59 protein-coding genes and 2 pseudogenes (2 of these 61 only partly in view) are annotated in these 55,099 nt (G+C 74.9%); 19 read left to right on the top strand and 42 right to left on the bottom strand.

Annotation, left to right across the window (positions count from 1 at the left end):
- From WHI96_RS18700 to WHI96_RS18725, 6 genes are all read right to left on the bottom strand, one after another.
- Window positions 1-45, bottom strand: partial view of a nitrate/nitrite transporter gene (locus WHI96_RS18700; protein ID WP_345653246.1) — the beginning only. Its footprint begins 1,329 nt before the window's first position; 45 of the gene's 1,374 nt are visible here — the first part of the coding sequence; its start codon is at window positions 43-45; its stop codon lies beyond the left edge, outside the window.
- A 131-nt stretch (window positions 46-176) separates the two neighbouring features.
- Window positions 177-986: an NAD-dependent epimerase/dehydratase family protein gene (locus WHI96_RS18705; protein ID WP_345653244.1), complete on the bottom strand. Its 810-nt coding sequence runs from the start codon at window positions 984-986 to the stop codon at window positions 177-179.
- A gap of 1 nt (window position 987) precedes the next feature.
- Window positions 988-1,815 carry a TIGR02569 family protein gene (locus WHI96_RS18710; protein WP_345653241.1) on the bottom strand — a complete coding sequence of 276 codons (828 nt, stop codon included), beginning with the start codon at window positions 1,813-1,815 and terminating at the stop codon, window positions 988-990.
- 297 nt (window positions 1,816-2,112) lie between these two features.
- Window positions 2,113-4,257, bottom strand: coding sequence for a hypothetical protein (locus WHI96_RS18715; RefSeq protein WP_345653238.1), 2,145 nt, complete (start codon window positions 4,255-4,257; stop codon window positions 2,113-2,115).
- Between the two features lie 231 nt (window positions 4,258-4,488).
- Window positions 4,489-5,661 (bottom strand): adenylyltransferase/sulfurtransferase MoeZ, encoded by a 1,173-nt coding sequence (gene moeZ, locus WHI96_RS18720; RefSeq protein ID WP_345653235.1) that lies wholly within the window; start codon window positions 5,659-5,661, stop codon window positions 4,489-4,491.
- 61 nt (window positions 5,662-5,722) lie between these two features.
- Window positions 5,723-6,745: an alpha/beta fold hydrolase gene (locus WHI96_RS18725; protein WP_345653232.1), complete on the bottom strand. Its 1,023-nt coding sequence runs from the start codon at window positions 6,743-6,745 to the stop codon at window positions 5,723-5,725.
- 125 nt (window positions 6,746-6,870) lie between these two features.
- Here WHI96_RS18725 and WHI96_RS18730 point away from each other — a divergent pair, with 125 nt between their 5' ends.
- The 3 genes from WHI96_RS18730 (at window position 6,871) to WHI96_RS18740 (ending at window position 10,356) form a co-directional block, all read left to right on the top strand.
- Entirely contained in the window at window positions 6,871-7,833 is a 963-nt protein-coding gene (locus WHI96_RS18730; protein WP_345653229.1) for a DUF8832 domain-containing protein, read from the top strand.
- A gap of 6 nt (window positions 7,834-7,839) precedes the next feature.
- Window positions 7,840-9,627: an HAD family hydrolase gene (locus WHI96_RS18735; protein WP_345653226.1), complete on the top strand. Its 1,788-nt coding sequence runs from the start codon at window positions 7,840-7,842 to the stop codon at window positions 9,625-9,627.
- Window positions 9,628-9,729: 102 nt separating this feature from the next.
- Window positions 9,730-10,356 (top strand): TetR/AcrR family transcriptional regulator, encoded by a 627-nt coding sequence (locus tag WHI96_RS18740; RefSeq protein WP_062400521.1) that lies wholly within the window; start codon window positions 9,730-9,732, stop codon window positions 10,354-10,356.
- A gap of 29 nt (window positions 10,357-10,385) precedes the next feature.
- Here the strand turns inward: WHI96_RS18740 and WHI96_RS18745 are convergent, their stop codons facing one another.
- From WHI96_RS18745 to WHI96_RS18755, 3 genes and pseudogenes are all read right to left on the bottom strand, one after another.
- Complete coding sequence (locus tag WHI96_RS18745; protein WP_345653223.1) at window positions 10,386-11,297, bottom strand: alpha/beta fold hydrolase; 912 nt, start codon at window positions 11,295-11,297, stop codon at window positions 10,386-10,388.
- Window positions 11,298-11,316: 19 nt separating this feature from the next.
- Window positions 11,317-11,595, bottom strand: coding sequence for a hypothetical protein (locus WHI96_RS18750; RefSeq protein ID WP_345653368.1), 279 nt, complete (start codon window positions 11,593-11,595; stop codon window positions 11,317-11,319).
- 19 nt (window positions 11,596-11,614) lie between these two features.
- A pseudogene (locus WHI96_RS18755) lies at window positions 11,615-11,881 on the bottom strand (diiron oxygenase); the annotation flags it as partial.
- 93 nt (window positions 11,882-11,974) lie between these two features.
- Here WHI96_RS18755 and WHI96_RS18760 point away from each other — a divergent pair.
- Window positions 11,975-12,673: a TetR family transcriptional regulator gene (locus WHI96_RS18760; RefSeq protein WP_345653220.1), complete on the top strand. Its 699-nt coding sequence runs from the start codon at window positions 11,975-11,977 to the stop codon at window positions 12,671-12,673.
- Window positions 12,670-13,083: a DUF4873 domain-containing protein gene (locus tag WHI96_RS18765; RefSeq protein ID WP_345653217.1), complete on the top strand. Its 414-nt coding sequence runs from the start codon at window positions 12,670-12,672 to the stop codon at window positions 13,081-13,083. Before WHI96_RS18760 ends, WHI96_RS18765 begins: the two co-directional genes overlap by 4 nt.
- On the opposite strand, the gene WHI96_RS18770 is transcribed toward WHI96_RS18765, so the two are convergent.
- Window positions 13,073-13,303, bottom strand: a complete 231-nt coding sequence (locus WHI96_RS18770; RefSeq protein WP_020625913.1) for a DUF3107 domain-containing protein — start codon at window positions 13,301-13,303, stop codon at window positions 13,073-13,075. The two genes, WHI96_RS18765 and WHI96_RS18770, sit on opposite strands and share 11 nt — an antisense overlap.
- A gap of 105 nt (window positions 13,304-13,408) precedes the next feature.
- Entirely contained in the window at window positions 13,409-14,065 is a 657-nt protein-coding gene (locus WHI96_RS18775; RefSeq protein WP_345653214.1) for a ferritin-like fold-containing protein, read from the bottom strand.
- A gap of 456 nt (window positions 14,066-14,521) precedes the next feature.
- On the opposite strand from WHI96_RS18775, the gene WHI96_RS18780 reads away from it, so the two are divergent.
- The 4 genes and pseudogenes from WHI96_RS18780 to WHI96_RS18795 form a co-directional block, all read left to right on the top strand.
- Window positions 14,522-16,186, top strand: coding sequence for a DEAD/DEAH box helicase (locus WHI96_RS18780; RefSeq protein WP_349302419.1), 1,665 nt, complete (start codon window positions 14,522-14,524; stop codon window positions 16,184-16,186).
- Window positions 16,187-16,194: 8 nt separating this feature from the next.
- Window positions 16,195-17,448: an Rv3212 family protein gene (locus tag WHI96_RS18785; RefSeq protein WP_349302420.1), complete on the top strand. Its 1,254-nt coding sequence runs from the start codon at window positions 16,195-16,197 to the stop codon at window positions 17,446-17,448.
- A gap of 46 nt (window positions 17,449-17,494) precedes the next feature.
- Window positions 17,495-18,112, top strand: a complete 618-nt coding sequence (locus WHI96_RS18790) for a PadR family transcriptional regulator (protein ID WP_345654488.1) — start codon at window positions 17,495-17,497, stop codon at window positions 18,110-18,112.
- Between the two features lie 106 nt (window positions 18,113-18,218).
- Window positions 18,219-18,287: pseudogene (locus tag WHI96_RS18795) on the top strand (hypothetical protein); the annotation flags it as partial.
- 62 nt (window positions 18,288-18,349) lie between these two features.
- Here the strand turns inward: WHI96_RS18795 and WHI96_RS18800 are convergent.
- Entirely contained in the window at window positions 18,350-18,580 is a 231-nt protein-coding gene (locus WHI96_RS18800; protein ID WP_345654491.1) for a hypothetical protein, read from the bottom strand.
- Window positions 18,581-18,687: 107 nt separating this feature from the next.
- Here WHI96_RS18800 and WHI96_RS18805 point away from each other — a divergent pair, with 107 nt between their 5' ends.
- Window positions 18,688-19,551, top strand: a complete 864-nt coding sequence (locus tag WHI96_RS18805; RefSeq protein WP_345654494.1) for an FAD-dependent monooxygenase — start codon at window positions 18,688-18,690, stop codon at window positions 19,549-19,551.
- A gap of 4 nt (window positions 19,552-19,555) precedes the next feature.
- On the opposite strand, the gene WHI96_RS18810 is transcribed toward WHI96_RS18805, so the two are convergent.
- The 5 genes from WHI96_RS18810 to WHI96_RS18830 all read right to left on the bottom strand — a co-directional run bounded on the left by WHI96_RS18810 (window position 19,556) and on the right by WHI96_RS18830 (window position 23,013).
- Entirely contained in the window at window positions 19,556-20,248 is a 693-nt protein-coding gene (locus tag WHI96_RS18810) for a hypothetical protein (protein WP_349302421.1), read from the bottom strand.
- Entirely contained in the window at window positions 20,245-21,126 is an 882-nt protein-coding gene (locus WHI96_RS18815; RefSeq protein WP_345640984.1) for a RecB family exonuclease, read from the bottom strand. Before WHI96_RS18815 ends, WHI96_RS18810 begins: the two co-directional genes overlap by 4 nt.
- A 58-nt stretch (window positions 21,127-21,184) precedes the next feature.
- Window positions 21,185-22,072 carry a PHP domain-containing protein gene (locus WHI96_RS18820; RefSeq protein WP_345640981.1) on the bottom strand — a complete coding sequence of 296 codons (888 nt, stop codon included), beginning with the start codon at window positions 22,070-22,072 and terminating at the stop codon, window positions 21,185-21,187.
- A gap of 226 nt (window positions 22,073-22,298) precedes the next feature.
- Window positions 22,299-22,856: a PH domain-containing protein gene (locus WHI96_RS18825; protein ID WP_345640978.1), complete on the bottom strand. Its 558-nt coding sequence runs from the start codon at window positions 22,854-22,856 to the stop codon at window positions 22,299-22,301.
- Window positions 22,857-22,860: 4 nt separating this feature from the next.
- Window positions 22,861-23,013 (bottom strand): hypothetical protein, encoded by a 153-nt coding sequence (locus tag WHI96_RS18830; protein WP_167379107.1) that lies wholly within the window; start codon window positions 23,011-23,013, stop codon window positions 22,861-22,863.
- 109 nt (window positions 23,014-23,122) lie between these two features.
- Between WHI96_RS18830 and WHI96_RS18835 the strand changes: the two genes are divergently transcribed.
- Window positions 23,123-23,527: an NUDIX hydrolase gene (locus WHI96_RS18835; RefSeq protein ID WP_345640975.1), complete on the top strand. Its 405-nt coding sequence runs from the start codon at window positions 23,123-23,125 to the stop codon at window positions 23,525-23,527.
- Window positions 23,528-23,630: 103 nt separating this feature from the next.
- On the opposite strand, the gene WHI96_RS18840 is transcribed toward WHI96_RS18835, so the two are convergent.
- Entirely contained in the window at window positions 23,631-24,134 is a 504-nt protein-coding gene (locus WHI96_RS18840; RefSeq protein ID WP_020623563.1) for a MaoC family dehydratase, read from the bottom strand.
- A gap of 363 nt (window positions 24,135-24,497) precedes the next feature.
- On the opposite strand from WHI96_RS18840, the gene corA reads away from it, so the two are divergent.
- The gene (gene corA, locus WHI96_RS18845; RefSeq protein ID WP_345641013.1) at window positions 24,498-25,604 is read left to right on the top strand and encodes a magnesium/cobalt transporter CorA; all 1,107 of its coding nucleotides are present in this window, start codon (window positions 24,498-24,500) and stop codon (window positions 25,602-25,604) included.
- Between the two features lie 16 nt (window positions 25,605-25,620).
- On the opposite strand, the gene WHI96_RS18850 is transcribed toward corA, so the two are convergent.
- From WHI96_RS18850 to WHI96_RS18880, 7 genes are all read right to left on the bottom strand, one after another.
- On the bottom strand, window positions 25,621-27,150 hold the full coding sequence (locus WHI96_RS18850) for a methyltransferase domain-containing protein (protein WP_349302422.1): 1,530 nt from the start codon (window positions 27,148-27,150) through the stop codon (window positions 25,621-25,623).
- 154 nt (window positions 27,151-27,304) lie between these two features.
- Window positions 27,305-27,514: a YbdD/YjiX family protein gene (locus WHI96_RS18855; protein ID WP_345640969.1), complete on the bottom strand. Its 210-nt coding sequence runs from the start codon at window positions 27,512-27,514 to the stop codon at window positions 27,305-27,307.
- Between the two features lie 2 nt (window positions 27,515-27,516).
- Window positions 27,517-29,763, bottom strand: a complete 2,247-nt coding sequence (locus tag WHI96_RS18860) for a carbon starvation CstA family protein (RefSeq protein ID WP_345640965.1) — start codon at window positions 29,761-29,763, stop codon at window positions 27,517-27,519.
- 145 nt (window positions 29,764-29,908) lie between these two features.
- Window positions 29,909-30,430 carry a YflT domain-containing protein gene (locus WHI96_RS18865; RefSeq protein WP_345640962.1) on the bottom strand — a complete coding sequence of 174 codons (522 nt, stop codon included), beginning with the start codon at window positions 30,428-30,430 and terminating at the stop codon, window positions 29,909-29,911.
- Window positions 30,431-30,595: 165 nt separating this feature from the next.
- On the bottom strand, window positions 30,596-31,789 hold the full coding sequence (locus WHI96_RS18870; RefSeq protein ID WP_345640959.1) for an acyl-CoA dehydrogenase family protein: 1,194 nt from the start codon (window positions 31,787-31,789) through the stop codon (window positions 30,596-30,598).
- A gap of 77 nt (window positions 31,790-31,866) precedes the next feature.
- Window positions 31,867-32,826: an HpcH/HpaI aldolase/citrate lyase family protein gene (locus WHI96_RS18875; protein WP_345640957.1), complete on the bottom strand. Its 960-nt coding sequence runs from the start codon at window positions 32,824-32,826 to the stop codon at window positions 31,867-31,869.
- Between the two features lie 165 nt (window positions 32,827-32,991).
- Window positions 32,992-33,918, bottom strand: a complete 927-nt coding sequence (locus WHI96_RS18880; RefSeq protein ID WP_345640954.1) for a PhzF family phenazine biosynthesis protein — start codon at window positions 33,916-33,918, stop codon at window positions 32,992-32,994.
- A 65-nt stretch (window positions 33,919-33,983) separates the two neighbouring features.
- On the opposite strand from WHI96_RS18880, the gene WHI96_RS18885 reads away from it, so the two are divergent.
- Together WHI96_RS18885 and WHI96_RS18890 are read left to right on the top strand one after the other, a co-directional pair.
- Entirely contained in the window at window positions 33,984-35,300 is a 1,317-nt protein-coding gene (locus WHI96_RS18885) for a magnesium transporter MgtE N-terminal domain-containing protein (protein WP_345640951.1), read from the top strand.
- Complete coding sequence (locus WHI96_RS18890; protein ID WP_345640948.1) at window positions 35,293-35,832, top strand: DUF1003 domain-containing protein; 540 nt, start codon at window positions 35,293-35,295, stop codon at window positions 35,830-35,832. The genes WHI96_RS18885 and WHI96_RS18890 overlap by 8 nt, the downstream gene beginning before the upstream one ends.
- Window positions 35,833-35,836: 4 nt before the next feature.
- Here the strand turns inward: WHI96_RS18890 and WHI96_RS18895 are convergent, their stop codons facing one another.
- Window positions 35,837-36,319 (bottom strand): MarR family winged helix-turn-helix transcriptional regulator, encoded by a 483-nt coding sequence (locus tag WHI96_RS18895; protein ID WP_345640946.1) that lies wholly within the window; start codon window positions 36,317-36,319, stop codon window positions 35,837-35,839.
- 133 nt (window positions 36,320-36,452) lie between these two features.
- Between WHI96_RS18895 and WHI96_RS18900 the strand changes: the two genes are divergently transcribed.
- Window positions 36,453-37,601 (top strand): Mrp/NBP35 family ATP-binding protein, encoded by a 1,149-nt coding sequence (locus WHI96_RS18900; RefSeq protein ID WP_345640944.1) that lies wholly within the window; start codon window positions 36,453-36,455, stop codon window positions 37,599-37,601.
- 76 nt (window positions 37,602-37,677) lie between these two features.
- Here the strand turns inward: WHI96_RS18900 and WHI96_RS18905 are convergent, their stop codons facing one another.
- The 5 genes from WHI96_RS18905 to WHI96_RS18925 all read right to left on the bottom strand — a co-directional run bounded on the left by WHI96_RS18905 (window position 37,678) and on the right by WHI96_RS18925 (window position 42,282).
- On the bottom strand, window positions 37,678-38,934 hold the full coding sequence (locus WHI96_RS18905) for an aspartate aminotransferase family protein (RefSeq protein WP_345640941.1): 1,257 nt from the start codon (window positions 38,932-38,934) through the stop codon (window positions 37,678-37,680).
- A gap of 406 nt (window positions 38,935-39,340) precedes the next feature.
- Window positions 39,341-40,270, bottom strand: coding sequence for an AEC family transporter (locus WHI96_RS18910; RefSeq protein ID WP_345640938.1), 930 nt, complete (start codon window positions 40,268-40,270; stop codon window positions 39,341-39,343).
- A 64-nt stretch (window positions 40,271-40,334) separates the two neighbouring features.
- Complete coding sequence (locus tag WHI96_RS18915; protein WP_425571517.1) at window positions 40,335-41,006, bottom strand: GntR family transcriptional regulator; 672 nt, start codon at window positions 41,004-41,006, stop codon at window positions 40,335-40,337.
- A 9-nt stretch (window positions 41,007-41,015) separates the two neighbouring features.
- A complete protein-coding gene (locus WHI96_RS18920) occupies window positions 41,016-41,744 on the bottom strand; it encodes a maleate cis-trans isomerase family protein (protein ID WP_345640932.1) in 729 nt (242 codons plus the stop codon).
- A 40-nt stretch (window positions 41,745-41,784) separates the two neighbouring features.
- Window positions 41,785-42,282, bottom strand: coding sequence for a DUF3830 family protein (locus WHI96_RS18925; protein ID WP_345640930.1), 498 nt, complete (start codon window positions 42,280-42,282; stop codon window positions 41,785-41,787).
- Window positions 42,283-42,378: 96 nt separating this feature from the next.
- Here WHI96_RS18925 and WHI96_RS18930 point away from each other — a divergent pair, with 96 nt between their 5' ends.
- Window positions 42,379-43,365: a D-2-hydroxyacid dehydrogenase gene (locus WHI96_RS18930; RefSeq protein WP_345640928.1), complete on the top strand. Its 987-nt coding sequence runs from the start codon at window positions 42,379-42,381 to the stop codon at window positions 43,363-43,365.
- 5 nt (window positions 43,366-43,370) lie between these two features.
- Window positions 43,371-44,774 (top strand): amidase, encoded by a 1,404-nt coding sequence (locus WHI96_RS18935; RefSeq protein WP_345640927.1) that lies wholly within the window; start codon window positions 43,371-43,373, stop codon window positions 44,772-44,774.
- Between the two features lie 75 nt (window positions 44,775-44,849).
- Here the strand turns inward: WHI96_RS18935 and tatB are convergent, their stop codons facing one another.
- The 4 genes from tatB to sigE form a co-directional block, all read right to left on the bottom strand.
- Window positions 44,850-45,293 (bottom strand): Sec-independent protein translocase protein TatB, encoded by a 444-nt coding sequence (gene tatB / locus WHI96_RS18940; RefSeq protein WP_345640925.1) that lies wholly within the window; start codon window positions 45,291-45,293, stop codon window positions 44,850-44,852.
- A gap of 18 nt (window positions 45,294-45,311) precedes the next feature.
- Complete coding sequence (locus tag WHI96_RS18945) at window positions 45,312-46,889, bottom strand: S1C family serine protease (protein ID WP_345640924.1); 1,578 nt, start codon at window positions 46,887-46,889, stop codon at window positions 45,312-45,314.
- A gap of 119 nt (window positions 46,890-47,008) precedes the next feature.
- Window positions 47,009-47,659 carry an anti-sigma factor family protein gene (locus WHI96_RS18950; protein ID WP_345640922.1) on the bottom strand — a complete coding sequence of 217 codons (651 nt, stop codon included), beginning with the start codon at window positions 47,657-47,659 and terminating at the stop codon, window positions 47,009-47,011.
- The gene (gene sigE, locus WHI96_RS18955) at window positions 47,656-48,297 is read right to left on the bottom strand and encodes an RNA polymerase sigma factor SigE (protein ID WP_345640920.1); all 642 of its coding nucleotides are present in this window, start codon (window positions 48,295-48,297) and stop codon (window positions 47,656-47,658) included. Before sigE ends, WHI96_RS18950 begins: the two co-directional genes overlap by 4 nt.
- Before the next feature lie 166 nt (window positions 48,298-48,463).
- Here sigE and WHI96_RS18960 point away from each other — a divergent pair, with 166 nt between their 5' ends.
- Entirely contained in the window at window positions 48,464-49,096 is a 633-nt protein-coding gene (locus WHI96_RS18960; protein ID WP_226355308.1) for an O-methyltransferase, read from the top strand.
- Window positions 49,097-49,231: 135 nt separating this feature from the next.
- On the opposite strand, the gene glgC is transcribed toward WHI96_RS18960, so the two are convergent.
- On the bottom strand, window positions 49,232-50,467 hold the full coding sequence (gene glgC / locus WHI96_RS18965) for a glucose-1-phosphate adenylyltransferase (protein WP_345640916.1): 1,236 nt from the start codon (window positions 50,465-50,467) through the stop codon (window positions 49,232-49,234).
- A gap of 126 nt (window positions 50,468-50,593) precedes the next feature.
- Between glgC and glgA the strand changes: the two genes are divergently transcribed.
- Complete coding sequence (glgA, locus tag WHI96_RS18970; RefSeq protein ID WP_345640915.1) at window positions 50,594-51,757, top strand: glycogen synthase; 1,164 nt, start codon at window positions 50,594-50,596, stop codon at window positions 51,755-51,757.
- Window positions 51,758-51,826: 69 nt separating this feature from the next.
- Here glgA and WHI96_RS18975 read toward each other — a convergent pair whose 3' ends face one another.
- The 6 genes from WHI96_RS18975 to WHI96_RS19000 form a co-directional block, all read right to left on the bottom strand.
- Entirely contained in the window at window positions 51,827-51,994 is a 168-nt protein-coding gene (locus tag WHI96_RS18975; protein WP_010241564.1) for a DUF3117 domain-containing protein, read from the bottom strand.
- 171 nt (window positions 51,995-52,165) lie between these two features.
- Window positions 52,166-52,792 carry a DNA-3-methyladenine glycosylase I gene (locus WHI96_RS18980; protein ID WP_345640913.1) on the bottom strand — a complete coding sequence of 209 codons (627 nt, stop codon included), beginning with the start codon at window positions 52,790-52,792 and terminating at the stop codon, window positions 52,166-52,168.
- Entirely contained in the window at window positions 52,789-53,385 is a 597-nt protein-coding gene (locus WHI96_RS18985) for an SRPBCC family protein (RefSeq protein ID WP_345640911.1), read from the bottom strand. The genes WHI96_RS18980 and WHI96_RS18985 overlap by 4 nt, the downstream gene beginning before the upstream one ends.
- Window positions 53,360-53,722, bottom strand: a complete 363-nt coding sequence (locus WHI96_RS18990) for a DivIVA domain-containing protein (RefSeq protein WP_073577741.1) — start codon at window positions 53,720-53,722, stop codon at window positions 53,360-53,362. The genes WHI96_RS18985 and WHI96_RS18990 overlap by 26 nt, the downstream gene beginning before the upstream one ends.
- A gap of 35 nt (window positions 53,723-53,757) precedes the next feature.
- A complete protein-coding gene (locus tag WHI96_RS18995; RefSeq protein ID WP_345640909.1) occupies window positions 53,758-54,768 on the bottom strand; it encodes a glucosyl-3-phosphoglycerate synthase in 1,011 nt (336 codons plus the stop codon).
- Between the two features lie 4 nt (window positions 54,769-54,772).
- Window positions 54,773-55,099, bottom strand: the 3' portion of a protein-coding gene (locus tag WHI96_RS19000; protein WP_345640907.1) for an LOG family protein. Its footprint extends 270 nt past the window's final position; 327 of the gene's 597 nt are visible here — the last part of the coding sequence; its start codon lies off the right edge, out of view; the stop codon is at window positions 54,773-54,775.

A 55,099-nucleotide genomic window follows, 5' to 3' on the forward strand; every position in this document is an offset into this window, starting at 1 on the left:
CCAGCGGCCGCCGATACGGCGCCCCGGTGCAGAGGTGGTGGTCACGGATCGGTCTCCTGATCGCCGGCGGTCACGTCGTCGACGACGCTAGGGAGTCCCCGTTTCCGACGGGTGGCCCCACGTGACACCCCCGCAACGCTTATCTCACACGAATGTCGCGACGGCTGTGAGCAGCCTCAGCGCATCGGGACGCCGAGCGGGGCGTCGCAGAACGCACCGCCCACCCGGTGGTGCACCGGGTCGGCCGGGTCCGGCTCGGTGCCGCCGAGGAGCTCCTCGGCGAAGACCTCGGCGTCGTCACGCGGGTGGTAGCCGATCGCGGCCCCCTCCTCCAGCGACCACCAGCGACGGGTGTTGGCCGACACACCCCACACGACGTGGTGCCCACGGGTGCCCGGGTCGACGGCCGCCTCGACCAAGCGGGCGGCGTCGTCCGGGGACAGCCAGGTCGCGAGCGCCCGGGCGTTCGACGGCCGCGCGAAGCAGGTGCCGATCCGCAGCGTGACGACGGTCAGGCCGAACCGCTCGTGGTGGAGCCGGCCCAGCCCCTCCGTCGCGAGCTTGGACCAGCCGTAGTACGTGTCCGGGGCGTGCCCGACGTCCGCGGGCAGCGGGACGCCGTCGTCGCGGGTGCGGAAGCCCGCGGCGTGGTTGCTGGAGGCGAGCACGACGGTCCGCACCCCGGCGGCGACCGCCGCGTCGAGCACGGTGCGGGTCCCCTCGACGTTGACGGCGAGGATGTCGTCCCAGCCCGCCTCACCGCTGATCCCGGCGAGGTGGACGACGACGTCGGCCCCCTCCGTCGCGGCGGCGACCGCGTCCGGGTCGGTCACCGAGCCGGTGCGGACCTGCTCGCCGGGACCGGCCTGCAGCTCCGCGGTGTCGAGCAGGCGCACGGTCCGGCCGTCGCGGGCCAGCCGGGGACGCAGCAGCGTCCCCATGTTCCCCGCGGCGCCGGTGAGCAGCAGCGTGCTGGGAGCGGCCACGTCAGAGCCGGCGGCTGACCAGGCTCGCGACCCGCTCGATCCCGGCCAGCGACTCGGTCGTCGCGTCCGGGTGCTGGGCGTGCAGGGCCAGCCGGTAGAGCACCGCGCGCAGCAGCGACTGCGGCCACTCGGGCAGCTCCGACCAGCGCTCGATCAGCTCCTCGTCGGCACCGCCCCAGGCCACCGCGTCGACGACGACGACGGCCGCCGCCCACTCCGCGGGCCGCCAGAACGGCACGAGGTCGAGCACCGCGGGCCGCCCCGTCGGGTCGAAGAGCATGGCGCCGAACAGCTCGCCGTGCACGACCTGCGGGGTGAGCCGGATCGTGCGGCGGTGCGCGGCGAGCTCGGCGAACAGCCGGCCGCCGGTCTCGGGGTGCAGGTCCAGACGGCGCTCGCCGAACGCGGCGGCCGCGGACCGGGACAGCAGGTCGTCGCGGTCGTCGAGCAGTCGCGGGCGCAGCACGGTCGCGGTGGCGGCGTGCAGCCGCAGCGACGCGGCGACGACCTCGTCGTGCCGCGGCTCGGGGACGCCGGGCACGTGCCGGGACGCGGCCCAGCCACCCACGACCCACCGGCCGTCCGAGCTGCGGACGGGGCGGGCGAGGCGGACGCCGTCGACCTCGAGGTTCTCCAGGACCGTCGCCGACCACGCGGCGACGACGTGGTCGGACACCGGCCGCAGCAGCACGTCGCCGCACTGCCAGGCCCGCTGGCCCGCCCACACGACGGGACGGGGGGACGTCTCGCGCACGCCGAAGGCGGTGCGGACGTGCTCGGGCAGGGCGCTCGCGGCCGGCGCGGTGGCGAGCGTGCGGGCAGCGGTCACACCGGGGACGGTACCCGCGCCACCGGCCCGCGATCGTCGCGCCACGCCCGAACCGCGCGACGCGCCACGACCGATCGGGTGAACGGCGGACCGATCGGGGCCGGTGGGGCGGGCGGACGGGACCGTCGGCCGGGCGAGGCGGTCGGCCCCGTGACGTGGTCGGCCCGGCGGAGTGACCGGCGGGGCGGGACGGGACGGCCGGCCCGGCGAGGTGGTCGGCCCGGCCGGGCGGCGCGGGTGCGCTCCCCACGGGACCCCTGCGGCCGGCTCCGTGGGATCCGGCCGCCGCGGGGACCGTCAGTACCAGGAGCTGCCGCCGCCCGAGTCCGACCCCGAGTCCGACCCGGACGACCACGAGCCGGAGTCCGAGGACGAGGAGCGGGAGTCGTCCGAGCTGCTGCCCCGCGAGGACCCACCCCGCGACGACCCCTCGTCCGACGACCCCGGGTCCGAGGACGACGACGAGCCGGAACCGGACGACCGGGAGGACGACGAGCTCGAGTCCGACGACCGGGAGGACGAGGGCCCGGAGTCCGAGGACCGGGACGACCGCGACCCCGAGGACCCGGAGTCGGAGTCCGATCCGGAGGAGCGGGACCCGGACCCCGAGGACCGTGAGTCCGAACCCGAGCCGCCGGATCGCGACCCGGAGGACCCGCTCCGCTCGGCCATCTGCTCGGCCGCCTGCCGGTCGGCCTCCGCCAGCACCGGCGCCGCCGCCTCCCGCCCCATGGCGGACTCGACGTAGGACCCGGCCACGGCGCTGACGATGCCGCCGGAGCCGCGGCTACCACCGGACCCCTGCGACCCCGAGCCGGAGCGCTCCGTGCCGGAGCCCTCCGACGGGGCGGTCGACGCGGACGAGCTCGGGGCAGGTGCAGCCGCCCGCGGCGCGGGCTCCTTCCGCGGCGCAGGTGCGGACGGGGCGGGAGCCTCGTCGGACGAATCCGAGGACCCGGAGGACCCGGCGTCCGATCCTCCGGAACCAGAGCCGGCCCCCGCGGAGCCGGACTTCTTCCCGTTCAGCCCGCCTGCGACGTCGTCGACGCCCTTTCCGAGCGACTCGGCGGTGTCCCCGACCCCGCGCGCGGTGTCACCGACGCCCGCACCGACCTTCTCGACCGGCCCGTCGGACGAGGCCGGGGCGACCTCCGCCTCGTCCGGGCCGGGCTTCGCCGCCCGAGCGGCACCGCGGCCGGCGTCGTCGCCGGGGCCCGGCTCACCGCCGGTCAGACCGGCGACGCCGTCGGCCGCGCCGGACACCGCGCCGCCCAGCTTCTCCCCCGGACCCGCGTCCCGGCCGGGTGTGCCGCCCGGGCCACGGGCCGAGGCGCCCTCCGGTCCCTCGGCGCGCGGCCGGGTCTCGTCCAGCGGGCCCCGCGGGTCGGGCGGGCCGCTGGTGCCGACGTCGTCGCGCTCGCGGTCCCCACCGGTCTCCCGGCCCCCGGCCAGGACCTCGGGGTTGCGGCGCACCCCGGACGGCTCGGGGGTGGCGGGGTCCTCGCCGCGGGCGAGGGCCAGCACGTCGTCGGAGACCTTCTCGGTCTCGTCGCCGTCGCCGGGCAGCGGGGCGGTGCGGGCCCGGTCGATGCCGTCGTCGATGGCGGCCAGGCGCTCCGCGCAGGCGTCGCGGTTGCGGGCGCGCAGGTCGCGCTGCTCCTCCAGCGAGGCGGCCGCGGCCATCTGGTCGGGGGTCCGACGGGTGGCCGGCGGCAGGTCGGCGACGATCCGGTCCATCTCGGCGAGCTGCTGCTCGGCGGCGGCCAGCGCGTCCACGGCGTCCTGCCGGGAGGTGTAGACCTGCAGCTGCGACTGCAGGGCGGCGCGCTGCTGGAGCAGGGTGTCGCGCTGCTGCTGCAGCTTCGCGACCGCGGCCGGGGTGCGGTCCGACTCGGGCGCGGACGCCTGCCAGGTCCGTTCGCTCGCGTTGAGCGTCCCGAGCTTGTCGTCGAGGGCCGCCAACGCGATCCGGGCCTGCCCGGCCCACTGGTCGGCGCTGCGGTCCTGCGGCGCCGGCTTCCCGGTCACCGCCGGGGAGGTCGTCAGCGCGTACCCGCCGAGGAGCACGGCCGTCGCCCCGATCAGGGCCAGCGTGCGCCGGTGCCGCAGCGGGCTGCGCGGGGCACGCAGCGGTCCGGGGCGGTCCGGGCCCGCCGACACGGCCGGGCGCGCCACGACGGGACGGCGGGTCGCCGTACCCCGCCCGGCGGGCACCACGCGCCCGTCGGCCTCGACGGCCTCGGGCTCACGCAGCCACGGCAGCGTGTCGGCGAGCCGCTGGTCCCCCGCCGCCTGCGCCGCGGCCCGGCGGACCTGGCGGGCCGCCAGCCGGTGGGCGGCCGAGCAGTAGCGCCGCTGTGGACGGTCGCCGGACACGTCCCCCGCGGGCTCCAACGGTGCGTCGCACCCCTGCAGGGCGCATGTGCGCAGCGAGTCGTCCACCGAGCGTCCTCCCGATCTTGGTGATCGCGTGCATCCCCATGTCGCGGCGATCGGTGCAGATGTTTCGCCCAACGGGCCGATCACAGGGGTGAACGGACGATGTTCACTCGGACGGTCGTGCGCGATCGACGAGCGGTCACCCTGTGCCACACCAGGAACGCCGACGGCCGCCGTCCCGGGTGTACCGGTGACGGCGGCCGTCGGTGTAGTGCGGAGCCGGTCAGCCCATGATCAGTAGGTCGGCTGCGACGGGTCGATCTGCTTGACCCAGGACAGCACCCCGCCGCCGACGTGGACGGCGTCGCGGAACCCGGCCTTGTGCAGGGCGGCGAGGGCCTCGGCGGACCGGCCGCCGGACTTGCAGTGCAGCACGACCGGCTTGTCCTGGGCGATCTCCGCGAGCGCGGCGCCGGACAGGATCCGGTCCTTCGGGATCAGGACCGAGCCCGGGATCCGCACGATCTCGTACTCGTGCGGCTCGCGGACGTCGATGAGCTGGAAGTCCTTGCCCGCGTCGATCATCTGCTTGAGTTCGCCGACGGTGATCGTGCTGCCGGCGGCCGCGTCCTGGGCCTCCTGCGTCACGGTGCCGCAGAACGCCTCGTAGTCGATCAGCTCGGTGATCTTCGGCGTCTCCGGGTCCTTGCGGATCTTCACCTGGCGCCAGGTGGTCTCCAGCGCGTCGTAGATCACCAGGCGGCCGAGCAGCGGCTCACCGATCCCGGTGAGCAGCTTGATCGCCTCGTTGACCATGATCGAGCCGATCGACGCGCAGAGCACGCCCAGCACGCCGCCCTCGGCGCAGGAGGGGACCATCCCGGGCGGCGGCGGCTCGGGGTAGAGGTCGCGGTAGTTGAGGCCCTGCCCGTTCGGGGCGTCCTCCCAGAAGACCGACGCCTGGCCCTCGAACCGGAAGATCGAGCCCCAGACGTAGGGCTTGCCGAGCAGCACCGCCGCGTCGTTCACCAGATAGCGGGTGGCGAAGTTGTCGGTGCCGTCCAGGATCAGGTCGTAGTCCCGGAAGACGTCCAGCACGTTCTCGCTGGTGAGGCGCTCGTCGTGCAGGCGGACGTCGACGAAGGGGTTGACCTCGCGGATCGAGTCGCGGGCCGACTCGGCCTTCGGGCGGCCCACGTCGGACTGCCCGTGGATGACCTGACGCTGCAGGTTCGACTCGTCGACGACGTCGAACTCGACGACGCCCAGGGTGCCGACGCCCGCGGCGGCCAGGTACAGCAGGGCGGGCGAGCCGAGGCCGCCCGCGCCGACGACGAGCACCTTCGCGTTCTTCAGGCGCTTCTGCCCGTCCATCCCGACGTCGGGGATGATGAGGTGGCGGCTGTACCGCTCGACCTCGTCCTTGGTGAGCTCGGCTGCCGGCTCCACCAGTGGCGGTAGCGCCATCTCGTCCACTCCTCGCGGGTTGCGTGCGGGTCTCAGGGCGTCTCAACGCGCCACGTGCGCGTCATCTTCCCGCACCCGCTCCGACCGGCACCGTGTCCCACAGCGCGGCGACGGCGTCGGCCACCGCCGCGGGCCGCTCGATCTGCGCGACGTGCCCGGCACGGGGCAGCACCAGCAGCCGCGCCCCGGGCAGCGTGGCCGCGGTCCGCGCGGCCAGCCGCGGGGACACGATGCGGTCCTGCTCGCCCCACACCACCAGCGACGGCACCCGCACCCGCGCCATCCGGCGCCAGATCTCGCGTCCGGCCCACAGCCCGAGCAGACCGCGGGTGGCGCCGTCGGTGGCCGCGCCGGCCCAGGGCAGCGTCGCGCGGTGCTCGTGCTCGGAGACCAGCTCCTCGAGCCGGCGGGCGGAGCCGCGCTGCGGGTCGGCGAAGCAGACCTGCACGATCCGCTCGGCGCGGGCCCGCAGCGGCTCCTCGGCCAGCGCGCGCCGCGCGCCGCGCCCGAGCAGCGGCACCATGGCCAGCGCCATCCGCGGGTCCGACAGGCGTCGCGGGTCGGGACGCCGGTCCGGCACCGCGGGCGAGACCAGGGTGAGCGTGCGGACGAGCTCGGGACGGCGGGCCGCCACCGTCGTCGCGATCACACCGCCGAGGGAGTTGCCGACCAGGTGCACCGGGCGGTCGCGCCCGGCCAGCCAGCACAGCAGCGCGTCCGCCATGCCGTCCGGGCCGAAGTCGGCGACGGCGGTCGGCTCGGACAGCCCGAACCCGGGCAGGTCGACGGACAGGCCCGCCGCCCGCGGCGCGAGGAGCCCGGCGAGGTCGGTCCAGTTCGTGGCCGACCCGGCGAGCCCGTGGACGTAGACGGCGTCGGCGTCGCCGGAGCCGGGGGTCTCGCGCACGTGCAGGGTGACCCCACCGGAGGTGACCGCGCGGCCCGGCCACGGCGGGCGGTCCGCCGAGGCCCGGTCCGCGTGCGCTGCTCCCGACGCACCCGGGGACGTCCCGGCACCCGACGCCGTCACCGGCGCGGGCACGGTGACGGGCGGGTGAACGGACATCGACGGGGCGGCGACCATCCGACCAGCATGACGTGTCGTGCGCGCCACCCGCCGCGCCGGGTGATCCCCGTCTCGCTGTGATCACCGTCCGCATCCGGAGCTCCACGGAGCGCAACGAGATCGTCCCCCGGACGTTGTACCCCGTGGACGACGAGACGGAGGAGGTGGGCATGGGGCGGATCGCGGGATCGGCCGCGGCCCGGCTAGCCGGTTTCGGCGCCGCGTCGGTGCTGGTGTTCACCGCGGCCTGGACGGCGGGCGGTGCGGTGGGCACCCTCTCGGCGATCCCGGCCGGCGACTCGGTGGCCGGCGACGAGCGTGGCGACGACGGCGTCCTCGCGGCCGGCCTGGCCACCGGCGACGCGACGACCGGCGCGGGCGGCGTGCTCACCACCGCGGCCGGCTACACCCTGACCCCGGTCGGGATCGTCCTCCCCTGGCGCGAGCCCACCGAGGTCGCGTTCACCGTGACCGGCTCCGACGGCGCCCCGGTGACCCGGTTCGACACCCCCTCCGACGGCTCCGGGGTCATGGACGTCGCCGTGCTGCGACGCGACGTCGCCGGCTACATGCGGCTGCGCGCCACCCAGGGCCCCGACGGTGTGTGGCGGGCGCCGGTCCGGTTCCCCGGCCAGGGCGTGTGGCGGCTGTACGCCGGGTTCACCCCGACCGGCGGCCCGCACCTGGACCTCGGGGCCGACCTGCACGTCCCCGGTACCTACGGTGCCTTCACCTTCCCGTCCGAGAACCGGGCGGGGCTCTGCGGGGGCAGTGACCAGCAGGTCCGTCTCGACGGCGCCCTGGTCCCCGGCGGGGAGTCCCGGCTGTTCGCGACGGTGGGGCGCGACGGCACCCCGGTCACCGACCTCGAGCCCGTCGACGGCGGCGCGTTCGGCCGGATGACCGCGGTCCGCCAGGGCGACCTGGCCCGGTTCCCGGTCCGTCCCGAGATCACCGGCGCGGCCGCGGCCGACCGGTCCGGCCCCGGGGTGGCGTTCGCGGTGTCGGTCCCCGCCCCGGGCAGCTACCGGCTGTTCCTCGACTACCGCTCCGGCGGTGTGCTGCGGTCGTGCGAGTTCACGCTCCCGACCGCCCCGGGGAGCTGACGGCGGTTGCCTCCGGTCCTGCGGGCCGTCGCCCCGCCGGTGGCGGCCCTGCTCGCCCTGCTGCTGCCGCTCGCCGGCCCGGCACTCGCCGGCGCGGCGTGGGCCCCGCCCTGCGCGGCGGCCGCCCTGCTGGTCGCCCTCGCCGTCGTCGCGACGACGGGGCGCCCCGGTCTGCGCGTCGCCGGGCGTGGGCTGCGGGAGGGCACGGTGACCGCCGAGACCGGCGTCGCGGCGGCCGTGCTCGCCGCGCTGGGGTGGCCGGCCGCGGTGCTGGCCGTCGCGGCGGTCTCGCCCGCGGGTCCGGGCGCGGTGCCGGCCGACCCGCTCGCCGGGCCCGTCCTGCTGCCCGGCGCCGCCGCGGTGCTGACCGTCGTCGCGGCCGCGGTGCAGCGCACCGGGCGCCCGGCCGACGGGGACGCCGACGAGGTCCGCGCGGGCCTGCGCACCGTCGCGGACCGGTGGAGCGCCCTGCTCACCCCGCCCGCGGCCCTGGCCGCGGTCGCGGTGACCGCGTTCGCGGCGGGCACCGGCACCCCGTGGCCCGTCGCGGTCCCGGCCGGGATCGCGGTGCTGGTCGGGGCCTGCCCGGTGCCGCTGCTGGCCGCGTTGCCGGCGGCGCTGCGGGCCGCGGACCGGGCGGGCGGGGACACGGTGCGGCTGCCGTCGCCACTGCCCGGGCGTCGCGAGCCGGTGGGCTGGACCGGGCCCGCGGGCGGCCCGGGACTCGTGGGCCGGGTGGACACCGTCGCGCTGGCCGGGCCGGACGTGCTGACCGGCACCGGCCCCGGGACGGTCACCGTGCACGCGGGACGGGGCGAGGACCCCGCGCTGGTGCTGCGGCTGGCCGCGTCGGTCGCGGCGGGCGCGCGGCCCGGGTCGGACCTGCGCGTCGCGGCGCGGGCGCTGGCCGACGCCGTCGACGGCCCGGTGCCCGACGTCGCCGAGGCCGACGAGCAGCCCGGCCTCGGGGTGTCCGGCCTGGTGGCCGAGCTGCGGGAGCCCGGTCCGGGCGACGGCGGCACCACGGCGACCGTCGTCGCGCACGCGGTCCTGCTCGGCGGCCCGGACTGGCTGGCCGAGCACGGGATCCGGGTGCCCCCACCGCTGTCGGCGGAGCGGGAGCGGGCGGTGGCCGAGGGCCGCGCCGTCCTCGTCGTCGCCTGGGACGGGTGCGCGCGCGCCGTGCTCGCGCTGCCCCGGGCGCCGCACCCCGCGGCCCGACCGGGGGTGGCGGAACTGGCCGCGGCCGGGGTCGCGCCGGTCCTGCTCACCCCCGACGACGACGGCGTCGCCCGTGCCCTCGCCGCGGCGTCCGGTCTCGACCCGGCCGACCCCGACGCCGTCCGCCCGGGGCTGGACGCGGCGGCGCGGGCCGCGGCCGTCGCCGGGCTGCGGGTACGCGGCCGCACGGTCGCGGTGGCGGCCGACCCGGCCACCGACGAGGCCGCCCTGGCCGCCGCCGACCTGGCCGTGGAGCTGGTGCCCTGGCCCACCGACGACGGGGCCGGCCCCGGGTCCGAGGACGGTCCGGGCGCGCGGCCGGACCCGGTCGTGGAGCCCGCACCCGGATCGGAGAGGATCTGCGCCCGTGGCGGCCCCGCCGAGGTGGCCGCCGCCCTGCTGATCGCCCGCCGCGCGCGGGCCCAGGTCCGCGCGTACGTCCGTGCGGCCGTGGTGCTCGCCGTCGCCGGCGTGGTCCTCGCCGTGCTCGGGACGCCCGCGGTCGTGGTGGCCGCCGTGCCGGTCCTCGGTGCGCTCGGGCTCGCCGCCCGGGGCCCGCACCGCCGATCGTGAGAGGTTGTCACCCTTCTGCGGAGAAGCCCGTTCACGGATCGTTCGTCAACGCGGTTACCTGCTAGTAGGATCTTCCCACGACGGGTGAGAGGTAGGGGGCCCATGACCGGAACCGCCACGCCACGGGGCGCACGACTGTCCCGCGGTGCGCGGCGCGCCCAGCTGCTGCTGGCCGCCCGCGACGTGTTCGCCGACCAGGGCTACCACGCCGCCGCGATGGACGACATCGCCGAGCGGGCAGGCGTCTCAAAACCCGTGCTGTACCAGCACTTCCCCGGGAAGCTGGAGCTGTACCAGGCGCTGCTCACGACCTACGCCGAGGAGCTCGTCGAGCGGGTCTCCAACGCCATCGAGCGGACCGAGCACAACAAGGAGCGCGTGCAGGCCGCCGTCGCGGCGTACTTCGACTTCGTCGCCGGCGAGGGCAAGGCCTACCGCCTGGTGTTCGAGTCCGACCTGCGGGGCGACCCGGAGGCCGCGGCGCTGGTGGAGAGCGCGCTGGACCGCTGCATCGACGCGGTCGCCGGCGCGGTCACCACCGACGCCGGGCTGGACCAGGACCGTGCGCGGCTGCTCGCCGTCGGGCTGGTCGGGCTGAGCCAGGTGGGCGCCCAGTTCTGGCTGGACTCCGACCAGCGGGTCCCGCGCGACGAGGCGGTGGCGCTGATGGCCTCGCTGGCCTGGCGCGGCATCGCCGGGTTCCCGAAGCAGGGCCTCGACCAGATCTGAGCCCCGGCTCCGCCGACGGGGCGGGCGGCTCAGGCCGCCTGCTCCGCCCCGGCCCGGCGCACCAGCGCGGCGATCCGGCCGGTGACCCCGCCGACCCGCTCCACCGGGAGCATGTGCCCGGCGCCGGGGAACACGGTCAGCTCGGCGCGCGGCAGGCTGCGGTGGATCCGCCGGGCGAACCGCGGCGGCGTGAGCCGGTCCCGGGTCCCCACGAGGATCTCCACCGGCAGCGACGAGAACGCCGCCAGCGCCCCGTCGCGCTCGTGGGTGGTGAGGGTCGGGGTGAACCCGGAGACCGTCGTCGGGCGGCAGCCGGCGATCGCCTCGCAGGTCGCGCGGACGGCGAGCCGGTCCGGCCGGGTGCCCAGCAGCAGCGGCTGCAGCCCGGCCCGCAGCAGGGCCGGGTGGGTCGACAGCGACCGGCGCCCGGTCCACAGCGGGCTGACGGTCACCTTGTCCTTGCCGGCCAGGAACATCGTCGCGGGCCGCCCGGTCATCCCGAGCGTCGCCGCCGCACCGAGGCCGCCGCTGGCCGTCGCGACGAGCGCGACGCCGGTGACGCGGGACGCGACGAGGTCGGGGTGGCGCTGGGCCAGTGCCATCGCCGTCATCCCGCCCATCGAGTGCCCGGCGATCACCAGCGGCCCGGTCGGGGCGAGCCGGGTGATCACCTCGGCCATGTCGTCGGCGAGGACGTCGAGGGTCTTGAGCTCGTCGGGGGTGTCGTCGGAACGGCCGTGCGCGCGGTGGTCGTAGCGGATCACCCGGGGAGCGGGGCCGCCGCCGGGGGCGCCGACGGCGAGGGCGTCGGCGACCGGGGCCCAGCAGCGCTCGTCGAGGGTCCAGCCGTGGGCCAGCAGCACCGTGACCGGCGCCGACTCCGGGCCCGATACCCGGGCGAACAGACCGGTCCCGTCGCGGGTGACGATCCGTGTGCTCATCGCGGGGTGCCTCCTCGGATCAGGTGGGCGCGCTTCCACAGGGTCTCCGTCGGACCGCCGACGATCCCCTGCTCGCACGGGAACGGCACGAGCTCGCGCGAGGACCGGCGCAGCATCTCGTGGTGGTGCGGTCGGCCGGCGCCGCCTTCCGCCCGACCGCCGGGGTGATCCCGACGCTGCGGTAGACCTCGGTGTGGACGAGGTTGCGGGCCCCGGCGCGCTCGGGGTGGTCGGCCCTCGGCATGATCCGCTGCAGCTCCTCCCGGGCGTAGCGGACGTGCCGCGCCTCCTCGGTCACGTGGATGGATCATCTCCGACCGCAGCCCGATCCGGGCGACGCCGCAGGACTCGTGGACCGACAGCGTGATCCGCTGCTCCTCGGTGAGACCGTCCCACAGCGGCGTGCCGTAGAGCGACACGCGCTCGGGGACGATCCCGTACCTGCCCCCGACGAGCGGGGCGTCGCGGTCGATCTCGACCGCCGGGTCGCAGGAGGTCGTGACCGAGTTCTGCAGCAGCCGCCGTGCCGTGTCCTCGCGGTCCGCGAGGTGGGTCGTGCTGCCGGTGCGGGCGGGAGCGCTCATCGGTCGCGCCTTCCTGCTGGGACGGGCCTGTGGTGGCGGGTTCCACACCCGGAACCCTTGCTGTTACCGTCGGTAACGGTTACCACTGGTAACGTGCCCCAGGACACGAGGGATGTCAAGCCGGACGCGCGCAGCCGCCGACGGGAGGAACGGCGGACCGAGATGGTCTCCGCCGCCGTCGAGGCGATCCGCGAGCACGGTCCGGGGGTCTCGGTCGCCCAGATCGCCGCCGCGGCCGGCATCACCAAGCCGGTGCTCTACCGGCACTTCGCCGACCGCGCCGACCTGCAGCGGGCCGTCAGCGAGCACGCCGCGGACATGCTGCTGCAGCGGATCTACCCGGTGCTGGCGATCGAGGCCGAGCCGATCGAGCACGTCGCCGCCGTCATCGACGCCTACCTCGGGATGATCGAGGACGAGCCCCAGCTGTACCGGTTCGTCGTCGCGAACCCGGCCGAGCCGGTGCCGGGCGCGGAGATCGCGCAGGACGTCCGCGGCCAGATCGGCGCCCTGCTCACCACCCTGTTCGGGGAGCGGCTGCGCGCCGAGGGCCGCGACTCCGGCGGCGCCGAGGCGTGGGCGCACGGGATCATCGGGATGGTCCAGACGGCGGGCGAGTGGTGGCTGGAGCGCCGGACGATGAGCCGCGACGCGCTCACCAACTACCTGTCCGCGCTGATCTGGGGCGGGATCGCCGGCGTCGCCGGGATCGACTCCCCCACCGCGAACGCCGACATCCTGCGGCTGGTCCCCGAGCCGCAGGTGGGCGACGCCTCGGGGCGGGACCGGTGAGCGGCGACCACGATCACGACGAGGGCTGCCGCGGCCCCGCCACCCTGGTGCTCGACGGGGCGACCGTCGACGTCGAGGTGCTGCTCGACGCCCGGCACGGGCCCTTCGACCGCAGGCCGCACCGGTCCGGCCGGGTCGCCGCGCACCCCCGGCTCACCGCGCTGCTCGGCGGCCTCGGCGGCACCGTCGAGGTTCGGACGCCCGGGCACGCGGCCGTCGGCACGTTGTCCGAGCCGCACGTGGGGGACCGGTTCCGGATCACCGGCACGGGCGGGCCACCGTCCGCGCCGGACGGGCCACCCCCCGCCGGAGACCGACCGACCCGCGCCCACCGGCCCCGGACACGCGTCGGGCCCGGCCCCGCGGACGGGTACCGGGCCCGGACGACTCCGGGTGCGCTCAGCCGCTGAGGCCGAACCCGACCCGGCGCTCCTCGGACGGGCCGATCTCCACGTACGAGATGCGCGCGACCGGGACGACGTAGCGACGGCCCTCGTCGTCGGTGAGGTCCAGCAGCCCGTCGTCGGACTTCATCGCCCCGCTCACGAGCTGGGCCACCTCGTCCGGCGTGCGGTCGCTGGACACCACGAGCTCCCGCGGGGTCTCCGCGATGCCGATCTTGACCTTCACCGGTGGTCCTCCCGATCCGTCACTTCCGATCACCTTGCCGGCGCCAGGCTAGTCCAGATCGGGCCGGAGCATCGGCGAGCCGGGACCGGACCGGCGGGCCGGGGCTCAGGCGAGTCCGAGCCTGCCCATCCGGCGGCCGTGCGCGGTCTGCACCGTCCGGATGAGCCCGGCCACGCCGCCCTTCTCCCCCGATCCGAGCACGATGAACTCGGCGAGCTCGTCGCGCTCGGCGACGACCCGCTGGGCGTGGGTGACCGCCTCGCCGAGCAGCCGCCTGCCCCACAGCGCCAGCCGGTCGCGCTGCGCCGGGTGGGCGGCGCAGGCGGCCCGCACCTCGCGCTCGGCGAAGGCGGAGTGCCCGGTGTCGGCGAGCACCCGCTGCACCAGGTCGCCGGTGCCGGGGTCCACCCAGCCCGCGACCTCGCGGTAGAAGTCGGCCCCGAGGCCGTCGCCGAGGTAGGCCTTGACCAGCGACTCCAGCCAGCTCCGCGGGGCGGTCGAGGCGTGGTAGCTGTCGATCAGCGCGACGAACGGCGCCATCGCGTCGGCGACGGCGATCCCGCTGCCGCCCAGGTGGTCCTCGATGAGGCGGAAGTGGCCGATCTCGGCGGCCGCCATCGTCGACAGCTGCGCCCGGCCGGCCAGCGTCGGCGCGGCCCGGGCGTCCTCGGCGAGCCGGTCGAACGCCGACAGCTCGCCGTAGGCCAGCACGCCGAGCAGCTCCACGGTCGCGGCCGTCGGCGCGTCGCCTCCAGTGGTCATGACCATCACCCTAACCGGGACGTTCGGGCCCGCCGGGCGCCCCGCGACGGCCGCCCCGGCCACGGGGGCGAGACAACTCACCACACCCGGCGACGGCCGCGCCGTCGTGCTCGGGCGCCGTGGCGGGTAAGATGCGGGCAGCGCGTCACCGGATTTCGGGCTCATGGGACTCCATGCGGACGCGCCCACCGCGCGGGGACCGGGTAACGGGACGAGCGGCCGACACGGCCGAGCACGTCTCACCGGGACCCGCACCCGAACTGGTGCGCGCAGCGCCTCGGCGGCTCTCCCGCCCGGACCGTCCCCGACGGCCCGGGGCCGGTCGACGAGCCACGCCACGGCTCCTGTGCGCGGAGAGAGGCGATCACACTGTCCCGAGTCGACAGCACCGACACCCCCGAGGCCGACCCGGGCTTCCTGCCCACCGGCATCACCCCCAGCGAGACCCCGCTCGGCGTGACCAACCCCGGCGGCGAGAAGCTCCCCCCGACCTTCGCCGAGCTCGGCGTCCGGCCCGAGATCGTCTCCGCGCTCGCGGAGAACGACATCGTGCGCACGTTCGCGATCCAGGAGCTCACCCTCCCGCTGGCGCTCGCCGGCGAGGACGTCATCGGCCAGGCCCGCACCGGCACCGGCAAGACGCTGGGCTTCGGCGTCCCGCTGCTGCAGCGGATCACCCCGCCCGGTGAGCGTGCCGCGGCCACCGCCGAGGGCGAGGCCGCCGACCGCACCAAGGACGTCCCGCAGGCCCTCGTGGTCGTCCCGACCCGCGAGCTGTGCGTGCAGGTCGCCCGGGACATCGCCGCCGCGGGCAAGAACCTGGGCGTGCGCGTCGTCGCCATCTACGGCGGCCGCGCCTACGAGCCGCAGCTGGAGGCCCTGCGCAAGGGCGTCGACGTCATCGTCGGCACCCCGGGCCGGCTGCTCGACCTCGCCGAGCAGCGTCACCTGGTCCTCGGCCGGGTCAAGGCGCTCGTCCTCGACGAGGCCGACGAGATGCTGGACCTGGGCTTCCTGCCCGACGTCGAGCGGATCCTGCGCATGCTCCCCGAGGAGCGGCACACGATGCTGTTCTCGGCGACCATGCCGGGCCCGATCGTGCAGCTCTCGCGCGCGTTCCTGACCCGCCCGACGCACATCCGCGCGGAGGAGGCCGACCAGGGCTCCATCCACGAGCGGACCAAGCAGCTCGTCTACCGCGCGCACGCGATGGACAAGGTCGAGCTGGTCACCCGGGCCCTGCAGGCCAAGGACCGCGGCCTGACGATGATCTTCACCCGGACCAAGCGGACCGCCCAGCGGGTCGCCGACGACCTCGCCGAGCGCGGCTTCGCCGCCGCCGCGGTGCACGGTGACCTCGGCCAGGGCGCCCGTGAGCAGGCGCTGCGCGCGTTCCGCGCGGAGAAGGTCGACGTGCTGGTCGCGACCGACGTCGCGGCCCGCGGCATCGACGTCACCGGTGTCACGCACGTCATCAACTACCAGTGCCCCGAGGACGCGAAGACCTACGTGCACCGGATCGGCCGCACCGGCCGCGCCGGGCGCGAGGGCGTCGCCGTCACGCTGGTGGACTGGGACGAGACCCCGCGCTGGAAGATGATCTCCGACGACCTGTCGCTGAGCATCGACGAGCCGGTCGAGACCTACTCGACCTCGGACCACCTGTTCACCGACCTCGACATCCCGACGACGGCGTCCGGGCGGCTCCCGCTGTCCGCGCGCACCCGCGCCGGGCTCGACGCCGAGTACATCGACTCCGAGGGCGACCACCAGGGCGCCCGCAAGCCGCGCGGCAGCCGTCGTGACGGCGCCGGGCGCGACGGCGGCGGCCGCGAGGGCAGCCGCGACGGCGACGGCGACGAGGGCGGTCGCCGCCCGCGGCGCAACCGGTCCCGTTCCCGGACCCGCGGCGGGGTCGCGGTCGAGGCGGGCGCCTCGGCCCCCGCCGAAGGTGCCGCCTCCGCGGGCTCCACCGAGGGCGCCCCGCAGAACGGGCCGGACGCCGGCGCGTCGGCCGAGGGCGGGGCGGCCAAGCCGCGCCGCCGTCGTCGCCGCGGCGGGTCGCGGCGCGGACCCGGCGGCGGCGAGTCCGCCGACGGGGCCGACGCGGCCGCCAGCTGACACCACGCGTGCTGCGCGGCCGACCCCTGCGGGACCGGCTCCCGCTCCCGGGCGTCCCCGCCGAACGACGACACCGCGGCGACCGACTGGTCGCCGCGGTGCTCGTGCTGCTGCTGGCCGGGATCGCGGTGCTCTACGCCGTGCAGAGCCCGGCCGCGCACACCGGGTCGGTGACGGCCACGACCGCACCCACCCCACCGCCGCCGGTCGGCCCGGTCCCGGCCGGGTTCACCGAGCTGTGGCGGGCCGCCAGCCCGGACACCCCGGTGCCGCTGGCGGTCGGGGACGGCGTCGTCGTCGCCGAGGGATCGCGGGTCTCCGGGCACGACGCCCGCACGGGCGCCGAGCGCTGGAGCTACGAGCGTGACCTGCCGCTGTGCACCACCGGGTTCGCCGACGGCCGCGTGCTCGCGCTCTACCGCAACGACGAGTACTGCTCCGAGCTGACCACGCTCCAGCCCGGCTCCGGGGCCCGTGGGCCGGCCCGGACCCTCGACGCCCGGCCCGGCACCCGGCTGATCGGCCAGGACCCGGTGCTCGCGACCGGTCAGGACTACGTCGAGACCTTCCGCTCCGACCTGGTCCGCACCGCCGAGTACGGCACGGTGCGCGCGCTGGAGGAGCCCGGCTCGCAGCCGCGGTCGGGGTGCACGTTCCGCTCCTTCGCCGCCGCCGAGGACCGCGCCGTCGTCCTGGAGCGCTGCCCCGGCGAGCCGTCCGAGCGGCTGACGGTGGTGCGCCCCAGTGGGACCGAGGGCGACCGGCCCGCGTTCGACTCGTCGTCGGTCACCGGGACCGACGGCGCCCAGGTGGTCGCCGCGTCGTCCGAGCGCGTCGCCGTCCTGCTCCCGGGCGCACCCCGCCTGGCACTGTACGACCGGTCCGGGCGCAGCATCGGCGAGTTCCCGGTCGGCGCGGTCGCGACGGTCGCCGCCCCCGCCGACGGCGTCGCCCGCACCACCGCCGACGACCAGCGCCGCTACTGGTGGACCGGCGGCGCGACCGTCGCGCTGGACACCCGCAGCCTCCAGCCGCGCTGGAGCCTGCCCGGCACCCTCGGCCCCGGGACCCGCTACGGCGACCGGCTGCTCGTGCCCGTCCCCGGCGGGATCGCCGACGTCGACCCGGCCACCGGCGCCGTCGCCCGGACCGTGCCGGTGGACCGCGGCCCGGTCACCGCGCCGGTGCTGCTCGCCGCCCAGGGCGCCCTGCTGGTCGAGCTGCGCGGCGACGAGCTCGTCGTGCTGGGGCCCGCCGGCTGAGCCGCACCGTTGCCATAGTGTCTTCGACACTAGTATCGTCGACACCATGACGCAGCGGTCCGGCCTGGCCCTCGCCGTGCTGTCCCTGCTCACCGAGGAGCCCATGCACCCCTACCGGGTGCAGCAGCTCGTCCGCGAGCGGGGCAAGGACGACGTGGTCAACGTCGGGCAGCGGTCACAGCTCTACAAGACGATCGACCGCCTCGCGCGCGACGGCCTGATCGTCGAGCACACCACCGAGCGGGAGACCGCCCGCCCGGAACGCACCCTGTACGCGGTCACCGACGCGGGCCGCGAGACCGCCGAGGAGTGGACCCGGGAGATGCTGGCCGTGCCGCGGCCGGAGTTCCCCGAGTTCGTCGTCGGCCTCGCGCACCTGCCCCAGCTCACCCCGGCCGACGCCGCCGCGGCCGTGGGAATCCGCCTCGACACCCTGCGACGACGGCTGGCCGGCGCCCGGGCGAGCCACGACGCGGTCGCGGGCCTGTTGCCACGGGTCGTGCTCGTCGAGCTCGAGTACACCGTCGCGATGCTGGAGGCCGAGACCTCCTGGGTCGCCGCGCTCGTCGACGACGTCCGCGGGGGCCGCCTCACCTGGAACCGCGAGGAGCTGCTGCGCCTGGCCGCCGCGCGCAGCGGCCCCGCACCGCCCGACCGCCCCTGACCGGGCGCCGGGGGCGTCCCGACCGCACCGCACACCGCACCACCGCACACGGCCGTCGCGTCCGCGACCGGCCGCGATCCGCCCTGCTCCGACACGGAGGTCCACCATGTCCGTCCGAGTGATCGTCGCCGGTGCCGGTACCGGCGGCCTGTGCCTGGCCCAGCGGCTGCACCGGGCCGGGGCCGAGGTCGTCGTCCTGGAACGCGACACCGACCCGCGCCCGGCCGGGCTGCGCGGCTACCGGGTCGGGATCTCCCCCGACGGCTCCCGCGCCCTGCGGGCCTGCCTGCCCGCGGAGCTGTACGCGGTGTTCGAGGCGACCACGGCCGCGCCGTACGACCGGCTGCTGATGTGCACCGAGCAGTACCGCGAGCTGCTGTCGCTGCCGTTCGCCGAGATGCCCGGCGGCGGGGCCGAGGAGTTCAACGTCAGCCGCACCACGCTGCGCCGGGTGCTGCTGACCGGCATCGGGGACACGGTGCGCTGGGGCAGCCCGTACGTCGGCCACGAGGTCCGCGACGACGGCACCGTGCTCGTACACCGGCGACGGGGGCACGGTCACCGGCGACCTGCTCGTGGGCGCCGACGGCGCGCACTCCCGGGTCCGCGGACGGTTCCTGCCCGGTGCGGGCCACACCTCCACCGGGCTCGTCGCGATCGGCGGCCGCGCCCCGCTCGACGCCACCACCACCGCGCTGCTGCCCGGCGCCGACGGCATGGCCCTGGTCTTCGGCCGCACCGGGACGATGGGGATCACCCACGTCATGCGGATGCCCTGGGACACCGACCGCGTCCCGCGCCCCGGGACCGACCCCGCCCGCGCCGCGGCGCTGCGCGGCTGGCCCGGGCTGGCCGGGGACCCGACGGACGACTTCGTCTCCTGGGGCGTCACCGTCTCGCACACCGTGCTGCCGGGTGGGCGGCCGGTGTCCGCGGACGGCTCCGCTCTGCTCACCCTGGCGCAGCAGGTCACCGCGGACTGGGACCCGCGCTGGCGCGCGCTGCTCGGCCGGTCGGACCCGGCGTCGGCGTTGTGGATCGACATCCGCACCTCCGACCCGCTGCCGCACGGGGAGCCCGGCCCGGTCACGCTGCTCGGCGACGCCGCGCACACCATGACCCCCGGCCGCGGCGCCGGCGCCAACACCGCGCTGCGCGACGCCCGTGAGCTGGGCGAACGCCTGGTCCGGGTGCACGACGGCGGCCTCGACCTGCGCACCGCCGTCGGCGGCTACGAGGCGGAGATGCGTCGCTACTCGGCCGTCGCGGTGCGGGAGTCGCTGCAGCAGATGCACGACGACTCCGACCGCGGCCCGGTCTCGCGGGCGCTGGGGACCGCCGCGCAGCGGACCGGGCTGCGCCTGGTGAACCGGGTCCCTGCGCTGCGACGGCGGCTGGCCCGCGGCATGCAGCGCGTCCGGGACTCCGAGGGCGCCTGAGCGGCTACAGGAACCAGCCGAACCCGAGCACCAGCGACGCCGTCACGACCACCCCGAGCGCGGCGAGCAGCCCGGTGCGGTCCCGCCGCCGGTCCGCGACGACCTGGCCGACGACGGCGACGACCGCCGCCCCGACGTGCGCGACGATCGCGCCGGAGCCGGGCCCGGGGACCCCGCTGTCCCCGGCCGCCCACTCCACGACGACCAGCCCGAGCGCGAGCACGACCAGCCCGCCGGCGAGCACCCCGGCCAGGCCGCGCAGCAGCCGGGCCCCGGCGCCGTCGACGCCGGGTCCGGGGGTGCGGCGCCGCGCCCGCCGCGCGCCCTCCTCGGCGCGGCGGCGGTCGGCCCGCCGGCCGGGCGCGCGGGCGGCGGGGTGCTCGTCGGCGCGCGACGGCTCGCCCGCGCCGGAGGACGAACCCCGGCGCGACCCGGCGTCGCCGCGGCGCGGCGCACGGCGGGACTCGGACAGGGCCTCGGTGGGGCGCGGACCGGCCGGGGGCCCGACGCCGCCGCGGCGCCCGGGCGGGCCGGACGGCGGGACCGGCGGGACCGGCGGGCGGTAGCCGTCGGGGCCGGGGTGCGGGCGTCCGTGCGACGGCCCGGCCCGGTACGGGGCGGGTACGCCCGGCGGGCGGGGCGGGAGCGGGGGGCGGCCGCGGGGCGGTGGGCCGGGGAACTGCGGGTCGGCGGTCACGGGGCGAGCAGGTCCCAGGGTCGCGGCTCCGGGACGGCGGCGCGGCCGGAAGCGCAGTGGCGGCGGACCGCGCAGGTCCCGCAGTGCGCGCCGGTGCGGGCCGGGAAGAGCGTGTCGGCGTCGCCGCCGTCGGCCAGCGCGGTCGTCGCCCCGGCGGCGGCGTCGGCGGACTCCGCGGCCGCGGCCACGTGCCGGTCGAGGGAGGCCTGGTCGTGGGTGTGCGCGGCGACGGTCCCGGTCGGCACGTGGTGCAGCTCCACGGTGCGGCAGGGGCGGCGGAACACCGAGGCGGTGGCGACGGCGTAGAGCGCGAGCTGCCGGGAGTCCGCGGCGTCGGACGCGGTCGGCACCCGGCGTCCGGTCTTGAAGTCGACGACGACGGCCGCGCCGTCGCGCGCGTCGATCCGGTCGACCCGGCCCTCGACCAGCAGCGGCCCGGCGGGGGCCCGCACCCACCGTTCGACGGCGAGCGGCTCGTCCCGCCCGGCCGGGCCGTCGACGGCGGCGGCCAGCCAGTCCCGGGCGCGCTCGCGGTACCGGGCGGCCTGGGCGTCGTCGGCGAACCCCTCGCCGGTCCAGTGCCGGTCCACCAGGGACGCGGCCTGCTCCGGGGTGCGCCGCTCGGCGGGCAGGGCCGCCAGCGACCGCAGCGCCAGGTGCACCACCGCACCGAGGGTGGTGTGGGCGAACCCGCCGCCCCGCGGTGGGGCCGGGCGGTCGACGTGCAGCATCCGGTAGCGGCGCGGGCAGGCGTCCCAGGTGTCGAGCCGGGCCGGGGTGACCCGGTGCAGTGCGGTCGCGCCGAAGCCGGGGTCGAGCAGGTCCAGGCCGAGCTGACCGTCCGGGGTCCCGGTGGCGGGAGCGGTGGTCCGGGCCATGGGCGCCACGGTACTCCCGGACGGTCACCGACCGTCGATCACTCCCGGCGACGCCCCGTCACGCGGTGCCGCCGGATCCGCCGTGCAGCACGGGGACGCCGGTGGCCCGTTCGGTCAGTGCCGCGTAGACCTCCGGGTCGGTCGTCTCCTCGGCGAGCGGGGTCGTCTTGTTCGTGCCGTGGTAGTCGCTGGAGCCGGTCGCGAGCAGGCCGTGCTCGGCGACTATCCCGCGCAGCAGCTCGCGGTCGGCCGGGGCGTGGTTCGGGTGGTCGACCTCGATCCCGCCCAGCCCCCAGCCGACGAGGTCGACGAGCACCGACGGCTCCACGACCACACCGCGCCTGCGGGCCAGCGGGTGCGCGAACACCGCGACCCCGCCCGCCGCGACGATCATCTCGACGGCCGTCTCGACCCGGGTGTCGGCCCGCGGAACGTAGTAGGGGCTGTCGTTGTGCAGCAGCTCGGCGAAGGCCTCGTCGACCGACCCGACGACGCCGGCCGCGACGAGCGCGCGCGCCAGGTGCGGCCGGCCCGCGCTGCCGCCCTCGGGCAGGTGCGCGAACACGGTGTCGACGTCCACCGGGTACCCGTCGGCGGCCATCCGCCCGATCATCGTCTCCAGCCGCTGCACGCGCTCGGACCGCAGCCGTTCCTGCTCCGCGACGAGCGCGGCGTGCTCCGGGTCGAACAGGTAGCCGAGCAGGTGCACCGAGCAGCGCGGCTCCCCCGTGCGGCCGGTCGGGCTCAGGCAGGAGAACTCCGCGCCGCGCACCAGCGCGAGACCGGCCGGCAGCGCGGCCACCGCCTCGGCCCACCCGGCGGTGGTGTCGTGGTCGGTGATCGCGACGACGTCGAGCCCCGCGGCGCCGGCCGCCCGGACCAGCCCGGCCGGGGAGTCGGTGCCGTCGGACGCGGTGGAGTGGGCGTGCAGGTCGATGACGGACACGCGCCGACCCTAGCCCCGCGCACCGCCGACGCACCCCGGGACGCGACGCCTACTCCCCCGTCGGTCGGGACGACCCGGTCCGTCGGCCGGCGCGGTCCGGACGTGCACGACCTGCTCCGACGACACCGGGGGCATCCGGCGCCGCCGCAGGGCCGGCCCGTCGACGAGCGGCGCGTCGGTGCCGTCGGGTCCGCGCAGTGCAGCTCCCGGAGAGCTGGCGGCGGGGTCAGCGCCGCCAGCGCGGTTTGGCGAGCATCCCGGTCGCGCGGGTCTTGCCCTTCTCCCCGAAGACCAGCTCGGAGAGCGCCTCGTAGATCTCCTCGGGGCGCGGCATGTAGTCGATGCGGTTGAGTGCCTGGATCTGGCCGGCGGACTCGACGACCATCGTCCCGTAGCCGAGCATGCGCCCGGACAGCGACCGCTGGAACGTCAGGTCGGTGACCTTGCCCAGGGGCATCATGCCGACGTTGTGCACGATGATCCCCTGGGCGATCATCACCCGCTTGTCCGTGATCACGATCCGCTCGATCCACCACAGGATCGACAGCGCCGTGTAGCGCAGGACCGCGACGACGACCAGGTAGAACGCCAGGTTGTCGATCACGACGTCCAGCACCGGGTCGATCCCGGGCCGGTCGAGCAGCTGCTCGACGCCGATCACCACGATGATGAACAGCCCCGTCTGCCAGATGTGTCTGACCATCACCGCCCAGTGCTGGCGCACACGGATGACGCGCCGCTCCGTGGGGAGCAGGTACTCGTCGATCTCCCGGGGCGCGAGCACGGGCTCAGATCAGGTTGGTGACGAAGGTCGAGACGGACTGCGCCGCGTCGTAGAGGATGTTGCCTACGTTCGAGACCGAACCGGCTGCACCATTGGGATTGGTGATCACCAGGAAGATCCCCAGCGCCACCGCTACCAGGATCAGGATCTTCTTCACGTTCCCTGCCCACCCGTTTCTCGGTGTGTCGGACACACAGACATGTCATTGGTACCGGAGGGCCGGCTGGCCCCGGTACCGGCACCCGAGCAGCGTACCGTCGTTCCGGATGACCGACAGTAGCCGACACGTCGCCTGCGTGGGTGGAATCGTCTTCGACCCGGACGGACGATTGCTGCTCGTCCGCAGGGCGAACGAGCCTGGTCGGGGGCTGTGGTCGGTCCCCGGCGGACGGGTCGAGCCGGGCGAGAGCGAACACGAGGCCGTGGTCCGCGAGCTCGTCGAGGAGACCGGTCTGACCGTCGTCCCCGGGCGGCGGGCCGGGGTGGTGTTCCGCGGCCCGTACCGGATCGCCGACTACGTCTGCACCCTCGCGACCGGCGACGGCACCCCACGGGCCGGCGACGACGCCACCGACGCCCGGTTCGTCGACCGGGCGGACTATGCGGCGCTGGCCGTCGTCGACGGCCTCACCGAGACGCTCGGCGGCTGGGACTGCCTGCCACGGACCTGACCGCCACGGCGGGTGCCCGTCCGGCCCCGCGGTATGCGTGTGGGTGACACACGACGACCCCCGCTCCGGGACGGAGTCGGGGGCCGGCGTCGCGTGCCGCGGGTCAGACCTGCGGCGTGGGGCGGCCGGGCTGCTCCCCGCCGCGGCTGTCGCCGTAGGACCGCTTGGGCACCATGACCTTACGGCGGAAGGTGCACACAACGGTGCCGTCCTGCTTGTAGCCGCGGGTCTCGACGTACACGACGCCGCGGTCGTCCTTCGACTTCGACGGGGTCTTGTCGAGGACCTCGGTCTCGCCGTAGATCGTGTCGCCGTGGAAGGTCGGCTTCGTGTGCTTGAGCGACTCGACCTCGAGGTTCGCGATCGCCTTGCCCGACACGTCCGGCACGGACATGCCCAGCAGCAGCGAGTAGATGTAGTTGCCGACCACGACGTTCTTGCCGAAGTCGGTCGTCTCCTCCGCGTAGTGCGCATCCATGTGCAGCGGGTGGTGGTTCATGGTGAGGAGGCAGAACAGGTGGTCGTCGTACTCGGTGACCGTCTTGCCGGGCCAGTGCTTGTAGACGGCACCGACCTCGAACTCCTCGTAGTAGCGCCCGAACTGCACCGTTCACGCTCCCATCACGCCGTCGATTCGTTGCGGGAGTAATCTACCCGGTGGCCCGCGCGAGGAAGGGCGGTCCGGCTCACACGTGCGCGGTCGGGGATGTCACATCACGGTGACGTCCGCCTGCGCACGGACGAGACACAGGACGTCCGCCGAACAGCAGGGAGGTGAGTGCGGTGTCCGCGTCCCAGACACCGGCGAGCAGTAGGTGCCGCCTCCCGCTGCACACGGCCCCGAGGTACGTCGCGGGCTGATCCCGGCGGGAGGCGAGTTCCGGCCCGGCGGCCGCCCTGCGCGGTCGCACCGTTCCCCGGTGCCGCTCGCCCCCGAGCCGTACCGGCACGCCCGGAGGTGGTCCTCGTGATGCCCTCGCTCTCCCAGCTCCGCCCCACCATCCGTCCGTCCCGCCGCGCCGAGCGCGCCGCGGCGCGGGCCGCCGCGAGCCCGCCCGTCCGGCTACGTGTCCCGCTGTCCGCCTACGTCGTCGACTGCGCCGTCTACGTCGACGGCCACCGGCTCCCCGGCCGCTGGACCCACGACGAGGCGATCGCCGAGGTCCGCGAACGCGGCGAGGGCTTCGTCTGGATCGGGCTGCACGAGCCGGACGAGGAGCAGATCTCCGGCGTCGCCGAGACCTACGGGCTGCACGAGCTCGCCGTCGAGGACGCGGTGCACGCGCACAACCGCCCCAAGCTCGAGCGCTACGACGACACGCTGTTCATGGTGCTCAAGACCGTCCGCTACGTCGGGCACGCCGACCCGACGACGTCGAACGAGATCGTCGAGACCGGTGAGGTCATGGCCTTCCTCGGGCGCGACTTCGTCGTGACCGTCCGGCACGGCCGCCACACCGGCCTGCGGGAGGTCCGGCGACGGCTCGAGGACGACCCGGAGCAGCTGTCCCTCGGCCCGGCCGCGGTGCTGCACGCGATCGCCGACCACGTCGTCGACTCCTACATCGAGGTCTGCGGGCAGATCGAGGACGACATCGACGCCGTCGAGGGCGAGGTGTTCTCGCCGCGCTCGACGATGAACCCCGAGCAGATCTACGTCATGAAGCGCGAGATCCTCGACCTGCGCCGTGCGGTGATGCCGCTGGTCGGGCCGATGCGCAAGCTCGCCGAGGGCTACAGCGCGCTGGTCCCGCACGACGTGCGGTCCTACTTCCGCGACGTCGACGACCACCTCGGTGGTGTCGCCGAGCAGGTGGCCGGCTTCAACGAGCTGCTGACCACCCTGGTCGACGCGGTCCTCGCGAAGATCAGCATGCGGCAGAACAACGACATGCGGAAGATCACCGCGTACGCGGGCCTGATCTCGGTGCCGACGATGATCGCCGGCGTCTACGGCATGAACTTCGACTCGATGCCCGAGCTGCACTGGGACTTCGGCTACCCGATGGTCCTGCTCGTCATCGCGACGCTGTGCGGGCTGCTGTACCGCAACTTCCGCCGCAACGGCTGGCTGTAGGCCGGGGCACCGACGGTCAGACCCGGCGGGTGCCCGTCGGCGGGGTCGGCGGCTCGTCGTCCCCGCCGGGCGGCGCCGCGTCCCCGGGCCGCGGCCGCGGGGGGCCGGGGCGCCGGAGCCCGACCGGGCGGCGCGGACGGGGGCCGGGTGCGGGGCGCCGCGGGCCCGTGGCGCCGGGTCCGGCAGGTCCGGGCTCGGCAGCGCCGCGGTCGGGTCCGGCGGCACCGGGGTCGGAGTCGGCGGCACCGGGGCCGGGTTCCGCGGCACCGGGGCCGGGTTCCGTGGCACCGGGGCCGGAGGTTTCGGGCCGGGAGCCCGGCAGCCCGTACCGCAGCGCGCGGGCCACGGCGTGCCCGCGCGGGCGGGTGTCCGGGTCGTCGTCCTCGGTGGGGGCGGGGTCGTCCGCCGCACCGGACCCACCCGGGTCGGGGTCGACCGGGGCGGGGACACCGGCATCGCGGTCACCCGGTGCACCGTCGGCACCCGTCCGGTCGCCCGGCCCACCGTCGGCACCCGTCCGGTCGCCCGGCGTGCGGTCGGCACCCCCACGGTCACCGGGGCCGCCGGCGTCCACACCGGACGGGGCCGGGTCCGGGGCGACGTCGGCGTCGCCCTCCCCCACCTCGACACCGTCGCCCCCGAGCACCTGCTCCGGGAGCGCCTCGGCGTAGCCGGGATCCTCGGGGCCGCCCTCGTCGACGGGCTCGGTCGTGTCCTCGGGAGCCGGGGCGGACTCGTCCCGGAGGGGCCGCCACCCGGCGGCGGCGATGGCCGAGCGGCGGGCGCGGCGTTCCTGGCGCTCCCCCACCACGTCGGGCTCGTCGGGGCGCCGTCCCAGGAACGTGTGCACGAGGTGCTGCTGGACCCCGCCGACGGTCTGGACACGGACGTCGTCGAACCCGGCCCGTTCCATCCGTTGCACCATCTGCTCGGGCCCACCGGCCGTCGCGATCCGCCTGGCCCGGTAGCGGGCGAGGTCCGCGGCCCCCCAGCGCAGCGAGGCCATCGGGAGCATCCAGGTCCAGTTCGCCGTCGTCCAGCGCATCCGGCTCCGGCCGCCGACGGCGTAGTCGTGCACCGCCAGCGGGGCGCCGGGCGCGAGCAGGCTCAGCAGCCGGCGCAGGCCGTGCTCGGCGTCGGGCAGGTTGGACACCAGGAAGGACGCGAGGATCCCGTCGAACGGGCCCTCGATGCCGGCCTCGGCGAGGGTCTCCAGCCGGGAGTGCACGAACGTCACCCGGGGCGACCAGTTCTTCTTCCGGGCGACGGCGAGCATCTCCGCGGACGCGTCGACCGCGACCACCTCGGCGCCCCCGACGCTGGTCAGCAACGCCTCGGTGGACACCCCGGTGCCGCAGCCGACGTCGAGCAGACGCAGACCGTGGCCGTCGCCCAGGCCCATCCGCGACGCCGACACCCGCAGGTGGGTGCGGTAGCCGGGCAGGGTCGCGACGAAGGCGTCGAAGCCCGCGGCACCCCGCCCGTAGGCACGGTGCACCGTGGCCGGGCGGATCTGGTCGCTCTCCTGCCACGCCTCGCCGCTCACGGGGCCTGATCCTGCCCGCAGCGGCCCGTGTCCGGAACCCGACGCGCCCTCCCCGGTGGGGTGTGACACCCACCCGGGAGGGCGCGCTGGGCCGAACGTGGAGCCCCGGCCACCCGTGCGGCGCAGCGGGTCCGGCCGGAGGAGTGGCGCCGCCTCAGCAGCAGCGGCCCTGCGGGTTGTCCTCCTGGTACGCGGTGCGGGCCCGCCAGTACTCCCGCTCGGTCATCGGCGGGTGGTCGTGCCCGCTGCGACGGTGGTGGTCGAGGTAGCGGTCGTACAGGTCCGCCCCGATCACCCCGCGCCACCAGCCGTGCAGCGCCCGCAGCCGGGCCAGCATCGTGGCCGCCACGGTCGGTGCCGCCACGGTCAGTGCCCCGACCGGGCCGGGGTGCCGACCGCCTCGGTCCACTCCTTCTCCAGCTCCTTCTCCGCCGGGGTCGCGACCAGGCCGGCCGGGGCGTAGAGCCGCGAGGGCACCGGCTCCTCCTCGTTGTCCGGGCGGCCGCCCATCGAGATCGACCTCCAGGCGGCCAGGACCGCGGCGACGATCACGACGAGCGCGAGCGCCACGAACAGGATCGACAGCGTGCCCTGGACGAAGGTGTTGCGGACGACGGCCGCCATCGCCTGCGGGGTGCCCGCGGTGCCGAAGCTCGTCTCCCCGGACGCGATGGCCTCCCGGAAGGCGAAGTGCTGCGCCCAGTACCCGATCTTCGGGTTCGAGGAGAAGATCTTGTACATCGACGCCGTGACCGTCACGACGGCCGCGAACGCCAGCGGCACGACGATGATCCACAGGTAGCGCACGTGCCCGCGCCGGGCCGCGATCGCCAGGCAGACCGCGAGCGCGATCGCCGCCAGCAGCTGGTTCGCGATGCCGAACAGCGGGAAGAGCGTGTTGATCCCGCCCAGCGGGTCGGTCACGCCCATCAGCAGGATCGCGCCCCAGGCACCGACCATCAGCCCGGTGCAGATCCAGGCGGCCGGCCGCCACGAGGTGTCCTTGAACCTCGGGGCCACGGTGCCGATCGCGTCCTGCAGCATGAAGCGCGCCACCCGGGTGCCTGCGTCCACCGCGGTGAGGATGAACAGCGCCTCGAACATGATCGCGAAGTGGTACCAGAAGCTCATCATCCCGGGCCCGCCGATGAACTGCTGCATGATGTTCGCCAGGCCCACCGCCAGCGTCGGTGCACCCCCGGTGCGGGAGACGATCGACTCCTCGCCGACCAGTGCCGCGGTCGTGGCGAGCTGGTCGGGGGTGACGTTGACGTTCATCAGGCCGAGCGAGTTCACGAACGCGGCCGCGCCCTCGACGGTGCCCTCGGTCAGCGACGCGGGCACGTTCATCGCGAAGTAGAGCCCGCGGTCGATCGACAGCGCCGCGACCAGCGCCATGATCGCCACGAAGGACTCCATGAGCATGCCGCCGTAGCCGATGAAGCGGGTCTGGCGCTCCTTCTCGACCAGCTTGGGCGTGGTGCCCGAGGAGATCAGGGCGTGGAAGCCGGACAGCGCGCCGCAGGCGATCGTCACGAACAGGAACGGGAACAGCGACCCGGCGACGACGGGGCCGTCGTCCCGCCCGGCGAACTCGCTGAACGCGGGCGCCGCGAGCTCGGGGCGGACGACGATGATCGCCACCGCGAGCAGCACGATCGTGCCGATCTTCATGAACGTCGACAGGTAGTCGCGCGGGGCGAGCAGCAGCCAGACCGGGAGCACCGCGGCCACGAAGCCGTAGACGATCACGCCCCAGGCGATGGTGGTGCGGTCCATGGTGAACAGCGCCTGACCCCAGCCGGTCTCGGAGACCCAGCCGCCGGCGACGATCGCGCCGATCAGCAGCACGAAGCCGATCCAGGAGACCTCGGAGACCTTCCCGGGCCGCAGGTACCGCAGGTAGACGCCCATGAACAGGGCGATCGGGATGGTCAGCGCCACCGAGAAGACGCCCCACGGGCTCTCCCCCAGCGCGTTGACCACGACCAGCGTGAGCACCGCGATCAGGATGATCATGATGGCGAGGGTCGCGATGATCGCCGCGATCCCGCCGACCCGGCCGAGCTCCTCGCGGGCCATCTGGCCCAGAGAGCGGCCTCCGCGGCGCATCGAGAAGAACAGCACCAGGTAGTCCTGGACCGCACCGGCGACGATGACGCCGACGATGATCCAGATCGTGCCCGGCAGGTACCCCATCTGCGCGGCGAGGACCGGCCCGACCAGCGGACCGGCACCGGCGATCGCGGCGAAGTGGTGGCCGTAGAGGACCCGCCGGTCGGTCGGCAGGAAGTCCTGGCCGTTCTCCTTGTACTCGGCCGGGGTGGCGCGCCGGTCGTCCGGGCGCAGCAGCCTGTTCTCGATGTAGCGGGAGTAGAACCGGTACGCGATCGCGTAGGTGCTCACCGCCGCGAACACGAACCAGATCGCGTTGACCGTCTCCCCGCGGACCAGCGCGAGCATCACCCACGCCACACCGCCCAGCAGGGCGACCGCCGCCCACACCGCGATCTTCAGCGGTGTCCACGTCCGTTGTTCGGCGAGGAGCACCTCCTCGTCCACCGCCGACGGCGGGAGTTCGCGCTCCGCCGGTCCGCCCGACACCTGTGTCATCGCGTCCCTCCGATATGTCCGACGCGCGCACTATAGGAGGCGGTGTGCCCTGTGGGAACAGATGTCCGCTTGTCGACGCACGACGGCCGCCGCCACCCGGTCGGGTGACGACGGCCGCGGGGTCGTGCGGGTGGGCCGGGAGCGGTCAGAGGCCCCCGCCGGGGGTGCCCATCGCCAGCTTGGCCAGCATCTCGCGGGCCTGCTCGGCGTTGCGCGGCTCGCACAGGACGTCGTAGCGGCCCGCCACCATCTGGCTGGCGGACTGGAAGTCCCGGCGGCCCTTGCTCGCGCTGTAGCTGACCGCGGCGAAGGCCATGAAGAACACCGCGCCGGACACCAGGCCGACGACGATGGGCAGGAAGTTGCCGTCCGGGGAGAACACGAACAGCAGGACGCCGACGAACAGGCCCAGCCAGGCGCCCTGCGCCGCGCCGGAGGCGAGCACCCGGCCCCAGGTCAGACGGGCGATGACCCGCTCCACGAGCATCAGGTCGACGCCGACGATCGTCACGTCGGCGACCGGGAAGTCGGAGTCGGCGAGGTGGTCGACGGCTCGCTGCGCCTCCTCGTAGGTGGCGTAGGAGCCCACCGGCCACCCGGTCGGCGGAGTGGGCAGCTGCGGCAGGCCCGGAGCCGGACGAGTCTGGCCGCCGAAGGGGTTGGTCATGGCGTGCTCCTCGTGGAAGATGTCCTGTCTCGTCGTCGGTGCAACGTTCGACCGGACCGCGACGTGCCCCGAACACTAGTCGCGGAGCCGCAGGTCACACCCACCGACCGGACGACACGGCCCCGCACCCCGGGACGGGGTACGGGGCCGTGGACGCGGGTGCGGTCAGCGCAGCTTGTAGTCGCGCAGCAGACCCCGGGAGATGATCGTCTTCTGGATCTCCGAGGTGCCCTCGCCGATCAGCAGGAACGGCGCCTCGCGCATGAGACGCTCGATCTCGTACTCCTTGGAGTAGCCGTAGCCGCCGTGGATGCGGAACGCCTCCTCGGTGACCTCCTTGCAGTACTCCGAGGCGAGCATCTTGGCCATACCGGCCTCGACGTCGTTGCGCTCGCCGCGGTCCTTCAGACGTGCGGCGTTGACCATCATCAGGTGCGCGGCCTCGACCTTGGTCGCCATCTCGGCGATCTTGAACGCGATCGCCTGGTGCTGGACGATCGGCTTACCGAAGGTCGAGCGCTGCTGGGCGTACTCGACGCCCAGCTCGAAGGCCCGGATCGCGATGCCGCAGGCGCGGGCGGCGACGTTCACCCGGCCGACCTCGACGCCGTCCATCATGTGCGAGAAGCCCTTGCCGCGTTCCCCGCCCAGGATCTGGTCACCGGAGATCCGGTGACCCTTGAACACCAGCTCGGTGGTGTCGACCCCCTTGTAGCCCATCTTGTCGATCTTGCCCGGCACGATCAGGCCGGGGGCGACCTCGCCGTAGCCGGTGGGCTTCTCGACGAGGAAGGTCGTCAGGTTCTGGTGCGGGCGCTCGGCACCCTCGTCGGTCTTCACCAGCACCGCGGTCAGGTTCGACGTGCCACCGTTGGTCAGCCACATCTTGGCGCCGTCGATGACGTAGTCGTCGCCGTCCTGCTTGGCGCGGGTCTTGATCGCCGCGACGTCCGAGCCCAGGTCCGGCTCGGACATCGAGAACGAGCCGCGGGTCTCGCCCGTGGCCATCCGCGGCAGGTAGCGCTCCTTCTGCGCCTGCGTGCCGTGCTGGCGGAGCATGTACGCCACGATGAAGTGGGTGTTGATCACGCCGGAGACGCTCATCCAGCCGCGGGCGATCTCCTCGACCACCAGGGCGTAGGTGAGCAGCGACTCGCCGAGGCCGCCGTACTCCTCCGGGATCATGAGGCCGAACAGCCCCATCTCCTTCATCCCGTCGACGATGTCCTGCGGGTAGGTGTCCGCGTGCTCCAGGGCCGTCGCGTGCGGGATGATCTCCTTGTCCACGAAGCTGCGGACGGTGGACAGGATCTCGGTCTGGATGTCGGTCAGACCGGCGGTCTGGGCGAGCCGGGCCATGGGGTTTCCTCCTGAACGGCTGCGGTCGGGGTGGGCGGGGCGGGGCTCAGCGCTGAGGTTCGTTCCGCGAGCTGCTCTCACGCCTCCGGCGGGGTCCACTTGTCGGTGCGGGTCATGCCCGCCGCCCGGCCCTTGCCCGAGATCACCAGCGCCATCTTGCGGCTGGCCTCGTCGATCATCTCGTCCCCGATCATCGCCGCGCCGCGCTTCCCGCCGGCCTCGGAGGTGAAGTACTCGTAGGCGTCGAGGATGTTCTCGGCGTGGTCGTAGTCGCTCTGCGCCGGGGAGAAGGTCTCGTTGGCGGCGTCGATCTGGCCGGGGTGCAGGACCCACTTGCCGTCGAAGCCCAGCGCCGCGGAGCGGCCGGCGACCCGGCGGAACCCGTCGACGTCCTTGATCTGCAGGTACGGGCCGTCGATGGCCTGCTTGTCGTGCGCGCGGGCCGCCATCAGGATCGACATGAGGATGTGGTGGTAGGCGTCGCCCACGTCGTAGCCGGGGGGCTGCTCGCCGACGACCAGGGACTTCATGTTGATCGAGGCCATGAAGTCGGCCGGGCCGAAGATGATCGTCTCGACCCGCGGCGACGCGGTGGCGATCGCGTTGACGTTCGTCAGGCCCAGCGCGTTCTCGATCTGCGCCTCGATGCCGATCCGGCCCACCTCGAGACCGTTGGTCTTCTCGATCTGGGTCAGCAGCAGGTCCAGCGCGACGACCTGCTCGGGGGTCTGCACCTTCGGCAGCATGATCGCGTCCAGGTTGGCGCCGGCGCCCTCGACGACCTGGACGACGTCACGGTAGGTCCACTCGGTGGTCCAGTCGTTGACCCGGACGACGCGGATCTTCTCGCCCCAGCCGCCCTCGTTGAGTGCCTCGACGATGGTGGTCCGGGCACCCGGCTTGGCCAGCGGGGCGCAGGCGTCCTCCAGGTCCAGGAAGACCTGGTCGGAGTTCAGCGTGCGAGCCTTGTCGATGAACTTCTGGCTCGATCCGGGCACGGCCAGGCAGGACCGGCGGGCGCGGAGGGTGGTGCTCACAGGCGGGCTCCTCGTCGAGATCGTCCTCGTCCGCGTCGCGGCGACGACGTCGTCACGACACGGGCGCTCGGGTTGGGGACTGATGCTGGCACGACGACGGCCCCGGCGCCCCGTCCAGGTGATTGGTTTCTCACCCGCCGGTGCTCAGGTGCGGTTACCCGTCGGTCACCCCTGTTCGGGAGGTGGGGTAAGGGAGCCCCTGGCCACCGCCACGACGGTTCCGCCGACCCAGCTCCCGACGGCCCGGCCGCCCTCGGTGCGCACGCCGGCGTAGAGCGTGGACGGTCGGCCCATCTCCACCCCCTGGGTCACGACGAAGGAGTGCTCGCCGTCGTCGGTGACCAGACCGCGGTCGGCGAGGAAGATCCCGAGGGCGACGGCGGCCGAGCCCGTCGCCGGGTCCTCGGGCACCCCGATCCCGATGCCGAACATGCGGGCGTGGACCCGCTCGGCGGTGGCGTCGACGGCGGCGACGAGCAGCCCGGTCGCGCCGCTGTCGGCGACCGCGGCGGCCAGTGCCGCGGGGTCGGGCACCGCGCGGGCGACCGCGCCGGGGACGACGAGCAGGATCGCGAAGTCGGTCCCGGCACCGGCCACACCCGGCACGGCGGCGCCGTCGACGTCGTCGGGGCCGAGGCCGAGCGCGGCGGCGAGGCGGACGGCGTTCAGCTCGGCGCCGACCGACGGCGTTCCGCCCCACACCCGGGCGCCGGTGTCGTCGACCCGCACGGGCAGCAGCCCGGCTCCGCACTCCTGCACGCGGTCGCCCTCGCCGATGATGCCGTCGCGGGCCAGCACCCAGGCGGTGCCGACACTGGGGTGCCCGGCGAAGGCGAGCTCGGCGAGCGGGGTGAAGATCCGCACCCGGTAGTCCGCACCGCCCTCGCCGTCGCCGGTCGGGGCCAGCGGGAACGTCGTCTCCGACAGGTTGAACTCCCGCGCGATCGCCTGCATCCGGGCCGTGGACAGCGCCTCGGCGCCGTGCACCACGGACAGCGGGTTGCCCGCGTAGGGACGGTCGGTGAACACGTCGACGATGTCGTAGCGGAGGGGTTCGGGGTCCTGGCCGGGATCGTGCTGCGGCTCGTTCACGGCGGGCGAGCCTAGTCACACGGCCGGAGCGGCCGCGGTACCGCCGGGGTTCTAGTCTCGGCGCCATGGCCTCGGTACGGGTGTTCGTCGCGCGGATGGCCGGCCTGGCCGTCTACGGCCCGGACGGCGAGCGGATCGGCAAGGTCCGCGACGTCGTGGTGTCGCTGCGCGTCGACAGTCATCCACCTCGGGTGCTGGGCCTGGTCGTGGACCTGTCCGCACGCCGCAGCATCTTCGTGCCGATGCTGCGGGTCGCCGACATCGCGCCGACCGCGGTGACACTGGCCAGCGGCTCGGTGAACCTGCGCTCGTTCGACCAGCGTCCCAACGAGACCCTCGTGCTCGGGCAGCTGCTGAACTCCCCCGCGACGGTGCGCGAGGGCGGGACCGAGGGCTCGGTCGTCGACGTCGCGGTCGAGCCGACCCGGACCCGGGACTGGGTGATCACCAAGGTGGCGCTGCGGTTCCGGCGGACCCGGCTGGCGCGCAGGCCGCGGGTCGAGGTGTACGGCTGGGAGGCCGTGTCCGGGCTGGACGTCGCCGCGGCGCAGGGCGCGGACCGGCTGCTCGCGGTGTTCGACTCGATGCGCCCGGCCGACGTCGCCGCGGCGCTGTCGCGGCTGCCCGACGACCGGCAGCGCCACGTCGTCGACGCCCTGGACGACGAGCGGCTGGCCGACGTGTTCGAGGAGCTGTCCGAGTCCGACCAGCGCGAGCTGCTCGGCTACCTCGACGACGACCGTGCCGCCGACGTCCTGGAGGCGATGAGCCCGGACGACGCGGCGGACCTGCTCGGCGAGCTCGACGACGACGAGGCGGGCCGGCTGCTGGAGCTCATGGAGCCCGACGAGTCCGAGCCCGTGCGCCGTCTGCTGCGCTACGAGTGGGACACCGCGGGCGGCCTGATGACCCCGGAGCCGATCACGCTGGGGCCGGACGTGACCGTCGCCGAGGCGCTCGCCCGGGTGCGCAACCCGGAGGTGCCGCCGGCGCTGGCGTCGATGGTGTTCGTCGTCCGCCCGCCGACCGCGACCCCGACCGGGCGCTACCTGGGCTGTGTGCACGCCCAGCAGCTGCTGCGGGCGGCGCCGTTCGAGCTGGTCGCGGGCATGGTCGACGCCGACCTGCCGCAGCTGGGGCCCGAGGCCGGGCTCGGCGAGGTGACCCGCTACTTCGCCAGCTACAACCTGGTGGCGGGCCCGGTCGTCGACGCCGAGGACCACCTGCTGGGCGCGGTCACCGTCGACGACGTGCTGGACCACCTGCTGCCGCAGGGCTGGCGCGACCGCGACCTCGCCCCGGGCGAGGTGCACGGCGGCTCGGTGCCGGTCGCGAACGGCGCCGCCGACCGCACGCGCGACGGGCAGGTGCACGGTGCCTGAGCCGGGGATCGGACGGCGGCTGGACCAGCCGCGCGTCGGGCGTCGGCGGTTCGAGGTGGACCCGGACGGCTTCGCCCGCTTCTCCGAGCGGATCGCCCGGTTCCTCGGGACGGGCCGCTTCCTGGCGATCCAGACGGTGATCGTCATCGTCTGGATCGCGCTGAACCTGGTCGCCTGGTCGATCCAGTGGGACCCGTATCCGTTCATCCTGCTCAACCTGGCGTTCTCGACCCAGGCCGCGTACGCCGCACCGCTGATCCTGCTGGCCCAGAACCGGCAGGACGACCGGGACCGGATCGCGCTGGACGAGGACCGGCGGCGCGCCGAGCGGACGAAGGCCGACACCGAGTTCCTCGCCCGGGAGCTGGCGGCACTGCGTCTGGCCGTCGGGGAGACCGCGAGCCGGGACTACCTGCGCGGTGAGCTGGAGAAGCTGGGTGACCGGCTCGACGACGCCGTGACCCGCAGCCGGGGCGAGGAGCTGCCGGTCGAGCCGGGTGCCCGGAAGAAGATGCGCAAGAAGGAACGCTGAGCGCTCAGGGCACCAGGCGGCCCATGATGCGTTCGAGCGCGGCGAGGTCGTCGGCGTCGAGCCGCTGCACGAAGTGCGCGCGTACCCCGCGCAGGTGGGTGACCGCGGCGGTGCGCAGGCGGTCGTAGCCGGTGTCGGTGAGTCGGGCGGTGACCCCGCGGCCGTCGTCGGCGACCTTGGCCCGGGCGACGAGCCCGACCCGTTCCAGCCGGTCGACGAGCCGGGTGGCCCCGGAGCGGGAGAGCAGCACGGCGTCGGCCAGCTCGGTCATCCGCAGCCGGTGGTCGGGCGCCTCGGACAGCTGGACCAGCACGTCGTAGGCGGCCAGGGACAGCTGCTGCTCGTCGACCAGCTCGGCCTCGAGCTGTTTGGTGATGCCCGCGTGCGCGAGAAGGAAGCTGCGCCACGACGCGAGCTCGGCCGGGGTCGGGACCACGCGGCGGCGCACCGGGTGCTCGCGCGTCGGGGTGCCGCTCGTGTCGTCCATCGCAGGGATGCTAGAGACACCGGCACCGCCTCGTCAGCGCGGACGTGCCGGGCGACACCGCCGGTGACCCGGAGACACCGGAACGACCCACGTAGCATGGGGTGACGCGAGAGGAAAGAGGTCGTAGGAGCCCATGTCCGTCACCGGCAGCACCAGCACCGTCGTCGAGGCCGTGCGCGCAGCCCTCGGCACCGTCGAGGACCCGGAGATCCACAAGCCGATCACCGAGCTGGGGATGGTCAAGAGCGTCGACGTCGCCGCCGACGGCCTCGCCCACGTCGGGGTCTACCTGACCGTCGCGGGCTGCCCGATGCGCGAGACGATCACCTCCCGCGTCACCGAGGCGGTCTCGAAGGTCCCGGGCGTCGATCGGGTCGAGGTCGAACTCGACGTCATGAACGACGAACAGCGCACCGAGCTGCGTCGTTCGCTGCGCGGCGACGCCGACGAGCCCGTCATCCCGTTCGCCCAGCCCGGCTCGCTGACCCGCGTGTTCTGCGTGGCGTCCGGCAAGGGCGGCGTCGGCAAGTCCTCGGTCACCGTCAACCTGGCCGCGGCCATGGCCCGGCGCGGGATGAAGGTCGGCGTGGTCGACGCCGACATCTACGGTCACTCGGTCCCGCGCATGATCGGTGCCGCGGACCGGCCCACCAAGATCGAGAACATGATCATGCCGCCGCAGTCGCACGGCGTGAAGGTCATCTCGATCGGCATGTTCACCGACGGCAACACCCCGGTCGTCTGGCGTGGCCCGATGCTGCACCGCGCGCTGCAGCAGTTCCTCGCCGACGTGTTCTGGGGCGATCTGGACGTGCTGCTGCTCGACCTGCCCCCGGGCACCGGCGACGTCGCCATCTCCACCGCCCAGCTCGTGCCGAACGCCGAGCTGCTGGTCGTCACCACACCGCAGCAGGCCGCCGCCGAGGTCGCCGAGCGGGCCGGGTCGATCTCCACCCAGACCCGTCAGCGCCTGGCCGGGGTCGTGGAGAACATGTCCTGGATGGAGATGCCCGACGGCTCGCGCAACGAGGTCTTCGGCTCCGGCGGCGGGCAGATCGTCGCGGACTCGCTGAGCCGCACGGTCGGCACCACGGTGCCGCTGCTGGGCCAGATCCCGCTCGACGTCGCGCTGCGCGAGGGCGGCGACGCCGGCACCCCGATCGTGCTCGGCAAGCCCGAGTCGGCCGCGGCGCAGGCCCTCGACGCCATCGCGGAGAAGCTGACCGTGAAGGCCCGCGGCCTGGCCGGGATGAGCCTGAACATCTCCCCCGTCGGGCGCTGACCCGCGCCCTCGGCGACGACGAGGCCCCGCACACCGACCGGTGTGCGGGGCCTCGTCCGTTTCCCCGGGGCGGATCTCAGGACAGCGCGTCGTTCAGTGCCTTGGTCCAGAGCGCCAGGCCCTCGTCGACCTGCTCGGAGGTCACCACCAGCGCCGGGATCATCCGGACGACGTTGCCGTACACGCCGCAGGTCAGCAGGAGCAGACCCTGCGCCGCGGCCGCGGCGTGCACCTTCGCGGCGGTGGCGCCGTCGGGCTTGCCGTCGGCGTCGACGAACTCGATGCCGACCATCAGGCCCCGGCCGCGGACGTCGCCGATGGCGGCGATGCCCTGCGCGGCGTCCCGGACGCCGGCGAGGAGCTTCTCGCCCTGCACGCGGGCGTTCTCGACCAGGCCCTCGCCCTGCACGACCTCGAGGGTGGCGAGCGCGGCGGCGCAGGCGACGGCGTTGCCGCCGTAGGTGCCGCCCTGCGAGCCGGGCCACGCCTTCTCCATCAGGGCCTTCGGCGCCGCGATGGCCGAGAGCGGGAAGCCGGACGCGAGCCCCTTGGCGGTGACGATGATGTCCGGGGTGAGGCCCTCGGCGTGCTGGTGGCCCCAGAACTTCCCGGTGCGGCCGTAACCGGTCTGGACCTCGTCGGCGATCAGGAGGATTCCGTGCCGGTCGGCGCGCTCGCGCAGCCCGTGCAGGAACGCGGGCGGGGTCGGGACGTAGCCGCCCTCGCCGAGCACCGGCTCGACGATGAACGCGGCGACGTCGGACGCCGGCGCGGTGCTCGCCAGCTGGCGGTCGAGCTCGGACAGGGCGAACGCGACGGCCTGCTCCTCGGACCAGCCGTAACGGTAGGCGTAGGGGAAGGGCGCGAACGCGACCCCGCCCATCATCGGGCCGATCCCGGCCCGGATCTTCGCCCCGGAGGTGGTGAGCGCCGCGGCACCCATGGTGCGGCCGTGGAAGCCGCCGTCGAACGCGACGATCAGCTGCCGGCCGGTGGCCTGGCGGGCCAGCCGCACCGACGCCTCGACGGCCTCGGAGCCGGAGTTGGTGAAGAACACCGAGTCGATGCCCTCGGGCAGCACGTCGCCCATCCGCTCGACCAGCGTCAGCAGCGGCTGGTGCATCACGGTCGTGTACTGGCCGTGGATCAGCGTGGCCACCTGCTCCTGCGCAGCCGCGACGACCGTCGGGTGGCAGTGCCCGGTGGAGGTGACGCCGATGCCGGCGGTGAAGTCGAGGTGGCGGCGCCCGTCGGTGTCGTACAGGTAGACGCCCTCACCGCGGGCGGCCTGGACCGGGGTGGCCTGCTTGAGCAGCGGGGACAGCTGTGCCATGGGTTCGCAGCTCCTGATGCGTCGAGGGTGGTGCGTCTCGGGTTGTCGAGTTGTCGACAATCCTAGGGAAGCACGGGCGGGTGGGTACGGGCAAGGGTCGGTCGAGCCCGCCTTTGCTCTGCTCACCGATACGCAGCACGCACCCGGACCGCCCCGGCGCCGGGCCCCGGACGGGCCCGCGCGGCCGGGCGGACAGCCGTCGGCGGCGTCGAGATGCAGCTCAGCGGGAGTTGTCGATCTCCACGGCCCGCTGGGCTGCATCTCGACGCACGTACCGCGTGGGCGGCCGGCGCGCCGTGGAGCCGCCCGGCTCCGGCGCGGGGCCGGTGCTGCGTATCGGTGAGCAGAGCAAAGGGGCGAGGTAAGGACCCCCTCGTCCCGGACTGCGCGGAAGGGAAAGCCCTGGTCAGGCCAGCAGGGCGGCGATCACCAGCAGCACCGGGACGGCGACGACGGTCGAGGCGAGCGCCACGTCGCGGGCCAGCGGGACGGCACGGTCGTAGCGCACGGCGTAGCCGAAGACGTTCTGCGCGGTGGGCAGGGCGGCCAGCACGACCGCGGCGAGCAGCGCCGGGCCGGTCAGGCCGAGCACCCCCGCGGCGAAGACCCAGGCGATCAGCGGGTGCAGCACGTTCTTGATCGCGACGGCGGTCCACACCGAGCCCGCGGTCTCCCCCGTCCCGGGGCGGTGGGCGCCGTGCAGGGAGATGCCGAACGCGAGCAGCATGGCGGGCACCGCGAGGTCGGCGAGCAGCTCCACCGGGGCGATCACCGGCTCCGGCAGCACGAGGCCGGTCGCGGACACGGTCAGGCCGGCCGCGGTCGCGATCGCGATCGGGTTGCGCAGCGGGGCGAGGGCGACCCGGACCCACCCGGGGCGCTCGCCGCGGCCGTCGCCGGGCAGGACGTCCATCAGGGTCGTGAACAGCGGGGTCAGGATCGCGAGCTGGAACAGCAGCACCGGGGCGACGGCGGCGGAGTCACCGAGCACGTAGGCCGCGATCGGGATGCCGAGGTTGCCCGCGTTGACGTAGCCGGACGCCATCGACCCGACGACGACCTCGCCGGCCGGGCGGCGGCGCAGCAGCGCGACCGGCACGAACAGCAGACAGGCCAGAGTGCTGGTGAGCGCGGTGACGACCAGCCCCGAGGACAGGACGGCACCGACGTCCGATCGGCTGAGCGTGGTGAACAGCAGCGCGGGCGTCGCGACGAAGAAGGCGGTGCGGGCGAGGACCTTCGAGCCCTGGTCGCCGAGCAGGCCCCCGCGGCCGAGGACGTACCCGACGACCACGACGACGCCGATGACCAGGAAACCTTCGAGGACGCCCACCACGTGCCGCCATGTTACGTAGGGCGAACTAGTCCCCGGGGTGGCCGGCGGTGCGGTTCACAGGCGCTCAGGCCGCCCCGGGCATCGCGGCGAGGATGCGGGTGACGGCGTCGTCCATGTGCGCTGCCAGCCGGTCGAGCAGCAGCTCGGTGCGGCCGTCGCGCAGGGCGTCGCGCAGCCGTTCGTGCTCGGCGAGCAGCGCGCGGGCGGGCGGGGCGGTCTGCTGGAACGCGGCGAGACACATGCGGGTCTCGACGAGCAGACCCTCGGTCATCCGGCGCAGCCGCGGGCTCCCCGACGCGGCGACGAGCGCGGCGTGGAAGTCGTGGTCGGCGTCGGCGAGGGCCACGGCGTCGCCCGCCTCGGCCGCGGCGGCCATCACCCCGAGCGGGATGTCCAGCGCGACGACGGCGGCCGCCCGGTCACCCTCCAGCACCTTGAGCGCCGCGGCCCGCTCGACGGCGGTGCGGGCCAGGTAGACGTCACGGACGTCGTCGGGACCGAGCTCGCGCACGAACAGGCCGCGGTGGCGTTCGCTGCGCAGCAGCCCCTCGGCGACCAGGCGCTGCATCGCCTCGCGCAGCGGGCCGCGGCTCACCCCCAGCCGGTTGGCGAGGTCCACCTCGCCGAGCTGGGTGCCCGGCGCGAAGGTGCCTCGCATGATCGCGGCACGGATCCGGTCGGCGACGATCTCCGCGGTGGAGCGCCGGCTCACCGGCTCGAGCTCCGAGACGTCCAGGCCCACGACTCACCCTCTCCGGAACAGTGTCCCCAGGCCGGGACGGTCGACGTCGGCCCCGGCCAGACGCAGGCCCTGCCAGATGCTCACCTGGTTCGCGGTCAGCACCGGCCTGCCCACGCGTGCGTCCAGCGCGTCGAGCACCTCCACGGTGTGCAGCGCGGTGTCGGGCAGCAGCACCGCGTCGGCACCGGGCGCGTCCGTGGCCACCGCGGCGGCGAACTCCAGCACGGTCTCCGGCGGCAACGTCCCGACCTCGGCGGCGGTGATGATGTCGCGGGCGGACAGCGTGTGCACGGAGATGTCGTGGTGGGTCAGGAAGTGCACGAAGGCGCCGGCGACGTCCGGCGGGTAGGTAGCCCCGACCGCCACCGAGCGGATCCCGAGCCGCCGGCAGGCGTCGACGAAGGCGAACGACGTGCTCGACGTCGGCACCCCCGACACCCGTTCCAGCGCCGCGATCTGCCGGGCGGCGCCGTCGGGGCCGAAGATGAACGACCCCGAGGTGCAGGCCCAGACGACCGCGTCCAGCGGTCCCGCCTCCGCGGCGACCCTGCGCGCGCCGTCGGCGAGGACCTCGTCGCCGCCGATGGCGAGCAGCGCGTCCTCGCGGTGGGCGTCCTCGGGCATCTCGGTGTGGACGAGGGCGAGCCGGCTGCGGTCGATCAGCAGCTTCTCGGCGCGCGGGTAGTCGTCCTCGGCGGAGAAGCCCGGGTAGAGGAATCCGACCGTGCTCATGTTGTCGACAATCCTACAGAGACCGGGGTCACCGCAAGGGTCACGACGCCCGCGAGTAGACGAGCCGCTCCCCCACGCTGCCCGCCCGCCACACGTCGTGGCAGGCGGTCGCCATCGCGTCGAGCCCGTCGACGATGGTCGCGAACACGTTGCCCGGCACCCAGCCGACGTCGCCGTTGAGCAGCAGGTTGTTGCGCCCGTAGAAGATCGCGAGGTCGATCCCGCCCTCGGCGGCGTCGATGCCCTGGTCGTCCTTGAACGCGGTGTCGAGCATCCCGCCGTGGAAGTCGAAGTAGCAGACGTCGCCCGGGATGGGCGTGACCGTCGGGTTCTCCTGCCCGATCCGCGGGCCGAACCGGCCGACGATCGTGTAGACCTCGTTGCGGGCGTACTTGGCGTGCTGCGCGTCGCCGCCCTGCGGGCCGCCGGCCAGCGCCTCCCAGACCGCCGCGGCGGTGCGCGGCGCCTCGGCCTCCAGCAGCCTCGCGGTGCACGCGACGCCACGCTTCGCGAGCTCGATCCTGATCAGCTTCGTCATCCGATCCCCCTGTCCGATACGCGGATTGTTGACAATCGTAGGTGCGCTTCCTAGCGTGTCAACGCCGCCCGACCTCCCTACCGACAGGATCTCCCGTTGCCGGTTTCCGCTGGTCAGGACCTCACCACCGTCGCCGTGCTGCACGGCGGGGAGACCCCGCCCGGCCTCGAGCGGCACGCCGGTGACGCACGTCTCCGCTTCGCCGCCGACGCCGACGAGCTCGCCACCGTACTGCCCGGCAGCGACGTGCTGCTCACCTGGGACTTCACCTCCGACGCCGTCAAGGCCGTCTGGGAGGCCACCGACACCTCCGCGCTGCGCTGGGTGCACACCGCCAGCGCCGGCGTCGACCGGGTCGCCTTCCCCGCCCTCCTCGCCTCGGGTGCGACGCTGACGAACTCGCGTGGGGTGTTCGACCGCCCGATCGCCGAGTTCGTGCTCGGCGCGGTGATCGCGTTCGCCAAGGACACCGCCCGCTCGCTCGCGCTGCAGCGGGAACGGACCTGGCGCCACCGCGAGACCGAGACCGTCGCCGGGAAGGTCGCGACGGTCGTCGGGAGCGGACCGATCGGGCGTGCCGTCGCCGACCTGCTGGGCGCGGTCGGGATGCGGGTGCGGCTGGTCGGCCGGCGCGCCGCGGACGGCGTGCACGCCTTCGACGAGCTGCCCGGACTGCTGCCCGACACCGACCACCTGGTGCTCGCCGCCCCGCTGACCGACGCGACCCGCGGGATGCTGCACGCCGGGACGATCGCCCTGCTGCCCGAGCGGGCCCGGGTCGTCAACGTCGGCCGGGGCGCGCTCGTCGTGCAGGACGACCTGACCGAGGCGCTCGCGACCGGGCGGCTCGCCGGTGCCGCGCTGGACGTGTTCGAGGTCGAGCCGCTGCCCGCGGCCTCGCCGCTGTGGGCGATGGAGCACGTCCTCCTCTCCCCGCACATGTCCGGTGACGTCGTCGGCTGGAAGGACATGCTCGTCGAGCTGTTCGCCGACAACCTCGAGCGCTTCCGGGACGGCCGGGAGCTGCGCAACGTGGTGGACCCCGAACGCGGGTACGTGAGCTCCTCCGCAGGAAAGGTGTGACTGCTGTGACGACTGCAGACCTCAGCGCGACCGAGCTGCTGGCGGGCTACCGCAGCGGCGAGATCTCGCCGGTGCAGGCCACCCGGGACGCGCTGGACCGGATCGAGGCGCACGACGGCGCGGTGAACGCGTTCTGCCTGGTCGACGCCGACTCGGCGCTGTCGCAGGCGAAGGACTCCGAGGCGCGCTGGCAGGCCGGGGAGCCGGTCGGGCCGCTCGACGGCGTCCCCACCTCGATCAAGGACATGCTCCTGACGATCGGGTGGCCCACCCGCCGCGGCTCGACGACGACCTCGCCGGACGGGCCGTTCGAGGTCGACGGCCCGCCGGTGGCCAGGGTCCGCGCCGCGGGTGCGGTGCTGATCGGGAAGAACACCACCCCCGAGCTGGCGTGGAAGGGCGTCACCGACTCCCCGCTGACCGGCGTCACCACCAACCCGTGGGACCCGACGAGGACGGCGGGCGGCTCGTCCGGTGGCTCGGCGTCGGCCGTCGGACTGGGGATGGGCCCGCTGTCGCTGGGCACCGACGCGGGCGGCTCGGTCCGCATCCCGGCCGCGTTCACCGGCACCGTCGCGCACAAGCCCACCTACGGCCGGATCGCGCACTACCCGGGCTCGGCGTTCGGGACGCTGGCCCACGTCGGGCCGATGACCCGCACGGTCGACGACGCCGCGCTGCTGTACGACGTCGTCGCCCGGCCCGACACCCGCGACCCGTGGGTGTTCGACGTGCCGCGGGAGTCCGCCGTCGAGCGGCTCGCCGGCGGTGCGCAGGGCCTGCGGATCGCGTTCTCCCCCACCCTCGGGTTCGTCGACGTCGACCCGGAGGTGGCCGCGCTCGTCGCCGAGGCGGTCGCGGTGTTCGCCCGCGAGCTCGGCGCGACCGTCGAGCACGCCGACCCGGGCTTCGCCGACCCGATCGAGCCGTTCCACACGCTGTGGTTCGCCGCGGCCGCGAAGTCCCTGGAGCCGATCGGCGCCGAGGCCAGGAAGGCCATGGACCCGGCGCTGGTGGAGATCGCCGAGCAGGGGGCCGGGGTGTCCGCGCTGGACTACCTGGGTGCGATGGCCGTCCGCAACGAGCTGGGGACGCTGATGGGCGCCTTCCACTCCGAGTACGACCTGCTGCTCACCCCGACGCTGCCGATCACCGCGTTCGAGGGCGGCCGGGAGGTCCCCGAGGGCTGGCACGACCCGCGCTGGACGTCGTGGACGCCGTTCACCTACCCGTTCAACATGACCCAGCAGCCCGCGACGTCGGTGCCGTGCGGCGTCACCTCCGCCGGGCTGCCGGTGGGGCTGCAGGTCGTCGGGCCGCGGCACGCCGACGCCACGGTGCTGGCCGCCGCGCACGCCTACCAGCGCGCGACCACGCACCACCTGCGCCGCCCGCCGCTGCTGGGCTGACCCGGCCCCGCACACGACGACGGCGCCGCACCCGGCTCGGGTGCGGCGCCGTCGTCGTACGGAGGTGGGGCCGGGTCAGGTCGCGTCCGGATCCACCGGGGGACGCTCGTCCGCGGCCAGGGGCGGCTGCGGCGCGCGGACCGGGGGCGGGGTGCTCGCCGCGGTTCCGCGCAGGGCGGCGGCGCCGGCCGCGGCCGCGCTGCCGGAAGGGCCCGGGGCGAACCCGTTGGGCTTGACCGGCGGGGTGGAGGAGTCGTCGGAGAACAGGCTCCGGGTGATCGCGGTCCGCGGGTTGAGCGAGCGCAGGCTGCGCAGGTCGTCGAGCGGCTGCTGGATCTGGTCGAACTCCGGGCCCAGCTCCTTCTTCAGGTGGTTCTGGGCGCCGCTCGCGAACTCCTTGACCTTGCGGACCGCGCGACCGACCCAGGCCGCGGCCTCGGGCAGCCGTTCCGGGCCCAGGATGAAGAGCCCCGCCACGACCAGGACGAGGATCTCCGGCATGCCGATGTTCTCGAACACAGCGCCAGCGTACGGGTGCTAGCGCTGCCCGAGCGTGACGGTCACGGTGAGCGGTCGTCCCTGACGGACGAGACCGACCGGGACCTGCTCGCCGGGGGCGTGTTCGCGGACGGCGACGACGAGTTCGTCGGCACTGGCGATGGGGCGCCCGGCGACGTCGACGACGACGTCGCCGTCGGCGATCCCGGCCGCGGCCGCCGGTCCCCCGGCGACGACGTTCTGCACCTGGGCCCCGTCGGTGGCGCCGTCGGTGACCGAGCGGGCGTTGACACCGAGGTCGGCGTGCGCCACGCGGCCGGTGCGGATGAGCTCCTCGGCGATGGCGCGGGCGTCGTCGATCGGGATGGCGAAGCCCAGGCCGATCGAGCCGCCCTGCGCGCCGGACTCGGCGCTGCCCGCGCTGCGGATCGCGGTGTTGATTCCGACGACGGCGCCGGTCGCGTCCACCAGCGGGCCGCCGGAGTTGCCGGGGTTGATCGCGGCGTCGGTCTGCACCGCGTCGATCACCGCGTCGCCCGCACTGCCCTCGGGGTCGAGCCGCACCGGGCGGTCGACGGCCGACACGATCCCCGTCGTCACCGTGCCCGCCAGGCCGAACGGCGACCCGATCGCGATCACCGCGTCGCCGACGGCGAGCTCGCCGGAGCGGCCGATCCCGGCGACCGTCGGGTTCGCGACGGGCACCTTGACCACCGCGAGGTCGGTCATCGGGTCCGCGCCGACCACGGTGGCCGGGAGGCGGGAGCCGTCGGAGAACAGGGCCTCGATGGTGCCCTGGCCGGGTCCGGTCGCCGGTGCGACGACGTGGTCGTTGGTGAGCACGTAGCCCGCGGGGTCGATCACGACGCCGGAGCCGTTGCCCGCCTGGTTGCCGACGGTCACCTCCAGGGAGACGACCGCGGGCAGCACCCGCGAGGCGACCTCCGACACCGAGCCGGGCGGACGTTCCCGGGCGGGCTCGGTCGCGCTCAGCACCGCTCCGGGGCTGGTCAGGGCGCCCGCCGCGGCGGCTGTCCAGTGCCCGACCAGGCCGCCCGCCGCGCCGATGACGAGGGCGAGCACGCCGAGCAGCGCCAGCGCGCGCGGCTGCACCCGCTTGCCGAACAGGACCTCGCGGACGCTGAGCCGGGGGCCGTCGGGCCGGGGCCCCTCACCGGGCTCGTCCCCGTCTCCGGGGGGCGGCGCGGCGACGACCGGCGTGCCCGGGTCGCGCCACGGGTCGCCGGTCGAGCCGCCGGGCCAGAACGGGTCCTGCTCGGCGCTCTGCCCACCCCCGCGCAGCGCATCGCCCGACGCGCCGGGCGGACGCTGCAGACCACCGGCGGGGTCGCCGTCCGGTGCGCGGTCCGGGCGGCCGAACGCGCGGGCGACCGCGGCGGTCGGCGGGGGCACCGTCGGTAGCGACCCGTTCGACCCGAGGTGCGACGACGGCGGCGCGAACGAGCTGCCGACGCCGTCCGGGCGGCCGAACGCGGCCCGCTCGCCGGGGTCGGTCGCGGGACGGTCCAGCGGGCGGGGGCGCAGCCGCGGCGGGGCGGAGCCGGGGGCGTCCGGGTCGGCCGCGCCGTCCGGGCGGGTGCCGCGGTCCTCGCTCACCGGGTCACCCCGGAGCCCGGGGAGACTGCTCCCGACGATCGATCAGCCGGCACGGCGTCCACCCAGTACACCCGCACAGCCTGCCCGGCGGGCGGTGAAGTCGGTGTATCGGTGACGCGTCAGGGCGTCGGGGAGATGTCGGTGTCGCCGGTCGGCGTGGCCGAGGTCCTCGGCGACAGCGGCGCGCCGGTCGAGCCCGTCGTGGTGGCGGCCGGGGTGGCCGTCCGCCGCGACGAGGCGGGCACCGGGGTGGCCGCGAACCGGGCGACGGCCGCGGCGCCCGGGCCGGGCACGGTCGGCCCGACCGGGGTGCCGGTCGTGGCGGCGGGCAGACCGAACGCGAGCGCGCCGAGCGCCAGCCCGGACACGGCGGCGCCGGTGCCCAGGCGCACCCGTCGCGACCGGCCGGCGCGACGGCCGTGGTCGCCGTCGACCGGTGCCGGGCGCAGCACCGACACGAGCTGGCCGTCCGGGGTGAGCGACAGGCCCGCCGGCGGCGGGGGCAGCTCGGTGTCCTGCGGGATCGCGCGCAGCGCCGACATCAGCGACGGCGGCAGCGTGGGTGCGTCGGCGCCGCGCAGCGCGGTGCGGGCCCGCCGCTGCTCGGCGACCTCCACCGTGCAGTCGGGGCAGCGCTCGAGGTGGCGGGTGGCGCGGTCGTGCGGACCGGCGGCCAGCTCGTCGTCCACGAAGGCGACGACCGCCTCGAGCGTCAGGTGGGTGGTCCCCCAGTCCGGGGGGACGACCTGGAAACGCCGTCGCTCGCTCACGGGACCAACTCTGCCACCGGACCGCGGTCGGATGCCACCGCCTGCTCCTCCGCCGCGGCCGCACGGTGCCGCTCCAGCGACGCCCGCAGCGCGGTCCGGCCCCGGTGGATGCGGCTGCGGACGGTGCCGAGCTTCACCCCGAGGGTGGCGCCGATCTCCTCGTAGGACAGGCCCTCGACGTCACACAGGACGACGGCGACCCGGAAGTCCGGGGGCAGCTCGTCCAGCGCGGCCTGCAGGTGCGGGTCGAGGTGGTTGATCGCGAACACGGTCTCGGGCTCGGGGCCACCGCCCGGGAGACGGTCGGTGTCCTCGGGCAGGCCCTCCATCCGCAGCCGGGCGCGGCGGCGGACCATGTCGAGGAACAGGTTCGTCGTGATGCGGTGCAGCCAGCCCTCGAAGGTGCCCGGCTTGTAGGACGCCAGGGACCGGAACACCCGGATGAAGGTCTCCTGGGTGAGGTCCTCGGCGTCGTGCTGGTTGCCGGACAGGCGGTAGGCGAGGCGGTAGACGCGGTCGGCGTGCTCCCGGACGACCTCGTCCCAGGTGGGCGGGGTCCAGTCGGCACCCTCACCGGGGCGGGTACCGGCGGCGGCGTCCCGGAACGGGGCGTCGTCGGCTGCGCGAGGGGCGGACATCGGGGCGGGGCACCTCCGTGGGTCGCGACCGTGTCGTGGTGTCGATCGGCCGCGAGGCTTCGTTCGTTGCAGCACAGACTGCCCGCCACCCATGAGGAGGATGTGAAACCCGTCTGAGAGAAGTCTGTGAAATCGTCCCGAGGGGCTCCGGCGATAATCTTGTTCCATGAGCACACCCGCGGGGGCGGCCGCGTACGCCGAGGGCTACCTCGCCGAGGACGACGCGTGCGGCGAGGCCCGGGCACTGGGCACGGCGGCGGGCGCGCACCCCATCTCCGCGGCGGGCGGGGCGGCGCTGTCGGTGCTGGCCGCGACGATCTCCGCACGGGCCGTCGTCGAGATCGGGACCGGGGCCGGGGTGAGCGGGTTGTACCTGCTGCGCGGCATGGCCGGCGACGGGACGCTGACCACCATCGACGTCGACCCGGAGCTGCAGCGCTCGGCCCGGCGCACCTTCCTCGCCGCCGGGTACGGGCCCGGGCGCGCGCGGCTGATCAACGGGATGGCGCTGGAGGTGCTGCCGCGGCTGACCGACGGCGGCTACGACCTCGTCGTCGCCGACGCCGTCCCGGCCGAGTACCCCGGCTACCTGGCCGAGGCGATCCGGCTGCTGCGCCCCGGCGGGGTGCTGGTGCTGGAGGGTGTGCTCGACGGCGGCCGGGTCGCCGAGCCCGGTGCCGCGCACGGCCCGGGAACGGCCGCGCTGCGCGAGACCGCCGCGCTGGTCCGCGACGACGAGCGCCTGCTGTCGGCGCTGCTGCCGGTCGCGGACGGGATGCTCTGCGCCGTCCGCAGGTGAGCGGAGCGAACGCGGCAACGACACCGCAGGTGAGCGGAGCGAACGCGGCAACGACACCGCAGGTGAGCGGAGCGAACGCGGCAACGACACCGCAGGTGAGCGGAGCGAACGCGGCAACGACACCGCAGGTGGGCGCTACTGCGCCGTGACGCCCTTGCCGAGGACGACGACGCCGCCGTTGGAGACGGTGTAGCGGCTGCGGTCGAGGTTCAGGTCGACGCCGATCAGCGCGCCGTCGGGGACGACGACGTTCTTGTCGAGGATCGCCCGCCGCACCACGGCGCCCCGGCCGATCCGGGCGCCCGGCAGCACGACCGAGTCCGAGACCTCCGCGCCGCCCGACACCGACACGTTCGGGCTGATCACCGACCGGCGCACGATCGCCCCGGAGATGATCGTGCCCGCGCCGACGATCGAGTCCTGCGCGATGCCGCCCTCGACGAACTTCGCCGGCGGCAGCGCGGGCACAGCGGTGCGGATCGGCCAGCGCTGGTTGTAGAGGTTGAAGATCGGGTGCACCGAGACGAGGTCGGTGTGCGCGTCGTAGTAGGCGTCGATGGTCCCGACGTCGCGCCAGTAGCCGGCGTCGCGCTCGGTGGCGCCGGGCACCACGTTGTCGGCGAAGTCGTAGACGTGCGCCTCACCCTCGGCCACGAGCGCCGGGATGATGTCCCCGCCCATGTCGTGGTCGGAGTCGGCGTTCGCCGCGTCGGCCTTCAGCGCGTCGAGCAGGGCCTCGGTGGTGAACACGTAGTTGCCCATCGAGGCGAAGGTCACCTCGGGGTCGTCCGGCACGTGCGGCGGGTCGGACGGCTTCTCGAGGAACTCGGTGATGCGGCCGGTCTCGTCGGAGGCGATGCAGCCGAACGCCTTGGCCTCGGCCCGCGGCACCCGGATCCCCGCGACGGTGACGCCCGCGCCGGACTCGGCGTGCTGGGCGATCATCTGCGCCGGGTCCATCCGGTAGACGTGGTCGGCGCCGAACACGGCGATGTACTCGGGCTGGTCGTCGTAGACCAGGTTGAGGCTCTGGAAGATCGCGTCCGCCGAGCCGGTGTACCAGCGCCTGCCGAGCCGCTGCTGGGCCGGGACGGTGGTGATGTACTGGTCGAGCACCGACGACAGCCGCCACGTCGTCGAGATGTGCCGGTCCAGCGAGTGCGACTTGTACTGGGTCAGCACGCACAGCCGGTCCATCCCGCAGTTCACGAGGTTGGACAGCACGAAGTCGATGAGCCGATAGTTGCCACCGAACGGGACGGCGGGCTTGGCACGGTCCGCGGTGAGCGGCCACAACCGCTTTCCCTCGCCACCGGCCAGCACGATGCCGAGAACCCTTCCGGGAAGACGTCCGGACGCGGTGGGTCGCATGGCGTGGACACTAGTGGCCGCTGCGTGACGGGGCCATACGTCCGTCCGCGCCGGGCACGCTCGGACCGGATCGGACGCCCCTCGCTCCTCGCGCCGGCTCCGGTGGCCCCGGTAGCGTCCCGGCCCGTGCGCGTCGGCCTTCTCACCCGTGAATACCCGCCCGCCGTCTACGGCGGCGCCGGAGTCCACGTGGGACATCTCGTCCCCGCCCTGCGGGAGCTCGTCGACGTCGACGTGCACTGCTTCGCCGAACCGGGCAGCGACACCCCGGCCGACGCCCGTGCGCACTCGGCGCCGCCGCTGCCGGACGGGGCGAACGCGGCGCTGACCACGCTCGGGGTGGACCTGTCGATGGCCGCCGAGCTGGAGCGCTGCGACGTGCTGCACTCCCACACCTGGTACGCCAACATGGCGGGCCACATCGGCGGCCTGCTGCACGGGCGCCCGCACGTGGTCACGGCGCACTCGCTGGAGCCGTTGCGGCCGTGGAAGGCCGAGCAGCTCGGCGGCGGGTACCGGCTGTCGTCGTGGGTGGAGCGGACCGCCTACGAGGCGGCGGACGCCGTCATCGCGGTGTCGCACGGCATGCGCCGCGACGTGCTGAGCGCCTATCCGGCGATCGACCCGGACCTGGTGCACGTGGTGCACAACGGCATCGACACGCACTTCTACGCACCCGACCCGGCTCGCGACGCGCTGCTCGCGCACGGCGTCGACCCGGACCGGCCGCTGGTGGTGTTCGTCGGCCGGATCACGCGGCAGAAGGGCCTCGGGCACCTGGTCGCGGCGGCGCACCGGTTCGACCCGTCGGCGCAGGTCGTGCTGTGCGCGGGCGCCCCGGACACGAAGGAGATCGCGGCCGAGACCGAGCGGGCGGTGGCGGAGCTGTCCGCCTCGCGCGACGGCGTGGTGTGGATCCAGCGGATGCTCGCCACCGCCGAGGTCCGCCAGCTGCTGTCGGCGGCGACGGTGTTCGTGTGCCCCTCGGTCTACGAGCCGTTGGGCATCGTGAACCTGGAGGCGATGGCCTGCGGCACGGCCGTGGTCGCCTCCGACGTCGGCGGGATCCCGGAGGTCGTCGACGACGGCGTGACCGGCCTGCTCGCGCACTACGACCCGGCCGACACCGCCGCGTTCGAGGCGGCGCTGGCCGCGGGGGTCAACGCGCTGGTCGCGGACCCGCAGCGGGCCGCGACGATGGGCGAGCGGGGCCGGGAGCGCGCGGTCGCCGAGTTCGCCTGGGCCGAGATGGCCCGGCGGACGCTCGAGGTCTACGACTCGGTCACCTGATACCCCCGGGTACGACGACGGCGGGACCGGTTCCCCGGCCCCGCCGCGTCGCGTCCGTCCCGTCGGCCGTCAGCCGACGGTCGACTTCAGCGCCTCACTGAGGTCGGTGGCCTCGTCCGGGGTCATCTCGACGACGAGACGCCCGCCACCCTCGAGCGGGACGCGCATCACGATGCCCCGGCCCTCCTTGGTGACTTCCATGGGCCCGTCGCCGGTGCGGGGCTTCATCGCGGCCATTCGTCCGTCCTCCGTCAACATCCACAACTGTCGTTCCCCGGTGCGCGCTCGGGGCACGCGCCGACCGTGGGACCACATTGTCCCCCATCACCGGCGTCGAGGTGCAACCGAGGCGATCACGGCTCGGCAGCGATCCCCGCGGCGTTCACGCAGCGCAACGGCCCGGCGACGCTACGGCGACCCCGGTCCGGTCCCCGGCGGTTCCTCCGGGGCGGCCCCGGCCCGCCAGCAGTACGCGACGTGATCGTCGACCAGACCGGTCGCCTGCATGAGCGCGTAGCAGGTGGTGGGCCCGACGAACCGGAAACCGCGCTTCCTGAGCGCCGTCGACAGCGCCGTCGACGCCGGCGTGGAGCCGGGGACGTCGGACAGCCGTGCCGGGCGCGGGTGGTCGGCCGGGTCGGGCGCGTAGGAGGCCAGGAACGCGCCGAGATCGTCACCGGCGTCGAGGAGGTCGAGCACGGCACGGGCGTTGGAGATCGTGGCCTCGATCTTCATCCGGTTGCGCACGATCCGGGCGTCGCCGAGGAGGCGGGTCACGTCGTCGTCGCCGAAGCGGGCGACCGTGTCCGGGTCGAAGCCGGCGAAGACCTCGCGGAACGCCGGACGCTTGCGCAGCACGACGATCCAGGACAGGCCGGACTGGAACCCCTCCAGGCTCATGCGCTCGAACCAGGCCGCGGTGCCGTGGACGGGACGGCCCCACTCGTCGTCGTGGTAGGCGACGTAGTCCGGCGCCGAGAGCGCCCAGTCGCAGCGTGGGCGGTCGCCGTGGGCCGCGGGGTCGGGCGATGTCACCGGCCGGCCCGGTAGCGGTCCTCGGTCCGCTCGGCCATCCCGCGCAGCGAGTGCGCGACACCGGCCCGGAACGCGGGTCGCACCAGCGGCCAGCCGAACCGGCCGAGCGCACCGAGCGGCAGGTCGAGCAGCTCGGTCCACAGGAACCGCGACCGCGCCGGGCCCAGCTCGACGACGGCGAAGACGCCGTCGCCGCGGATCACGGTGCCGGTGTGGGTGACGACGATCCGCCGCTCCCCCGTCGCACCGGCGGGCGGTGCGGTCCACTCGGTGACCCGCATCGTGTCGGCGACGCCGAGCGGCCCGACCCCGGTGACCGCGCGCAGCTCGGTGCCGACCGAGCGGCCGTCGCCCGCGGTGATCTCGACGGTCGTGCCGAGCATCCAGTCCGACTGGCCCTCGAGGTCGGAGACGACCTCCCACAGGACGTCGGCGGGCACGTTGACGTCGACCGGGACCGTCAGCTCCACCCGGCCGCCGCCGGCCGGCCGCACGCCCGGGGTGCGGTCGCCGACCCCGCCGACCCCGCCGTCGCGGCCGTCCCCGCTCCTGCCTGCGGTACCGCTGTCACCACTGCCGTCGTTGCTCGTCACCCGGGTCCTCCTCGGCGCGCATCCGCGCGATCGTCGCCTCCAACCGGGCCACCCGGTCGGCCAGCTCGTGCCGGTCGGTGCGGACCCGGTCCAGCTCGCCGGCCAGCCGGTCCAGTGCCCAGTCCACCTCAGCCATCCGGTATCCGCGCAGCACCTGCTGGAAACGCAGGTCGCGGACGTCGGTCCCGGAGACCTCGCGGGCGGGCAGCCGGGTGGGTGTCGCGTCCGGGGCGAGCGGGGCGAGCTCCTCCCCGCGGCCGAAGACCGCGGCCGCCAACACGAACACCAGCGCGGCGACGCCGGCGAGGACGAGCACGTACGCGAGTGCGGTCCCCATGCCGCCATCTCATCACGCCGGTCCGACGACGGGGTTCACCCCACGCGGGCGGCGGGTGCGACCACCGGCTCGGCGGACCCTCCGTCGCGCACCCGCCCTGGTGGGGGCCGGTCGACCTGGCGCAGCGGCCGGGTCTCGGTGCGCCATCCCGTCTCCGCGCCGTGGCCGGCACGGACCTGGCCGGGGAGGACGTCGTCGGGGAGGAACACGGTGAGCCCGGCGCCGGAGTCCTCGACCCCGCAGCGGGCCAGGGCCGTGGCGAGTACCTCGCGGGAGGTACGGCCGAGCTCGTGCAGCGGGCGGTTGCGGTGCCGGCGCACGCCGAGGTCGGCCTGCGCGATGGCCGCGGTCCCGCCGACGACGGTGTCGGCGTCGGTGTCGAGCAGCAGGCCGATGTCGACGCCGTAGCCGGTCGCGAACGGGAGCCGGTCGAGCAGCTCGCGGGTCGCGGCGTACTCGCCACCGATCGGCTGGCGGACGTGCCGCAGCCCGGGGCGGAGCGCGGCCAGCAGGGGGCGGGCGAGCAGCTCGGTGACGCGGCCGCCCTCGTGCCCGCTCGCGTCGTCGGGGGCGCCGGCACCACCGGGGCCGCCGGGGCCGGTGAGCGGGCGCCGGTGGTAGCCCTTGACCAGCGCGGTCCCGGGCCGGGTGAGCAGCGGGGCGAGGAGCCGTTCGACGAGCTCGGGGTGCGGGTCGACGAGGTCGGCGTCGACGAAGCAGACCAGGTCGGCCGGGCGCGGCCCGTTCCCCAGGGCGACGACGGCGCGCCACATCGCCTCGCCCTTGCCCGGCAGCATCGGGACCCCGGGCAACGCCCGCTCGCGGCCGAGCACCCGCGCCCCGGCCGCCGCGGCGTACTCCGCGGTGCGGTCGGTGCTCCCGGAGTCGAGGACGACGAGGTCGTCGACCAGCGGGGACGGGCCCCCGCACAGCCGGGTCAGCCCGGCGACGAGCGGACCGACCGTCGCCTCCTCGTCGAGGGCGGGCAGCACGACGGCGATGCGCCGGCCGTCCTTGCGGGCGGCGAGCCGGGCGGAGAGGGTCACGGGCTCAGGCGAGCGGACGGGCGCACTCGTCGAGCGCCGCGCCGGCCAGTCCTGCGGGATCGGCCGGGCCGGAGTCGTCGCCGCGGACCTGCCGCAGCCGCTCGATCGGGGCTCGCGAGGCGAACCCGCGGTCGGCGAGGCCGGCGACCCAGTCGACGAGGCCGTCCCAGTGGCCGTCGGGGTCGAGGAGCACGACCGGTTTGCCGTGCAGGCCGAGCGACCCGGCCGTCCAGACCTCGAACAGCTCCTCGCAGGTCCCGATGCCGCCGGGCAGGGCGAGGAACGCGTCGGCGCGGTCCTCCATCTGCTGCTTGCGCTCGCGCATGCTCTC

It is taken from the genome of Pseudonocardia tropica (assembly GCF_040105315.1).
In the GTDB taxonomy this organism is placed as follows: Bacteria; Actinomycetota; Actinomycetes; order Mycobacteriales; family Pseudonocardiaceae; genus Pseudonocardia; species Pseudonocardia alni.

What these genes read in the sequence shown, in the direction of transcription:
- moeZ (WP_345653235.1), bottom strand. Translation starts at nt 5,661, where the DNA reads ATGGCGCTACCGCCACTGGTGGAGCCGGCAGCCGAGCTCACCAAGGAC.
- WHI96_RS18725 (WP_345653232.1), bottom strand. Translation starts at nt 6,745, where the DNA reads ATGGTCGCCGCCCCGTCGATGTCCGTTCACCCGCCCGTCACCGTGCCC.
- WHI96_RS18740 (WP_062400521.1), top strand. Translation starts at nt 9,730, where the DNA reads ATGACCGGAACCGCCACGCCACGGGGCGCACGACTGTCCCGCGGTGCG.
- WHI96_RS18745 (WP_345653223.1), bottom strand. Translation starts at nt 11,297, where the DNA reads ATGAGCACACGGATCGTCACCCGCGACGGGACCGGTCTGTTCGCCCGG.
- WHI96_RS18775 (WP_345653214.1), bottom strand. Translation starts at nt 14,065, where the DNA reads ATGACCACTGGAGGCGACGCGCCGACGGCCGCGACCGTGGAGCTGCTC.
- WHI96_RS18790 (WP_345654488.1), top strand. Translation starts at nt 17,495, where the DNA reads ATGACGCAGCGGTCCGGCCTGGCCCTCGCCGTGCTGTCCCTGCTCACC.
- WHI96_RS18800 (WP_345654491.1), bottom strand. Translation starts at nt 18,580, where the DNA reads ATGCCGGTCAGCAGCACCCGGCGCAGCGTGGTGCGGCTGACGTTGAAC.
- WHI96_RS18815 (WP_345640984.1), bottom strand. Translation starts at nt 21,126, where the DNA reads ATGGCCCGGACCACCGCTCCCGCCACCGGGACCCCGGACGGTCAGCTC.
- WHI96_RS18835 (WP_345640975.1), top strand. Translation starts at nt 23,123, where the DNA reads ATGACCGACAGTAGCCGACACGTCGCCTGCGTGGGTGGAATCGTCTTC.
- corA (WP_345641013.1), top strand. Translation starts at nt 24,498, where the DNA reads ATGCCCTCGCTCTCCCAGCTCCGCCCCACCATCCGTCCGTCCCGCCGC.
- WHI96_RS18860 (WP_345640965.1), bottom strand. Translation starts at nt 29,763, where the DNA reads ATGACACAGGTGTCGGGCGGACCGGCGGAGCGCGAACTCCCGCCGTCG.
- WHI96_RS18865 (WP_345640962.1), bottom strand. Translation starts at nt 30,430, where the DNA reads ATGACCAACCCCTTCGGCGGCCAGACTCGTCCGGCTCCGGGCCTGCCG.
- WHI96_RS18870 (WP_345640959.1), bottom strand. Translation starts at nt 31,789, where the DNA reads ATGGCCCGGCTCGCCCAGACCGCCGGTCTGACCGACATCCAGACCGAG.
- WHI96_RS18885 (WP_345640951.1), top strand. Translation starts at nt 33,984, where the DNA reads ATGGCCTCGGTACGGGTGTTCGTCGCGCGGATGGCCGGCCTGGCCGTC.
- WHI96_RS18895 (WP_345640946.1), bottom strand. Translation starts at nt 36,319, where the DNA reads ATGGACGACACGAGCGGCACCCCGACGCGCGAGCACCCGGTGCGCCGC.
- WHI96_RS18900 (WP_345640944.1), top strand. Translation starts at nt 36,453, where the DNA reads ATGTCCGTCACCGGCAGCACCAGCACCGTCGTCGAGGCCGTGCGCGCA.
- WHI96_RS18905 (WP_345640941.1), bottom strand. Translation starts at nt 38,934, where the DNA reads ATGGCACAGCTGTCCCCGCTGCTCAAGCAGGCCACCCCGGTCCAGGCC.
- WHI96_RS18920 (WP_345640932.1), bottom strand. Translation starts at nt 41,744, where the DNA reads ATGAGCACGGTCGGATTCCTCTACCCGGGCTTCTCCGCCGAGGACGAC.
- WHI96_RS18925 (WP_345640930.1), bottom strand. Translation starts at nt 42,282, where the DNA reads ATGACGAAGCTGATCAGGATCGAGCTCGCGAAGCGTGGCGTCGCGTGC.
- sigE (WP_345640920.1), bottom strand. Translation starts at nt 48,297, where the DNA reads ATGTCCGCCCCTCGCGCAGCCGACGACGCCCCGTTCCGGGACGCCGCC.
- WHI96_RS18960 (WP_226355308.1), top strand. Translation starts at nt 48,464, where the DNA reads ATGAGCACACCCGCGGGGGCGGCCGCGTACGCCGAGGGCTACCTCGCC.
- glgC (WP_345640916.1), bottom strand. Translation starts at nt 50,467, where the DNA reads ATGCGACCCACCGCGTCCGGACGTCTTCCCGGAAGGGTTCTCGGCATC.
- WHI96_RS18975 (WP_010241564.1), bottom strand. Translation starts at nt 51,994, where the DNA reads ATGGCCGCGATGAAGCCCCGCACCGGCGACGGGCCCATGGAAGTCACC.
- WHI96_RS18990 (WP_073577741.1), bottom strand. Translation starts at nt 53,722, where the DNA reads ATGGGGACCGCACTCGCGTACGTGCTCGTCCTCGCCGGCGTCGCCGCG.